The 56357-nt window shown below is 73.2% G+C and carries 51 protein-coding genes, 2 tRNA genes and 1 pseudogene; 35 read left to right on the top strand and 19 right to left on the bottom strand.

Annotation, left to right across the window (positions count from 1 at the left end):
- Nucleotides 1-199 precede the first annotated feature (199 nt).
- Both OTB19_RS19300 and speB read right to left on the bottom strand, forming a co-directional pair.
- Nucleotides 200-1885, bottom strand: coding sequence for a thiamine pyrophosphate-binding protein (locus OTB19_RS19300; RefSeq protein WP_267799525.1), 1686 nt, complete (start codon nt 1883-1885; stop codon nt 200-202).
- A gap of 5 nt (nt 1886-1890) precedes the next feature.
- Nucleotides 1891-2853 carry an agmatinase gene (gene speB, locus OTB19_RS19295; RefSeq protein WP_267799524.1) on the bottom strand — a complete coding sequence of 321 codons (963 nt, stop codon included), beginning with the start codon at nt 2851-2853 and terminating at the stop codon, nt 1891-1893.
- A gap of 112 nt (nt 2854-2965) precedes the next feature.
- Here speB and OTB19_RS19290 point away from each other — a divergent pair, with 112 nt between their 5' ends.
- From OTB19_RS19290 to OTB19_RS19270, 5 genes are all read left to right on the top strand, one after another.
- A complete protein-coding gene (locus OTB19_RS19290) occupies nt 2966-4726 on the top strand; it encodes a PucR family transcriptional regulator (protein ID WP_267799523.1) in 1761 nt (586 codons plus the stop codon).
- A 390-nt stretch (nt 4727-5116) separates the two neighbouring features.
- Nucleotides 5117-5653, top strand: a complete 537-nt coding sequence (locus OTB19_RS19285) for a CAP domain-containing protein (protein WP_267799522.1) — start codon at nt 5117-5119, stop codon at nt 5651-5653.
- 263 nt (nt 5654-5916) lie between these two features.
- Nucleotides 5917-7074 (top strand): acyl-CoA dehydrogenase family protein, encoded by a 1158-nt coding sequence (locus OTB19_RS19280; RefSeq protein ID WP_267799521.1) that lies wholly within the window; start codon nt 5917-5919, stop codon nt 7072-7074.
- A gap of 36 nt (nt 7075-7110) precedes the next feature.
- A complete protein-coding gene (locus tag OTB19_RS19275; RefSeq protein WP_267799520.1) occupies nt 7111-7989 on the top strand; it encodes an acyl-CoA thioesterase in 879 nt (292 codons plus the stop codon).
- Nucleotides 7990-8045: 56 nt separating this feature from the next.
- On the top strand, nt 8046-9026 hold the full coding sequence (locus tag OTB19_RS19270) for a cation diffusion facilitator family transporter (protein WP_267799519.1): 981 nt from the start codon (nt 8046-8048) through the stop codon (nt 9024-9026).
- A 34-nt stretch (nt 9027-9060) separates the two neighbouring features.
- Here OTB19_RS19270 and OTB19_RS19265 read toward each other — a convergent pair whose 3' ends face one another.
- A complete protein-coding gene (locus OTB19_RS19265; protein ID WP_267799518.1) occupies nt 9061-9891 on the bottom strand; it encodes a DUF4253 domain-containing protein in 831 nt (276 codons plus the stop codon).
- A 120-nt stretch (nt 9892-10011) separates the two neighbouring features.
- A complete protein-coding gene (locus OTB19_RS19260) occupies nt 10012-10461 on the bottom strand; it encodes a MarR family winged helix-turn-helix transcriptional regulator (protein WP_267799517.1) in 450 nt (149 codons plus the stop codon).
- A gap of 89 nt (nt 10462-10550) precedes the next feature.
- On the opposite strand from OTB19_RS19260, the gene OTB19_RS19255 reads away from it, so the two are divergent.
- Nucleotides 10551-11414 (top strand): SDR family NAD(P)-dependent oxidoreductase, encoded by an 864-nt coding sequence (locus OTB19_RS19255; RefSeq protein WP_267799516.1) that lies wholly within the window; start codon nt 10551-10553, stop codon nt 11412-11414.
- Between the two features lie 95 nt (nt 11415-11509).
- On the opposite strand, the gene OTB19_RS19250 is transcribed toward OTB19_RS19255, so the two are convergent.
- Together OTB19_RS19250 and OTB19_RS19245 are read right to left on the bottom strand one after the other, a co-directional pair.
- Complete coding sequence (locus OTB19_RS19250) at nt 11510-12331, bottom strand: phosphatase (protein WP_267799546.1); 822 nt, start codon at nt 12329-12331, stop codon at nt 11510-11512.
- Nucleotides 12332-12387: 56 nt separating this feature from the next.
- Entirely contained in the window at nt 12388-12966 is a 579-nt protein-coding gene (locus OTB19_RS19245; RefSeq protein WP_267799515.1) for a TetR/AcrR family transcriptional regulator, read from the bottom strand.
- A 99-nt stretch (nt 12967-13065) separates the two neighbouring features.
- Between OTB19_RS19245 and OTB19_RS19240 the strand changes: the two genes are divergently transcribed.
- The 5 genes from OTB19_RS19240 to OTB19_RS19220 all read left to right on the top strand — a co-directional run bounded on the left by OTB19_RS19240 (nt 13066) and on the right by OTB19_RS19220 (nt 19995).
- Complete coding sequence (locus tag OTB19_RS19240; RefSeq protein WP_267799514.1) at nt 13066-14682, top strand: carboxyl transferase domain-containing protein; 1617 nt, start codon at nt 13066-13068, stop codon at nt 14680-14682.
- A gap of 16 nt (nt 14683-14698) precedes the next feature.
- The gene (locus OTB19_RS19235) at nt 14699-16708 is read left to right on the top strand and encodes a biotin carboxylase N-terminal domain-containing protein (protein WP_267799513.1); all 2010 of its coding nucleotides are present in this window, start codon (nt 14699-14701) and stop codon (nt 16706-16708) included.
- An 11-nt stretch (nt 16709-16719) separates the two neighbouring features.
- On the top strand, nt 16720-17637 hold the full coding sequence (locus OTB19_RS19230) for a hydroxymethylglutaryl-CoA lyase (RefSeq protein ID WP_267799545.1): 918 nt from the start codon (nt 16720-16722) through the stop codon (nt 17635-17637).
- A 7-nt stretch (nt 17638-17644) separates the two neighbouring features.
- Nucleotides 17645-18805, top strand: coding sequence for an acyl-CoA dehydrogenase family protein (locus OTB19_RS19225; RefSeq protein ID WP_267799512.1), 1161 nt, complete (start codon nt 17645-17647; stop codon nt 18803-18805).
- A gap of 152 nt (nt 18806-18957) precedes the next feature.
- The gene (locus OTB19_RS19220) at nt 18958-19995 is read left to right on the top strand and encodes an ABC transporter substrate-binding protein (protein ID WP_267799511.1); all 1038 of its coding nucleotides are present in this window, start codon (nt 18958-18960) and stop codon (nt 19993-19995) included.
- Nucleotides 19996-20013: 18 nt separating this feature from the next.
- Here OTB19_RS19220 and OTB19_RS19215 read toward each other — a convergent pair whose 3' ends face one another.
- Nucleotides 20014-21609: a beta-N-acetylhexosaminidase gene (locus OTB19_RS19215; protein WP_267799510.1), complete on the bottom strand. Its 1596-nt coding sequence runs from the start codon at nt 21607-21609 to the stop codon at nt 20014-20016.
- 52 nt (nt 21610-21661) lie between these two features.
- Between OTB19_RS19215 and OTB19_RS19210 the strand changes: the two genes are divergently transcribed.
- From OTB19_RS19210 to glmS, 3 genes are all read left to right on the top strand, one after another.
- The gene (locus OTB19_RS19210) at nt 21662-22522 is read left to right on the top strand and encodes a DUF4429 domain-containing protein (protein WP_267799509.1); all 861 of its coding nucleotides are present in this window, start codon (nt 21662-21664) and stop codon (nt 22520-22522) included.
- A gap of 107 nt (nt 22523-22629) precedes the next feature.
- The gene (locus tag OTB19_RS19205) at nt 22630-22905 is read left to right on the top strand and encodes a hypothetical protein (RefSeq protein ID WP_053674701.1); all 276 of its coding nucleotides are present in this window, start codon (nt 22630-22632) and stop codon (nt 22903-22905) included.
- A 73-nt stretch (nt 22906-22978) separates the two neighbouring features.
- Nucleotides 22979-24796: a glutamine--fructose-6-phosphate transaminase (isomerizing) gene (glmS, locus tag OTB19_RS19200; protein WP_267799508.1), complete on the top strand. Its 1818-nt coding sequence runs from the start codon at nt 22979-22981 to the stop codon at nt 24794-24796.
- A 91-nt stretch (nt 24797-24887) separates the two neighbouring features.
- Here glmS and OTB19_RS19195 read toward each other — a convergent pair whose 3' ends face one another.
- A complete protein-coding gene (locus OTB19_RS19195; protein ID WP_267799507.1) occupies nt 24888-25457 on the bottom strand; it encodes an acetate uptake transporter in 570 nt (189 codons plus the stop codon).
- Between the two features lie 99 nt (nt 25458-25556).
- Entirely contained in the window at nt 25557-26087 is a 531-nt protein-coding gene (locus tag OTB19_RS19190) for a universal stress protein (RefSeq protein ID WP_053674694.1), read from the bottom strand.
- Between the two features lie 467 nt (nt 26088-26554).
- Between OTB19_RS19190 and OTB19_RS19185 the strand changes: the two genes are divergently transcribed.
- From OTB19_RS19185 to OTB19_RS19170, 4 genes are all read left to right on the top strand, one after another.
- Entirely contained in the window at nt 26555-26875 is a 321-nt protein-coding gene (locus tag OTB19_RS19185; protein WP_267799506.1) for a hypothetical protein, read from the top strand.
- Nucleotides 26876-27251: 376 nt separating this feature from the next.
- Nucleotides 27252-28424 carry a helix-turn-helix domain-containing protein gene (locus tag OTB19_RS19180; RefSeq protein ID WP_267799505.1) on the top strand — a complete coding sequence of 391 codons (1173 nt, stop codon included), beginning with the start codon at nt 27252-27254 and terminating at the stop codon, nt 28422-28424.
- A 112-nt stretch (nt 28425-28536) separates the two neighbouring features.
- Nucleotides 28537-29139 (top strand): oligoribonuclease, encoded by a 603-nt coding sequence (orn, locus tag OTB19_RS19175; RefSeq protein ID WP_267799504.1) that lies wholly within the window; start codon nt 28537-28539, stop codon nt 29137-29139.
- A gap of 96 nt (nt 29140-29235) precedes the next feature.
- A tRNA-His gene (locus OTB19_RS19170) sits at nt 29236-29308 on the top strand.
- A gap of 49 nt (nt 29309-29357) precedes the next feature.
- Here the strand turns inward: OTB19_RS19170 and OTB19_RS19165 are convergent.
- Complete coding sequence (locus OTB19_RS19165) at nt 29358-30383, bottom strand: LacI family DNA-binding transcriptional regulator (RefSeq protein ID WP_267799503.1); 1026 nt, start codon at nt 30381-30383, stop codon at nt 29358-29360.
- Between the two features lie 114 nt (nt 30384-30497).
- Between OTB19_RS19165 and OTB19_RS19160 the strand changes: the two genes are divergently transcribed.
- Genes OTB19_RS19160 through OTB19_RS19145 form a run of 4 tightly spaced genes read left to right on the top strand, consistent with a single transcriptional unit; the run spans nt 30498 to nt 34981 of the window.
- Nucleotides 30498-31814, top strand: a complete 1317-nt coding sequence (locus tag OTB19_RS19160) for an ABC transporter substrate-binding protein (RefSeq protein ID WP_267799502.1) — start codon at nt 30498-30500, stop codon at nt 31812-31814.
- Nucleotides 31815-31821: 7 nt separating this feature from the next.
- On the top strand, nt 31822-32802 hold the full coding sequence (locus OTB19_RS19155; RefSeq protein WP_420716862.1) for a carbohydrate ABC transporter permease: 981 nt from the start codon (nt 31822-31824) through the stop codon (nt 32800-32802).
- A complete protein-coding gene (locus OTB19_RS19150) occupies nt 32799-33623 on the top strand; it encodes a carbohydrate ABC transporter permease (protein ID WP_267799501.1) in 825 nt (274 codons plus the stop codon). The genes OTB19_RS19155 and OTB19_RS19150 overlap by 4 nt, the downstream gene beginning before the upstream one ends.
- A gap of 14 nt (nt 33624-33637) precedes the next feature.
- Nucleotides 33638-34981 (top strand): GH1 family beta-glucosidase, encoded by a 1344-nt coding sequence (locus OTB19_RS19145; protein ID WP_267799500.1) that lies wholly within the window; start codon nt 33638-33640, stop codon nt 34979-34981.
- A gap of 7 nt (nt 34982-34988) precedes the next feature.
- On the opposite strand, the gene OTB19_RS19140 is transcribed toward OTB19_RS19145, so the two are convergent.
- On the bottom strand, nt 34989-35567 hold the full coding sequence (locus OTB19_RS19140; RefSeq protein WP_267799499.1) for a TetR/AcrR family transcriptional regulator: 579 nt from the start codon (nt 35565-35567) through the stop codon (nt 34989-34991).
- A gap of 403 nt (nt 35568-35970) precedes the next feature.
- Between OTB19_RS19140 and OTB19_RS19135 the strand changes: the two genes are divergently transcribed.
- On the top strand, nt 35971-36471 hold the full coding sequence (locus tag OTB19_RS19135; RefSeq protein ID WP_267799498.1) for a MarR family winged helix-turn-helix transcriptional regulator: 501 nt from the start codon (nt 35971-35973) through the stop codon (nt 36469-36471).
- Nucleotides 36472-36961: 490 nt separating this feature from the next.
- Here the strand turns inward: OTB19_RS19135 and OTB19_RS43400 are convergent, their stop codons facing one another.
- From OTB19_RS43400 to OTB19_RS19120, 4 genes and pseudogenes are all read right to left on the bottom strand, one after another.
- Complete coding sequence (locus OTB19_RS43400) at nt 36962-37237, bottom strand: hypothetical protein (protein WP_324290529.1); 276 nt, start codon at nt 37235-37237, stop codon at nt 36962-36964.
- 175 nt (nt 37238-37412) lie between these two features.
- Nucleotides 37413-37634: pseudogene (locus OTB19_RS43395) on the bottom strand (NAD(P)-binding domain-containing protein); the annotation flags it as partial.
- 288 nt (nt 37635-37922) lie between these two features.
- Nucleotides 37923-39284 carry a sensor histidine kinase gene (locus tag OTB19_RS19125; RefSeq protein ID WP_267799497.1) on the bottom strand — a complete coding sequence of 454 codons (1362 nt, stop codon included), beginning with the start codon at nt 39282-39284 and terminating at the stop codon, nt 37923-37925.
- On the bottom strand, nt 39281-39970 hold the full coding sequence (locus OTB19_RS19120; protein WP_063839417.1) for a response regulator transcription factor: 690 nt from the start codon (nt 39968-39970) through the stop codon (nt 39281-39283). Before OTB19_RS19120 ends, OTB19_RS19125 begins: the two co-directional genes overlap by 4 nt.
- 78 nt (nt 39971-40048) lie before the next feature.
- On the opposite strand from OTB19_RS19120, the gene OTB19_RS19115 reads away from it, so the two are divergent.
- Nucleotides 40049-40600, top strand: a complete 552-nt coding sequence (locus OTB19_RS19115) for a hypothetical protein (RefSeq protein WP_267799496.1) — start codon at nt 40049-40051, stop codon at nt 40598-40600.
- Between the two features lie 75 nt (nt 40601-40675).
- Complete coding sequence (locus tag OTB19_RS19110) at nt 40676-42184, top strand: class I adenylate-forming enzyme family protein (protein ID WP_267799495.1); 1509 nt, start codon at nt 40676-40678, stop codon at nt 42182-42184.
- Here the strand turns inward: OTB19_RS19110 and OTB19_RS19105 are convergent.
- Both OTB19_RS19105 and OTB19_RS19100 read right to left on the bottom strand, forming a co-directional pair.
- Nucleotides 42181-43050, bottom strand: coding sequence for a spermidine synthase (locus OTB19_RS19105; RefSeq protein ID WP_267799494.1), 870 nt, complete (start codon nt 43048-43050; stop codon nt 42181-42183). The two genes, OTB19_RS19110 and OTB19_RS19105, sit on opposite strands and share 4 nt — an antisense overlap.
- A 25-nt stretch (nt 43051-43075) precedes the next feature.
- A complete protein-coding gene (locus OTB19_RS19100) occupies nt 43076-43525 on the bottom strand; it encodes a hypothetical protein (protein WP_267799493.1) in 450 nt (149 codons plus the stop codon).
- Nucleotides 43526-43769: 244 nt separating this feature from the next.
- Here OTB19_RS19100 and OTB19_RS19095 point away from each other — a divergent pair, with 244 nt between their 5' ends.
- Nucleotides 43770-45092, top strand: coding sequence for a tetratricopeptide repeat protein (locus OTB19_RS19095; protein ID WP_267799492.1), 1323 nt, complete (start codon nt 43770-43772; stop codon nt 45090-45092).
- Nucleotides 45093-45189: 97 nt separating this feature from the next.
- Here the strand turns inward: OTB19_RS19095 and OTB19_RS19090 are convergent, their stop codons facing one another.
- Nucleotides 45190-45786, bottom strand: coding sequence for a histidine phosphatase family protein (locus OTB19_RS19090; RefSeq protein WP_267799491.1), 597 nt, complete (start codon nt 45784-45786; stop codon nt 45190-45192).
- Between the two features lie 128 nt (nt 45787-45914).
- Between OTB19_RS19090 and OTB19_RS19085 the strand changes: the two genes are divergently transcribed.
- The 8 genes from OTB19_RS19085 to OTB19_RS19050 all read left to right on the top strand — a co-directional run bounded on the left by OTB19_RS19085 (nt 45915) and on the right by OTB19_RS19050 (nt 52706).
- Nucleotides 45915-46763, top strand: a complete 849-nt coding sequence (locus OTB19_RS19085) for a phosphatase PAP2 family protein (RefSeq protein ID WP_267799490.1) — start codon at nt 45915-45917, stop codon at nt 46761-46763.
- Nucleotides 46690-47862: a hypothetical protein gene (locus OTB19_RS19080; RefSeq protein WP_267799489.1), complete on the top strand. Its 1173-nt coding sequence runs from the start codon at nt 46690-46692 to the stop codon at nt 47860-47862. Before OTB19_RS19085 ends, OTB19_RS19080 begins: the two co-directional genes overlap by 74 nt.
- On the top strand, nt 47850-49427 hold the full coding sequence (locus OTB19_RS19075; protein ID WP_267799488.1) for a hypothetical protein: 1578 nt from the start codon (nt 47850-47852) through the stop codon (nt 49425-49427). Before OTB19_RS19080 ends, OTB19_RS19075 begins: the two co-directional genes overlap by 13 nt.
- On the top strand, nt 49424-50752 hold the full coding sequence (locus tag OTB19_RS19070; RefSeq protein WP_267799487.1) for an AAA domain-containing protein: 1329 nt from the start codon (nt 49424-49426) through the stop codon (nt 50750-50752). Before OTB19_RS19075 ends, OTB19_RS19070 begins: the two co-directional genes overlap by 4 nt.
- A 143-nt stretch (nt 50753-50895) precedes the next feature.
- A complete protein-coding gene (locus OTB19_RS19065) occupies nt 50896-51453 on the top strand; it encodes an NADPH-dependent FMN reductase (RefSeq protein WP_267799486.1) in 558 nt (185 codons plus the stop codon).
- An 82-nt stretch (nt 51454-51535) separates the two neighbouring features.
- Complete coding sequence (locus OTB19_RS19060; RefSeq protein ID WP_267799485.1) at nt 51536-51883, top strand: hypothetical protein; 348 nt, start codon at nt 51536-51538, stop codon at nt 51881-51883.
- A 177-nt stretch (nt 51884-52060) separates the two neighbouring features.
- The gene (locus tag OTB19_RS19055; RefSeq protein WP_267799484.1) at nt 52061-52621 is read left to right on the top strand and encodes a bifunctional DNA primase/polymerase; all 561 of its coding nucleotides are present in this window, start codon (nt 52061-52063) and stop codon (nt 52619-52621) included.
- 11 nt (nt 52622-52632) lie between these two features.
- Nucleotides 52633-52706, top strand: a tRNA-Lys gene (locus OTB19_RS19050).
- A 74-nt stretch (nt 52707-52780) separates the two neighbouring features.
- On the opposite strand, the gene OTB19_RS19045 is transcribed toward OTB19_RS19050, so the two are convergent.
- On the bottom strand, nt 52781-54016 hold the full coding sequence (locus OTB19_RS19045; protein ID WP_267799483.1) for a M6 family metalloprotease domain-containing protein: 1236 nt from the start codon (nt 54014-54016) through the stop codon (nt 52781-52783).
- A 439-nt stretch (nt 54017-54455) separates the two neighbouring features.
- On the opposite strand from OTB19_RS19045, the gene OTB19_RS19040 reads away from it, so the two are divergent.
- Nucleotides 54456-56234, top strand: coding sequence for a putative bifunctional diguanylate cyclase/phosphodiesterase (locus tag OTB19_RS19040; protein WP_267799482.1), 1779 nt, complete (start codon nt 54456-54458; stop codon nt 56232-56234).
- Nucleotides 56235-56357: the final 123 nt, after the last annotated feature.

The raw sequence follows: 56357 nt of genomic DNA, 5'->3' as shown, positions 1-56357 counted from the left end.
CGTTCCGCTCCTGCTCGAACGACACTGTTCCCCCCGCGTGTTCCGACTCGGCCCCCGGGCCTGCGTGTGGGATCCCCTGCGTGTGGGATCACGGGCAGCCTACCGAGCCGCCACGAGGGGCCCCCACAGGGCGGAAGAAGCGTGGGGAACCCGTGCACGAAGCGTGTACGAAGCGTGCCGAAAGACAGGCCCTGAGGCCCTAGAGGTGGGTCGGGGCGAACATCCGCAGGGCCGTCGGGAGGACCAGGACGGACGGGCCCGGGGTGGCGAGGGACGTGGCGAGGTCCTCGCGGAGGGTCTCCGGGCTGGTGGTGGCCGCCGGGACGCCGAAGGAGGCGGCGAGGGCGACGAAGTCGGGGCGGGTGAGTTCGGTACCCGTCGAGCGACCTTCGAACGCGGAGGTCATGTACTCGCGCAGGATGCCGTAGCCGCCGTCGTCCACGATCAGCCAGGTGACGTCGAGGTCGTGCTGCCTGGCGGTGGCCAGCTCCGCGAGCGAGTACATCGCGCCGCCGTCGCCCGAGACGGCCAGGACCGGGGTGCCCGGTTCCGCGACGCAGGCGCCGAGGGCCGCCGGGAAGGCGTAGCCGAGGCCGCCCGCGCCCTGGGCGGAATGCATGGTGTTGGGGTGCTTGGCGTCGAAGGCGGACCAGGCCCAGTAGGACAGGATCGTCATGTCCCAGAAGGACGGGGAACGGGCGGGCAGGGCGGCCCGGATCGACGTCAGGAGCCGCTGTTCCAGGGTCAGGTCCTGCTCCGCGAGTCGGGCCGCGATGGCGGACAGGACCAGGCGCACGCGCTCGGGCGCCGTCGGGTCCGGGCGCTCGGACACCGTCTCCAGGAGGGCTTGGAGGGCGAGGCGGGCGTCGGCGTGGATGCCCAGGCCCGCGTGGTTGGACTCCAGTTTCCCGAGGTCCGCCTCGATCTGGACGACCCGGCCCTCGGGGAAGAAGGTGTGGTGGTTCGAGGAGAGTTCGCCGAGCCCCGAGCCCACGACGAGCAGGACGTCCGCGTCCTCCAGGAAGTCCGTCATGTGGCGGTCCTCCAGCCAGGACTGGAGGGACAGCGGGTGCGTCCACGGGAAGGCGCCCTTGCCGCCGAAGGTGGTGACGACCGGGGCGTTCAGGCGTTCCGCGAGCTGCTTGAGCTTGCCGGCCGCGTCGGAGCGCACGACCCCGCCGCCCGCGATGATCACCGGGCGTTCGGCGTTCTCCAGCCAGTGCGCGGCCACGGCGGTGAGCTCCGGGCGCGGGGCGAGCTCGTGCGGGGTCGCGTCCACGCCCGTGACCTGCGGGATCAGGGTCTCGGCGCACAATACGTCCTCCGGGATCTCCACCCAGACGGGCCCGTGCGGGGCGGTGAGCGCCGACTCCCAGGCCTCGGCGACGACCGAGGGGATCTGGGAGGGGGTGCGGGCGATGTGGACGGACTTCACGACCTCGCGGAACGACGCGGCCTGGTCCCGCAGTTCGTGCAGGTGCCCGCGCCGACCCCCGCCGAGGCCCGCGGTCGGGACCTGGGAGGAGATGGCCAGTACGGGGGCGGAGGCGGCCGCGGCCTCCGCGAGGGCGGGCAGGGCGGTCAGCGCGCCCGGGCCGGTGGACAGCAGCAGCGGGACGGCCTCGCCGGTGAGCCGGCCGTACGCGTCGGCGGCGAAGGCCGCGTTGTTCTCGACCCGCAGCCCGACCAGCCGCAGATCGGACCGCCCCACCGCGTCGAACACGGCCAGGGCGTGCTGCCCCGGCAGCCCGAACACGGTGGTGGCGCCGAGCGAACGCAGCGTCTCCACGACCAGGTCCCCGCCCGTCCGCCCCGGGGGCGGCGCGAGGGCCGCCGCCTTCTGGGCTTCGGTGGGGCGGAGTACCAGGTCGTGGTCGTGCGTCACTTCGCTTACTTGCCCTTCGCCTGCGCGATCTGTCGCGACATGATCGTCGTCAGCTCGTACGCGGTGTGCGAGGCCGCGACCGAGGTGATCTCGGCGTGATCGTACGCCGGGGCGACCTCGACCACGTCGGCGGAAACGAGGTTGCAGGAGGACAGTCCGCGGATGATCTCCAGCAGCTCGCGGGAGGTCATGCCGCCCGCCTCCGGGGTGCCGGTGCCGGGGGCGTGCGCCGGGTCCAGCACGTCGATGTCGATGGAGATGTACAGCGGGCGGTCCCCGATGCGCTGGCGGAGCTGGTCGGCGACCTCGTCGGCGCCGCGCCGGTAGACGTCGGCGGAGGTCACGATGCCGAAGCCCATCTTGGCGTCGTCGGTCAGGTCCTGCTTGCCGTACAGCGGGCCGCGGGTACCGACGTGCGAGAGCGCCTCGGTGTCGAGGATGCCCTCCTCGACGGCACGGCGGAACGGGGTGCCGTGCGTGTACTCGGCGCCGAAGTAGGTGTCCCAGGTGTCGAGGTGCGCGTCGAAGTGGAGGAGCGCGACCGGGCCGTGCTTCTTGGCGACCGAGCGGAGCAGCGGGAGGGCAATGGTGTGGTCGCCGCCGAGGGTCATCAGGCGGGAGCCGGCGCCGAGCAGCTCGTCGGCGGCGGCCTCGACCGTCTCGATGGCCTCGTTGATGTTGAAGGGGTTCACGGCGATGTCGCCGGCGTCGGCTACCTGGGCGAGCGCGAACGGGGAGGCGTCCTGCGCCGGGTTGTACGGGCGCAGCAGGCGCGAGGCCTCGCGGATGGCGTTGCCGCCGAAGCGGGCGCCCGGGCGGTAGGAGACACCGGAGTCGAAGGGCACGCCGACGACGGCCACGTCGGCCGAGCCGACCTCGTCGAGGCGGGGCAGCCGGGCGAAGGTCGCGGGGCCCGCGTAGCGCGGGATGCGGGAGGAGTCGACGGGTCCGCGCGGCTGCGTGCTCATCAGGGGGTGCCTTCCGGAGGGGGTGTGCGGTCCTTCGAGCGTAAACGGACATCCCGGGGGCACGAAGTGTACGTTTCATCCATCCAGTCCCCGTGATCTGTACGGAGTATCCATGCCACGCCCGGCGCAGGAGCAGCAGCCGCCCACCCCCGGCGTGGAGCTGGGGGCCCTGCTCGCGGACCGGGAGCTGGGGCTGCGCACGCTCGCACCGGGCGGCGGCGGGGCAACGGCCCCCGCAACCCTCTCGGCCCCCGCCACCCCCGCCACCCCCGCGGCCTCCGTGCACGCCGTCCACGCCTCGGAGATGCCGGACCCGTCCCCGTACCTGCTCGGCGGGGAACTGCTGCTGACGGCGGGCGCCTGGCTGGCCCGGGACGACGGGCCGGGCGCGGGGGCGGGGGCGGGGGCGGACCGGGGCGCGGCGACTGCGCTCCGGTACGTCGAGCGGCTCGTACGGGCCGGGGTGGCCGCGCTCGGCTTCGGTGTCACCCCCGTCCACGGGACGGTGCCGCGGGAGCTGACGGACGCCTGCGTCGCGCTGGGGCTGCCGCTCGTGGAGGTTCCGCCGGGCACCCCCTTCACGGCCGTGGCCCGTACCGTCTGGCGGCTGATGGCGCAGGCCCGTACGGCCGAGGTGCGCCGGGTCGCCGAGGCCCAGCAGTCCCTGGCGGCCGCGGCGGCGCGCCCCGACCCGGTCCCGGCGGTGCTGGCCAGGCTGGCCACCGCCCTGTCCGGGCACGCGGCCCTGGTCACCCCGGGCGCGCCGGACCGCTCCGCCGGACGGCCGGTCCCCGAGCGGGCCCGGGAGGCGTTGGCGGCCCTGGCCCGCCACGTGGGCGCGCCCGGCCCGGCCACCGCCACCGACCAGGCGGCGGGCTGGCACCTGTCGGTGTACGCCCTGGGGCGCCGCCCGACCGGCGCCTCCACCGACCCGACGGGCACGGGCATCGGCGCGGGCACGGGGCCCGGCGCCGGCACGGGAACGGGGACGACGGGCACGGGAACGGGGACAGGAGCGGGCACAGGCACCGGGACCGGCGCCCCGCCGGCGCCCGCCGACGCCGGCTCGCCCGCCCCGCAGGGCGCCCCACAGACCGCCCCGCAGGCCACCCCGACCGCCTCCGCTCCCCCCGGGCCGGTGCTCGCCCTGGCGACCCCGCTGCGCGCCCCGGGCGACCAGACGATCGCCTCGATCGCCGCCGTGCTGCTGACCCTGCTCACCGCCGACCGGCCCGGCGGGTCCGGCGAGGCGGCCGCCCTCACCCGGCTGTTGCTCGGCGCCACCCCCGCGCAGACACTCGGGCCCGGGCCGTGGACGGCGGTGCACGCCCGGGGCGGCGGCGACCCCGCCGCCCTGGCCGCGGCGCTCGGCACCCCGCTGTACGCCGCCGAGGGCACCCTCGTACGCCTCCTCACCCCGCGCGAGCCCGGCCCCCGGCCGGGCTGGCGGCTCGGCGTGAGCTCGCCCGCGCCGGCCGACCCCGCAGCGCTGGCCGCCGCCGACGCGCAGGCCGCCCGCGCCCTCCAGCGCGCCGAGAGCGCCCGCGCGCCCCTGGCCCGGCACGCGGACACCGGGGTGGCCGGGCTGGTGGGCGAACCCGAGGCCCGCGCACACGCCGAGGCGGTGCTGGCACCGTTGAGCCCCGTGCTGCGGGAGACCCTGCGCGGCTGGCTGGCCCATCACGGCAGCTGGGACCGGACCGCGGCCGCCCTGGGCGTGCACCGCAACACGGTCCGTCAGCGCATCGCCCGCTGCGCGGCCCTGTTGGAGCGGGACCCGGACGACGCGGACGTACGGATGGAACTGTGGTTCGCCCTGCGCTGGGCCGCCGCTCCCACGGCGCAGTCCCCGCCGCCCGCCCCCCGGGACTGACGGCCGCAGCCCCACCGAGGACCGCGAGCGGGCGGACCACCACATCCGGACCGACGCCCCGGACCGGGCCACGACCGCGGCTGGAGGGCCGACGCCCCCCGACCGGCCCGACGGGCGCGAAGAGGGCCCGGGGGCAGGGCAGTTGTCGCCCCGGGGGCACGTCCGCCGACCGATCGCGCGTCAACGGGGGCCGCCCCGGCTCCGGTCGCCGCACGCATACCCCGGACCTACGCTGGACTCACCGGAGGCGGCGGGGGCCGTCGACCGGATCTCGTCTCGCCGATGGCCACTTGGCGCCATCGCCCCGAGCCGGCCGTGCGGCCCGTTCCCGGGACCGCCCCCACGTGCGCCGGACCTTCCCGCATGCCCCCGTGCGACCAGGAGGTCGCCGTGAACCACACCCGGAGACACACCCGGACACACCGCCGCGCCACGGCCGCCGTCGCGACGGCCCTGATGGCCGGAGGTCTGCTGCTGGCGACGGGCGCCTCGGCGACCGTCGCCGCCTCCGCGAGCCTTCCGTCGGCGGTCAGCCCGGCCGATCAGCAGGCCATGCTCGCCGAGACCAACAGCGTCCGCCAACAGAACGGCCAACCGCCCCTCGGCTGGGACGGCGGCCTCGCGAACCAGGCCCAGGGATGGGCGGACGATCCGCAGTCCTCCGCGGGCAACGAGCTGAACCACAGCTCGATCAACGTCGCCGAGAACATATCGAGCGTCGGACCGGACGGGGCCGTCGGCCAGTGGGCCTCCGAGAAGGCCGCCTACGACGCCGCGGGTCCCGACCACGACACCAACAGCGACGGGTACCGGAACTGGGGCCACTACTACAACATGGTCCAGCCCCACTCCACCAAGATGGGCTGCGGCGCGAGGAGCGGCGCCGACGTCCAGGGCGGCTGGGTCACCGTGTGCCACTACTCCTGACCCGACCCGACCGACCACGCGACCACCCGGCCGCCCGAACCGAAGCCCGTCGATCGCGGCCGGGCGGGGCCGCGACCGCACCGCACGCACCCCCTCCGTTCCCTCGTTCGAGCGACCGCGCGCAGCGCCCGGCAGGTCCGTGCCGGGCGCCGCGCGCCGTGCGACGGACCTCTCTCTGGACGGATGGACAACTCGCCGGTAACTTTGTATGAGCAAGCGCTTAGACATAAGCGGCGGACCGCCGCGACGAAGGGAGTCCGGCCGTGCGCCGTACCGTTTTCAACGAGGACCACGAGGCGTTCCGCGAGACCATCCGGGACTTCATCGAGACCGAGGTCGTGCCGGTCTACGACGACTGGTTCCAGGCCGGTCAGGCTCCCCGCGACTTCTACTACAAGCTCGGTGAGCTGGGCATCTTCGGCATCAACGTGCCCGAGGAGTTCGGCGGCGCGGGCCTGGACACCCACAAGTTCGAGGCCGTCCTCTACGAGGAGACCTCCCGCGCGGGCGTCAACTTCGGCGGCTCCGGCGTGCACGTGCTGCTCGCCCTGCCCTACATCAAGATGCTGGCCGACGACGAGCAGAAGAAGCGCTTCCTGCCGAAGTTCGTCACCGGCGAGGAGATGTGGGCGCTGGCGATGACCGAGCCCGGCACCGGCTCCGACGTCGCGGGCATGAAGACCACCGCGAAGCTCTCCGAGGACGGCACGCACTACGTCCTCAACGGCTCCAAGACCTTCATCACCGGCGGCGTGCACGCCGACCGGGTGATCGTCTGCGCCCGTACCTCCTCCCCGCGCGAGGACGACCGCCGCTTCGGCATCTCCCTCTTCGCCGTGGACACCAAGTCCGCCGGCTACTCGATCGGCCGCAAGCTCGACAAGCTGGGCCTGCGCACATCCGACACCGCCGAGCTGGCGTTCGTCGACGTGAAGGTCCCGGTCGAGGACCTGATGGGCGAGGAGAACAAGGGCTTCTACTACCTCGGCGCGAACCTGCCCTCCGAGCGCTGGGGCATCGCCTTCGGCGCGTACGCCCAGGCCAAGGCCGCCGTCCGGTTCGCCCAGCAGTACGTGACGGACCGCACCGTCTTCGGCAAGCCGGTCGCGCACTTCCAGAACACCAAGTTCGAACTGGCCGCTTGCCAGGCCGAGGTGGACGCGGCCGAGGCCGTCGCCGACCGCGCGCTGGAGGCCCTGGACGCCGGTGAGCTGACCGCCGCCGAGGCCGCGTCCGCGAAGCTCTTCACGACCGAGGTCGCGCACCGCGTCATCGACAAGTGCCTCCAGCTGCACGGCGGCTACGGCTACATGAACGAGTACCCGATCGCCCGCCTGTACGCCGACAACCGCGTGAACCGCATCTACGGCGGCACCAGCGAGGTCATGAAGTCCATCATCGCCAAGTCCATGGGCCTGTAAGGGATTCCGGACCCCCTCGGGACCTACCCTTCCCCCATGAACGAGGCTCTGACGACGCTCCTCGATCTGCTCGACCTGGAGCAGATCGAGGAGAACATCTTCCGCGGTACCAGCCGTTCGGCGCTGGTACCGCGCGTCTTCGGCGGACAGGTCGCGGCCCAGGCGCTGGTCGCGGCCGGGCGGACCGTGCCCGGGGACCGCACCGCGCACTCGCTGCACTCGTACTTCCTGCGCGCCGGCGACCCCGGCGCGCCCATCGTGTACTCGGTGGACCGGATCCGCGACGGGCGCTCCTTCACCACCCGCCGGGTGGTGGCCGTCCAGCACGGCCAGCCGATCTTCCACCTCTCCGCGTCGTTCCAGACGTACGAGGAGGGGCTGGACCACCAGACGGCGATGCCGGACGCCCCCGATCCCGAGACCCTGCCCACCGCCGCCGAGGCCCTGCCCGCGTACCGGGGGATCTTCCGCGACCCGGACACGGTGGAGCGGCTGATCGAGGCGCGGGGCGCGGTGGACCTGCGGTACGCGACGACCCCTCCGTGGGGCAGCGTCGGGCAGCCGGTCGAGCCGCGCTCGCAGGTGTGGTTCCGTACCGCCGGGAAGCTGGAGAGCGACGACGCCCTGCTGCACACCTGCCTGGCCACGTACGTCTCGGACATGACCCTGCTCGACTCGGTGCTGCTCGCGCACGGCCGGGGCGGCTGGGCCGTGGGCGACGTGGTGGGCGCCTCGCTGGACCACGCGATGTGGTTCCACCGGCCGTTCCGCGCCGACGAGTGGCTGCTGTACGACCAGGAGTCCCCCTCGGCCGCCGCCGGCCGGGGTCTGGGGCAGGCCCGCATCTGGACCCAGGACGGGCGGCTGGCCGTCACCGTCATCCAGGAGGGCGTGGTGCGCGTCCCGCGCGGCTGAGTCCGCGTCCGGGTGTCGCCCGTCCCCGGGCCGGGCGTCGGACATACCGTCACCTCGTGCCCGAAGAAGCGGAAAGTCTCGGAACGGTCGTCGTCGCGGTCGTCACCAACCTCGGCATCGCCGCCGCGAAGGCGGTCGGCGGGGTCGTGAGCGGATCCAGCGCCATGCTGTCGGAGGCGGCGCACTCGGTGGCCGACACGGTGACCGAGGTGATGCTGCTGGTCTCGCTCAAGCGCGGCGCCCGCCCGGCGGACGAGGCGCATCCGCTGGGCTACGGGCCTGAGCGGTACATCTGGGCGCTGCTGGCCTCGGTCGCCACCTTCGTCGGCGGCGCGGTGTTCGCCGTGTACGACGGGATCCACACGCTGGTGCACGGGGAGGACCCCGGGGACCCGGTGGTGTCGTACGTGATCCTGGCGGTGGCGTTCCTGCTGGAGGGCTACTCCCTGCTGGTGGCGTGGCGCCAGATGAGGGGCGAGGCGGCACGGTTGGCCGCGCCCCTGGGCCTGTACGTGAAGCACACCCCGGACACGGCGGTGAAGGCCGTGCTGCTGGAGAACGTGGCCGCGCTGATCGGCCTGGTACTGGCCGCCGGCGGGCTGTTGGGGGCGCAGCTGACCGGGTCGGGTGTGTACGACGGGGTGGCGTCGCTGCTGATCGGGCTGCTCCTGGTGTGGGTGGCGTGGGAGCTGGGCCGCTCGAACGCGCAGTACCTGATCGGCCGTTCGCTGCCCGCCTCGATGCGGGCGGAGGTCCGGGAGGAGCTGCTGACCGTGCCGCACATCGAGGCGGTGCTGGAGCTGACGACCCTGGTGCAGGGCCCGGCCGAGGTGCTGATCGCGGCGAAGATCGACTTCCATGACCTGGCGTCGGCGCGGCAGGTGGAGGCCGCGTGCGAGGACGCGGAGGACCAGCTGCGGGAGCGCTTCCCGGCGATCCGCCGCGTCTACCTGGACCCGACGCCGACCACGCCGCCTCCCCCTCGGACCGCGCCGCCGGCCGCCCCGACCCCGCCGCCGCCCGGCCGGGTCGGGTGAGCGGGCGGTGGGGCCGAGGCCGGCTCGCCGTTCCTCAGTCCCACCAGAATGCCCAGGTCCGCGCGCCGACGACGGCCTCGTCCGCGTAGGCGTGCACGCTGCCGGAGCCCTGCCAGACGTTGTCGGGGCAGAAGGCGAAGTGCTCGGCGGCGACGGGGAGGGCGGCGGCCCGCGTCGCGGGCGGGGCGGCCACCGAGAGGTGGAGTTCGTCGAAGCCGAGGGCGAGGACGCGGGCGCCGTAGCGCTCTTCCCAGGAGCGCAGGACGGTGCTGACGAGGGCCGTGTCGTTCTCGTGGTTCAGGGGGCCGCGCCACCCCATCGCGGTGGGTGCGTCCGCTCCCCGGGCCGCCGGTATCAGGGCCAGGCGGGGGCTCGGCAGGACGCCCTCCCGGATCAGCTCGTCGGCCCGGGCGACGGCTTGCTCCTCCGGTTCCCCGTCCGGGACCCCGGGCTCGGCGAGCCCCGGCCACTCCCGGCCGAAGGGCGCGATCAGTTCCTCGCCCTCGGCTCCCTCCTCGGGGTCGGGGACCACATCGGCCCAGTACGCGCGCAGGACCGGTTCGACGTGGTGGTCGTCGGGGTCGGACATCTCGCGGGGCCGCAGCTCGCCGCGGGTCCACCAGTTCTCCAGGCCGCGCCGGCCCTGGAACAGCACCGCCTGGAGGCCGGCCGCCCGTGCCGGGCCGCGGTGGGCGGCGAGCGCTCCGGGGCCCACGGGCTCGTCGGACACCCACACCAGCGGGGACCGGCGCGCGAACCGTCGGCCGGGACCGTCGATCAGCGTGCCGGGCGGCAACGCGAGGCCCAGGGAGCGGCCTTGCGGGTCGGCGGCCAGCGCGGACAGCGGGTTCGGCGTCTTGGTCATGGGGCGACCGTAGGCGCCGGCACTGACAACGCCCGCTCGCCCGGGCGCCGTTGCCGGCCGGGGCGTCTCTGCCGGATCTCGCCGGGCGGCGCGGGTCCGGCACGCTCCGAGAGGGACGGCCTACGCCTTGAGCTTGGCCCAGATCGCGCCGAGCGCGGCGATGTCCGCGTCGTCGAGCCGGTCGTCGAAGACCTCGGCGAGGGCCTCGCGGCGGGTGGCGTCGGCCTCCAGGAAGGCGCGCCGGCCGGCGTCGGTCAGGGCGATCCGCACGGAACGCGCGTCGGTCGGTGAAGGTATCCGCTCGACGAGGCCGCGCGCCTGGAGCGAGTCGGCGACCCGGGAGACCTGGCTGCGGCTGAGCAGCGTCCTGGCCCCCAGCTCGGAGGAGGCGACCGGCTCCTCCTGGGCCTGGAGCCACAGCATCACCTCGAACCACGAGAGCGGCAGGTCGTGCCGTCGGGTGAGGGCCTGGTCGACCCGGGCCGTGAGGGTGGTGCCGGCCCAGACCAGGCCGTAGAAGGCGTGGTCGCGGGGGGTGAGTCCGCCCATGGAGAGCTCGTTGTGCGCCATGACGAGGAGCCTACCTAATTGCGTGCACACGCACACATGAGTAATGTGTGTGTGCACGCACAGAAATACGCGATCCTCAGGAGACCCCCATGTCCGCCACCCCCACCCCCACCGGCCCCAAGGTCGTCCTCGTCACCGGCACCTCCACCGGCATCGGCCTGGCCGCCGCGGTCGCCGCCGCCCGCGCGGGCCTGCACACCGTCGCCACCATGCGCGACACCGGCCGCGCCGACGCCCTGCTGGAAGCGGCCGCCGAAGCCGGCGTCTCGGACCTGATGCAGGTCAAGCCGCTCGACGTGACGGACTCCGGCTCCGTGGCCCGCTGCGTGGCGGAGGTCGTCGCGGAACACGGCCGGCTCGACGCGGTGGTGAACAACGCCGGCGCCGGGTTCGTCGGCACGATCGAGCAGCACGGCATGGAGCCGGTCCGGGCCGCGATGGAGGTCAACTACTTCGGCGTCGTCGAGGTCACCCGGGCCGCCCTCCCCCACCTGCGCGCCTCGGGCGGGCGGGTCATCACGGTGACGAGCGTCGGCGGCATGATCGGCCAGCCGTTCAACGAGGCGTACTGCGCGGCCAAGTTCGCCGTCGAGGGCTTCATGGAGTCGCTCGCCCCGGTCGTCGCCACCACCGGCGTCCAGGTGGCCGTCGTCGAACCGGGCGCCGTCACCAGCGAGTTCGTCGCCACGATCGGGATCGACGTACCGACCCTGCTCACCGAGGCCGGACCGTACGCCCCCGCGCTGCGGGCCTACCTCGGGCGCACCTCGCAGGCCTACGACCACGCCCAGACCTCGGCCGAGGCGGCCGCCCCCGTCATCGAGGCGCTGACCGCGGAGCGGATGCCGTTCCGGGTGCAGACCTCCGACTGGGCGCGGGACTTCGTCGGCATCAAGCTGGCGGACCTCGACGGTTCGGCCGTCCAGGACTTCACCACCGGCTGGCTCAAGTGATCACACCCCGGGCGCGGCCCTCCGCATGACCGTCGCGGCCGGATCCGCGGCCGACCCCTCGGCGGGGCGCACGCCCCGCCCCGCGTCGGCTGCCGTCAGGCCAGGCCCGCGGCGTCCAGCAGGTAGGCCACCATCGGGTCGTAGTGACGCGGGTCCCGGACGTGGTCGTCGAGCGGGATCGCGACCTGGAGGGTGCCCTCCGCCTCGGCGAGGAACAGGGCGGGGTCGTTGCAGTCCGCGTAGCCCACCGCGTCCAGGCCCCGCTGCGCCGCGCAGCCCGCCCAGCCGTGGTCGGCCAGGACCAGGTCCGGCTGGGGGCGGTTCTCGGCCGCCAGCCCGTCCAGGATCGCGGCCATGGGCTCCGGCGAGTGGGTGTGCCACAGGGTCGCGCCCCGCTCCAGCACGGCGACGTTGGCGAACTGCCACACGGAACCCTCGTCCGCGACCAGACCGCGCGGGATGACCACGATCTCGCAACCGGCCGCCCGCAGGGCCTCGCCGGTCGCCCGGTGGACGTCCAGCAGGCCGCCGGGGTGTCCGGTGGCCAGCAGGACGCTGTGCCGGTCCAGCGCGGCCTTGCGCAGCCGGGCCGCGAGCCGGTCCAGGCCGGCCACCGTCAGCTCCGGGTCGATGGTGTCCTGGCCGAAGCGGTGCGTCGCGTCGTCCACCACTCCGCAGCGTTCCGCCATGACGGCGAGCACGTCCTGCTCGTCGACCCAGCGGTCGCCGAGTTCCAGGCCCAGCCAGTAGTGGCGGTCGCCGTTGGCGAGCTTGCGGTAGTGGGAGAGGTTGTTCTCGCGCGGGGTGGCGACGTCGCCCGCGATCCGCGTGCGGACCAGGTGGTCGACGAGTTCGGCGCGGCTCGGCGCTTGGGAGGACTGGGCTGGCGTCTCTATCGGCTTCGGCATACGGCCCATTCTGCCGTCGCGTGCCGTCACGCGCCGGAACCATTTCGACCCGCGGACGCCGGGCGTCACCCCGACAGCGCCCCGAAGGCCCCGTTGGCCAGCCGCCGCAGCAGGGACTCGGTGGCCTCCCGGCCCAGGGCCGCCAGGTGCGGGGTGGAGTTCAGCAGGCCGAAGACCGCGTGCACGGAGACCCGTACCTGCGCCTCCCCCACCTCCGGGTGCAGCTCGCGCACGACCTGTACCCACAGCTCGACGTACTGGCGCTGCAACTGTCGTACGAGCTTGCGGTCGGCCTCCCGCAGCCGGTCCAGCTCCCGGTCGTGCAGGGTGATCAGCGCGCGGTCGTCGAGCGCGAAGTCGATGTGGCCCTCCACGAGGGAGGCCAGTAGCGCCGCCGGGTCGCCGGCCGCCTCCTCGGCGCGGCGCCGGCCGCCGGTGAGCAGCCGCTCGCTGATCCCGACGAGCAGTTCGGCGAGCATGGCGTCCTTGCCGGCGAAGTGCCGGTACAGGCCGGGGCCGCTGATGCCCACCGCGGCCCCTATCTCGTCCACTCCGACGCCGTGGAAGCCGCGCTCGGCGAAGAGACGAGCGGCCTCACTGAGGATCTGCTCGCGACGGGTCGGGGCGGCCGCTCTGGTGCTCATGGGAAACCATTCTAGACAGGGCCGTTAGCGCTCGTTAACCTAAGGCCCATACGCGTTAACGACCATTAACCGCGTGCACCGAGCAAGGGAGCTCGACCGATGCAGCAGGCACCAGTGCTGACGAGCGCCGCGGACCCGGCGTCCGAGGCCTGGCGGACCAACGAGGCCGCCCACCGCGAACTGGCCGAGGGCCTGCGCGCCCGGCTGGAGACGGCCCGCCTGGGCGGCGGGGAGCGGGCCCGCGCCCGCCACACCGCCCGCGGGAAGCTGCTTCCCCGCGACCGCGTGGACGCCCTCCTCGACCCCGGATCGCCCTTCCTGGAGCTGGCCCCGTTGGCCGCCGAGGGCATGTACGGGGGCGCGGCCCCGGCCGCCGGGGTCATCGCGGGCATCGGCCGGGTCAGCGGCCGCGAGTGCGTCATCGTCGCGAACGACGCCACCGTCAAGGGCGGCACCTACTACCCGATGACCGTCAAGAAGCACCTGCGCGCCCAGGAGGTGGCGCTGGAGAATCGTCTCCCCTGCCTCTACCTGGTCGACTCCGGCGGCGCCTTCCTGCCCATGCAGGACGAGGTCTTCCCCGACCGGGAGCACTTCGGCCGCATCTTCTACAACCAGGCCCGCATGTCCGGCGCCGGCATCCCGCAGATCGCGGCCGTGCTCGGCTCCTGCACCGCCGGCGGGGCGTACGTCCCGGCCATGAGCGACGAGGCCGTCATCGTGCGCGGCCAGGGCACGATCTTCCTCGGTGGCCCGCCGCTGGTGAAGGCCGCGACGGGCGAGGTCGTCACGGCCGAGGAGCTCGGCGGCGGCGAGGTCCACTCACGGGTGTCGGGCGTGACCGACCACCTCGCGGAGGACGACGCGCACGCGCTGCGGATCGTACGGAACATCGTGGCGACGCTGCCCGACCGTGCGGCCCTGCCCTGGTCGGTCGAGGCTCCCGAGGAGCCGAAGGTGGACCCGTACGGCCTGTACGGCGCGGTGCCGGTCGACTCCCGCACCCCCTACGACGCCCGCGAGGTCATCGCCCGGGTCGTGGACGGGTCCCGCTTCCAGGAGTTCAAGGCGGAGTTCGGGCAGACGCTGGTCACCGGTTTCGCCCGGATCCACGGACACCCCGTCGGCATCATCGCCAACAACGGCATCCTCTTCTCCGAGTCCGCCCAGAAGGGCGCGCACTTCATCGAGCTGTGCGACCAGCGCGGCATCCCGCTCCTCTTCCTCCAGAACATCTCGGGGTTCATGGTCGGCCGCGACTACGAGGCCGGCGGCATCGCCAAGCACGGCGCCAAGATGGTGACGGCCGTGGCGTGCGCCCGGGTCCCGAAGCTGACGGTGGTCGTCGGCGGTTCCTACGGGGCGGGCAACTACTCGATGTGCGGGCGGGCCTACTCGCCGCGCTTCCTGTGGATGTGGCCCAACGCGAAGATCTCGGTGATGGGCGGCGAGCAGGCGGCCTCCGTGCTGGCCACCGTCAAGCGCGACCAGATCGAGGGCGCGGGCCAGGAGTGGCCGGCCGAGGACGAGGAGGCCTTCAAGGCCCCGGTCCGCGCGCAGTACGAGGAACAGGGCAACGCCTACTACGCCACCGCCCGCCTCTGGGACGACGGGGTCATCGACCCCCTGGAGACCCGACAGGTGCTCGGGCTGGCCCTGACCGCGTGCGCGAACGCCCCGTTGGGCGACTCGGGCTTCGGCATCTTCCGTATGTGACGTGAGGACCTCACTGATGTTCAGCACTGTTCTGGTCGCGAACCGCGGCGAGATCGCGGTCCGGGTCATCCGCACCCTGCGGGAGCTCGGCATCCGCTCCGTGGCCGTCTTCAGCGACGCCGACGCGGACGCCCGTCACGTACGGGAGGCCGACACGGCCGTCCGGATCGGCCCGGCGGCCGCCGCCGAGAGCTACCTGTCGGTGGAGCGGCTGCTGGACGCGGCCCGCCGCACCGGCGCCGAGGCCGTCCACCCCGGGTACGGCTTCCTCGCGGAGAACGCCGCCTTCGCGGCGGCCTGCGCGGAGGCCGGGCTGGCCTTCATCGGGCCCCCGGCGAGCGCGATCTCCCTGATGGGCGACAAGATCCGGGCGAAGGAGACGGTGAAGGAGGCGGGCGTGCCCGTCGTCCCCGGCTCCTCCGGCAGCGGCCTCACCGACGCCGAACTGGTCTCCGCCGCCGAGAAGATCGGCATGCCGGTGCTGCTGAAGCCCTCCGCGGGCGGCGGCGGCAAGGGCATGCGGCTGGTCCGCGACGCGGAGCTGCTCGGCGAGGAGATCGCCGCGGCGCGGCGCGAGGCCCGGTCCTCCTTCGGTGACGACACCCTGCTCGTCGAGCGGTGGGTGGACCGGCCGCGGCACATCGAGATCCAGGTGCTGGCGGACGCGCACGGCAACGTGGTGCACCTGGGCGAGCGGGAGTGCTCGCTCCAGCGCCGCCACCAGAAGGTCGCCGAGGAGGCCCCGTCGGTCCTGCTGACGCCGCGGCTGCGGGCGTCGATGGGCGCGGCCGCCGTGGAGGCGGCCCGTTCCTGCGGGTACGTCGGCGCGGGCACCGTGGAGTTCATCGTGCCGGGCGGCGACCCGTCCTCGTACTACTTCATGGAGATGAACACGCGCCTCCAGGTGGAGCACCCGGTGACGGAGCTGATCACCGGACTCGACCTGGTCGAGCAGCAGCTGCGGGTCGCGGCGGGGGCTCCGCTCGGGTTCGGGCAGGAGGACGTGACCCTGACCGGCCACGCCATCGAGGCCCGTGTCTGCGCCGAGGACCCGGCCCGCGGGTTCCTGCCCTCGGGCGGTACGGTCCTGGCCCTGTCGGAGCCGTCCGGCGGCGCCGTGCGCACCGACTCCGGTCTGACGGCGGGCGTGCCGGTGGGTTCCGCCTACGACCCGATGCTGTCCAAGGTCATCGCGTACGGGCCCGACCGCGCGGCCGCCCTGCGGGTGCTGCGCGGGGCCCTCGCGGACACCGTGATCCTGGGCGTGCAGACCAACGCCGGTTTCCTGCGGCGGCTGCTGGCACACCCCGACGTGGTGTCGGGCGACCTCGACACCGGGCTGGTCGAGCGCGACCTGGCGTCCCTGCTCCCGGAGGGGATCCCGGACGAGGTGTACGCGGCGGCGGCGCTGCTCGCCGAGGAGCCCGCGCCCGCGGGGCCGGGAGGGTGGGTGGACCCGTTCGACGCCGCCGACGGCTGGCGCCTGGGCGGCACCCCCGCCTGGACGGTCCACCACTTCCGCCTCCCGGGCCTGGACCCGGTGGCGATCCGCACCCGCCCGGCCGGCCCCGACACGGAGATCCTGTCGGGGGGCGCCGGCACACCGGCCCGCGGCCGTGTCGTGGCCCGGACCCCCGACACGGTCACGGTGGAACTCGACGGCGTCACCCACCGCTTCGCGCACGCCGCCTCTCCGGAGGGGACCTGGCTCGGCCGTGACGGCGACTCCTGGCACCTCCAGCGCCACGACCCCGTCGCCGCGGCGCTCACCGGCCGCGGCCACGGCGGCGCGGGCACGCTGGCGGCCCCGATGCCCGGCACCGTCACCGTCGTGAAGGTGGCCGTCGGGGATCGGGTGACGGCCGGCCAGAGCCTGCTCGTGGTGGAGGCGATGAAGATGGAGCACGTCATCTCCGCCCCGCACGCCGGCACGGTCACCGAGCTCGACGTGACCCCCGGCACCACCGTCGCCATGGACCAGATCCTGGCCGTGGTCACCCCGGAGGAAGAGGAGGGCGCCGAGTGAACGGCCTGCCCATGACGGTCCCCGATCCCGGGCTGCCGACCCGCGTCCGCATCCACGAGGTGGGTGCCCGCGACGGACTGCAGAACGAGAAGACGCCCGTACCGACCGAGGTGAAGGCCGAGTTCATCCACCGGCTCGCCGCGGCCGGCCTCACCACCATCGAGGCCACCAGCTTCGTCCACCCCAAGTGGGTGCCCCAGCTCGCGGACGCGGAGCAGCTCTTCCCGCTGCTCTCCGACGTGTCCGCCGACCTTCCCGTCCTCGTCCCCAACGAGCGCGGCCTGGACCGCGCGCTCGCCCTCGGGGCGGACCGGATCGCCGTGTTCGGTTCCGCGACGGAGACCTTCGCGGCCCGCAACCTCAACCGGACCGTCGCCGAGTCCCTGGCCATGTTCGAGCCCGTGGTGGCCCGGGCGAAGGAGCAGGGGGCCCATGTGCGCGGGTACCTCTCCATGTGCTTCGGCGACCCCTGGGAGGGCGCCGTGCCCGTCCCGCAGGTGGTCTCCGTGGCCAAGGCCCTGCTGGACCTGGGCTGCGACGAACTGAGCCTCGGCGACACCATCGGCGTCGCCACCCCGGGCCATGTCCGGGCCCTGCTCGACGGACTCGACGGGGAGGGCGTGGGGACCGACCGGATCGGTGTCCACTTCCACGACACCTACGGCCAGGCCCTCTCCAACACCCTCGCCGCGCTCCGGCACGGCGTGACCACGGTCGACGCCTCCGCCGGCGGCCTCGGCGGCTGCCCGTACGCGAAGAGCGCGACCGGCAACCTGGCCACCGAGGACCTCGTGTGGATGCTCGACGGCCTCGGCATCGAGACCGGGGTCGACCTGGCCGCCCTCACCGCCACGAGCGTGTGGATGGCCGAGCGGTTGGGGCGCCCCAGCCCCTCCCGTACCGTCCGCGCCCTCTCCCACAAGGAGTAACGAAGACATGTCCCTCGACCACCGGCTCACCCCCGAGCACGAGGAACTCCGCCGCACCGTCGAGGCCTTCGCGCACGACGTCGTCGCCCCCAAGATCGGCGACCTGTACGAGCGGCACGAGTTCCCGTACGAGATCGTCCGCGAGATGGGCCGCATGGGCCTGTTCGGCCTGCCCTTCCCGGAGGAGTACGGCGGCATGGGCGGCGACTACCTCGCCCTCGGCATCGCCCTGGAGGAGCTGGCCCGGGTCGACTCCTCGGTCGCCATCACCCTGGAGGCCGGCGTCTCGCTCGGCGCCATGCCGATCCACCTGTTCGGCACCGAGGAGCAGAAGCGGGAGTGGCTGCCGAGGATGTGCTCCGGCGAGGTGCTGGGCGCCTTCGGTCTGACCGAGCCGGACGGCGGCTCGGACGCGGGCGGCACCCGCACGACCGCCGTCAAGGACGGTGACGAGTGGGTGATCAACGGCTCGAAGTGCTTCATCACCAACTCCGGCACGGACATCACCGGCCTGGTCACGGTCACCGCGGTGACGGGGCGCAAGGCGGACGGCCGGCCCGAGATCTCCTCGATCATCGTGCCGTCCGGTACGCCCGGCTTCACGGTGGCGGCCCCGTACTCCAAGGTCGGCTGGAACTCCTCCGACACCCGCGAGCTGTCGTTCCAGGACGTACGGGTGCCCCTGGCCAATCTGGTCGGCCAGGAGGGCCGCGGTTACGCCCAGTTCCTGCGGATCCTCGACGAGGGCCGCATCGCCATCTCCGCGCTCGCCACGGGCCTGGCCCAGGGCTGTGTCGACGAGTCGGTGAAGTACGCCAAGGAGCGCAAGGCCTTCGGCCGGCCCATCGGCGACAACCAGGCCATCCAGTTCAAGCTGGCCGACATGGAGATGCGCGCCCACATGGCCCGTGTCGGCTGGCGTGACGCGGCCTCGCGGCTGGTGGCCGGCGAGCCGTTCAAGAAGGAGGCGGCGATCGCCAAGCTGTACTCCTCCACGGTCGCCGTCGACAACGCCCGCGAGGCCACGCAGATCCACGGCGGCTACGGGTTCATGAACGAGTACCCGGTGGCCCGCATGTGGCGGGACTCGAAGATCCTGGAGATCGGCGAGGGCACCAGCGAGGTGCAGCGCATGCTGATCGCCCGCGAACTGGGCTTCGCCGGCTGACCGGTCGCCGACCGGGAGGTCGGCCGGGCGGCAGCTCGCACGAGGGGGCCCGGGGAGACCCGGGCCCCCTTACCGATTTCAGCCAAGGTTAGGCTAACCTTCCTTCCGAACGGCTCAGTGGCCGCCCTGAACGCACGAAAGCGGACATCGACATGCCCAAGTCCCGATCCTCCCTCCTCACCCGCCGCGGTCTCATCGCGGCCGGCGGCGCCCTGGGCCTCGTCGCGGCGCTCTCCGCGTGCGGCGCCGACACGGCGAAGGACGGAGCCGGCGAGGCGGACAAGGCCGCCGCGGCCTCGGGCCCCTGGACCTTCAAGGACGACCTCGGCAAGGACGTCTCCGCGAAGTCCACCCCGAAGAACATCGTCGCCTTCACCGGCACCGCCGCCGCCCTCCACGACTACGGTGTGAGCGTCAAGGGCGTGTTCGGCCCGACCAAGACCGCCGACGGCAAGCCCGACGTCCAGGCCGGCTCGATGGACATCTCCAAAGTCCAGATCCTCGGCAACGTCTACGACGAGTTCAACGTCGAGAAGTACGCCTCCCTCCAGCCCGACCTCCTGGTCACCAACAGCTGGGACGGCTCGTACTGGTACGTCCCGGAGGCCTCCAAGGGCAAGATCATGAAGCTGGCCCCGGCCGCCGCGATCAAGGTCGGCGGCGACGTCTCCATGGACAAGGCACTGGCCCGCACCGCGGACCTCGCCAAGGCCCTCGGCGCCGACATGAGCGCCAAGAAGACCGTGGACGCCAAGGCCCGCTTCGAGGCCGCCTCCGCCAAGGTCCGCGAGGCCACCAAGGCGAACCCGGGCATCAAGGTGCTCGTCGGCTCCGGCGCCGCCGACCTGTTCTACGTCTCCACCCCGAAGACCTCCGCCGACCTGAAGTACTTCGAGTCGCTCGGCGTCGAGTTCGTCACCCCGGACAAGCTGGACGAGGGCGGCTTCTTCGAGAGCCTCGGCTGGGAGAACGCCGGCAAGTACAAGGCCGACCTCGTCCTGCTCGACAACCGCACCGGCACCCTGCAGCCGAAGGACCTGGCGGCCAAGCCGACCTGGACCCGGATGCCCGCCGTCAAGGCCGGCCAGATCACCCCGCGCGTGACCGAGCCGATCTTCTCGTACGAGAAGTGCGCCCAGCTGCTGGAGGACCTCGCGAAGGCCATCCAGGGCGCCAAGAAGGTCAGCTGACCCCCGGCGCGGACGCCCCTACGACAGGGACCGGGACCAGGGAACGTCCGGCGCCCGGAAGTAGTCGATGCCCTGCGCGTCCAGCCGCGGGCCCTGGGCCGCCAGCCGCTCGCGGTAGCGGTCCCAGTCCAGTGCCGCCGTCGGCGACCAGCCCAGCTCGGCCAGCCCCAGCACCCTGGGGAACGCCAGCTGCTCCCAGTCCTTGCGCGTGGCGACCGTCTCGGTCCACAGCGGCGCCTCCACACCCAGCACCGCCGACTCGGGGACCCCCGGCAGGTAGGCGCCCGGATCCCAGGAGTAGGCCCGCCGCACCGGCACGTACCCGGCCCACGCCAACCCCGGCTTCGTCGCCTTGTCGTACTTCATGTCGAGGTAGACGCGGTCCGCCGGGGACAGGATCACCGGGTGGCCCGCCTTCGCCGCCGCCGCCACGCCCGCCTTCTCGGCCGCCGACGTCCGGTCGTGCCCCCAGTACTGGAGCACCGCGCCCGCCGCCGGGCGCGCCGAGGCCAGCTGGTGCCAGGCCACCACCGTCTTGCCGTACTTGCCGACGACCGCCTGTGCCCGGTCCATGAAGGCCGCGTAGTCCGCCGCCGGCGTCGAGTGCGCCTCGTCCCCGCCGATGTGCAGGTACTTCCCCGGGGTCATCTCCGCGACCTCGCCGAGCACCTCGTCGATGAACTCGTACGTCCGCTCGCTGCCCACGCACAGCGAGCTGAAGCCCACCTTGATCCCGGTGTACCGCTCGCGCGCCTTGCCGTCGCAGTTCAACTCGGCGTAGGAGGCCTGCGCCGCGTTGACGTGTCCGGGCATGTCGATCTCGGGCACGACGTCCACGTACCGCCGGGCCGCGTACGCGACCAGTTCCCGGTACTCGTCCTTCGTCCAGTGGCCGCCCGGACCGCCGCCGACCTCGCTGCCGCCGCCGACCTCGGCGAGCCGCGGCCAGGAGTCGCTCGCGAGCCGCCAGCCCTGGTCGTCGGTCAGGTGCAGGTGCAGGGTGTTGACCTTGTACTGGGCGAGCTGGTCCACGTACCGCTTCACCTGCTCCACCGGGAAGAAGTGGCGGGCGATGTCGATCATGGCTCCCCGGTACGCGAACCGCGGCGTGTCCTGCACCCTCCCGCCCGGCACCGTCCCCGCGCCCCGCGCCGGCACCAGTTGCCGCAGGGTCTGCCCCGCGTGGAACAGCCCCTCGGGCGTGCGCGCGGTGAGCGTGACCCCGCTCGGGCCGGCCTCCAGCCGGTAGCCCTCCTCGCCGAGCGCGCCCGCGCCCCGGTCGAGCCGCAGCCGGATCCCGTCCCCGTCCGCCCCGGCCACCACGGGCAGCGGCAGGCCGACGGCCCCGCGCAGTTGCTCGGCGAGCCGTTCCCCGACCTGCCGCACCTCCGCGCCGGAGCCCGGGGCGGTACGGATCACCGTGCCCGCCCCGAACGCGTACCCGGCGCCCTCGGCCCGCGCGGACACGGGCGCGGGCAGCAGCCGTTCGTAGGGGGTGGGCGCGGCGGCACGCACGCCCCCGGGCCGGGAGTCGTCACCGTGGGCGGCGGTGCAGGAAACGGCCGCCGCGCCGAGGACGAGGAGGGCACCGAGCGTGCGTCGCAGGACTCTCATGACCTCAGGTATAGGCCAATCGGGCACGACACGCCGATGCGAGAATCGCGGGATGGCGGAAATCATCCAGAAGGACGGCACGTGGACCTTCGACGGGGACGCGGTGCGCATCGTGCCGGGCCGCGACAAGGAGGTCGGCCCGCTGCGGCAGGCCCTCGGGGAACTGCTCGTGCCGCTGGGCGCGATCGCCGGCATCTCCTACGAACCGGGCCGCAAGTCGGGCCGGTTGCGGCTGCGGCCGCGTGACGGCGCCGACCCGCTGATCCAGGTGACGGGCGGGCGGCTGCCGGAGACCTCGGACCCCTACAGGCTGACCGTGGAGTCGGACCGCACCGGAGTGGCGGAGTACTTCGTCGACGAGCTGCGCAACGCGCTCCTGCTGGACCAGGTGGATCCCGGGCCCAGCGACCGCTACCTGCTGCCGGGCCCGCCGGTGCCGATCACCGCGAGCGGGGGCGACGGCACGGCGGCCTTCGACGGCGACCGGATCACCCTGGACTGGAACTGGGCGACGGAGGAGGCCAAGCAGTCGGCGGGCGCCCGGCAGTTCCGGGTCGCCGACGTCCGGGCGGTGGAGTGGACCCCGTCCCGGGGGCTCTCCAACGGCGTGCTGCGGTTCACCCTGGCGGGCGCCCAGGCGCCGCCGTCCCCCAAGTACGACCCGTACGCGGTGGAGCTGTTCGGCATGGGCCGCAAGGAGCTGGCGACCGCGCTGGTCGCGGCGGCCGTGGCGGCCCGCCTGCCGCACCCGGCCGCCGCGCTCGCCCCGGCCCCGGCCGCGCTTGCGGCGGACGGCGCGGACCACGACGCGCTGTTGCGTCGACTGCGCGAGCTCGGGGAGCTGCACACGTCGGGCCTCCTCACGGCCGAGGAGTTCTCGACGGCGAAAGCGGCGATTTTGCGCCGTTTCTGACCGACCAAGACCGGAATTACCCATTCTCCTGGTCCAGACCAGCCCGATCCTGCCCGAATTCGGGCAGGATCTTTGCATTCCGACCCACATCCCGCCAGTATCTACGGGTGCTCGACCGCCGCCCGTCGCATGACGATCTCGTCGACCACCTGGTGCGCAGCACCTCGCTCCAGCGGGGCGAGGCGGCCCGGGTGGTACTCGACGTGCTCGCCTACTTCGACGAGACGACGGAGGAATTCGTCCGCCGCCGCCACCGCGAACTGCAGTCCGGTGGCGCGGTCAACACGGAGATCTTCGAGCGGATAGCGGCCGAACTGCCGCACCGCGCCGTGGCGCCGCCGGAGCTCTCGCTCCGGCAGCTGCGCCGCATCGTCTACGGCTGACCGGTGACCGCGCGGACGGACGCGCGGAGACGACCGGAGCACTCGTTCAGGACTTCAGGAGGGGCAAGACCGTATGTGCGGAATCGTGGGTTACATCGGCAAGCGCGACGTGGCACCGCTGCTGCTGGAAGGCCTCCAGCGGTTGGAGTACCGGGGTTACGACTCCGCCGGCATCGTCGTCAACAGCCCGAAGTCCGCGGCCCTGAAGGTCGTCAAGGCCAAGGGTCGCGTCCGCGAGCTGGAGTCCCGGGTCCCCAAGCGCTTCGCCGGCACCACCGGCATCGCCCACACCCGGTGGGCCACCCACGGCGCCCCGAGCGACATCAACTCGCACCCGCACCTGGACGCCGACAACCAGGTCGCGGTCGTCCACAACGGCATCGTGGACAACGCCTCCGAGCTGCGCGCCAAGCTGGAGTCCGAGGGCGTCGTCTTCCTCTCGGAGACCGACACCGAGGTCATCGTGCACCTCGTCGCCCGCTCCACGGCCGACACCCTGGAGGAGAAGGTCCGCGAGGCCGTCAAGGTCATCGAGGGCACGTACGGCATCGCCGTCATGCACGCCGACTTCCCGGACCGCATCGTCGTGGCCCGCAACGGCTCCCCGGTCGTCCTCGGCATCGGCGAGAAGGAGATGTTCGTCGCCTCGGACGTCGCCGCGCTGGTCGCCCACACCCGCCAGATCGTCACCCTCGACGACGGCGAGATGGCCACCCTCAAGGCCGACGACTTCCGCACCTACACCACCTCCGGCACGACGACCACCGCCACGCCCGAGACCGTGGAGTGGGAGGCCGCCTCGTACGACATGGGCGGTCACGACACGTACATGCACAAGGAGATCTCCGAGCAGTCCGACGCGGTCGACCGCGTCCTGCGCGGGCGGATCGACGACCGCTTCAACACCGTGCACCTGGGCGGCCTGAACCTGGACCCCCGCGAGGCGCGCGGCATCCGCCGGGTCAAGATCCTGGGCTGCGGCACCTCGTACCACGCGGGTCTGATCGGCGCCGGCCTCATCGAGGGCCTGGCCCGCATCCCCGCCGACGCCGAGCCGGCCTCCGAGTTCCGCTACCGCAACCCGGTCGTGGACCCCGACACCCTCTACATCGCGGTCTCCCAGTCCGGCGAGACCTACGACGTCCTCGCGGCCGTCCAGGAACTCAAGCGCAAGGGCGCCCGCGTCCTCGGCGTCGTGAACGTCGTCGGCTCCGCCATCGCCCGCGAGGCCGACGGCGGCGTGTACGTGCACGCCGGCCCCGAGGTCTGCGTCGTCTCCACCAAGTGCTTCACCAACACGGTCGTGGCCTTCGCGCTGCTCGCCGTGCACCTCGGCCGGATCCGGGACCTCTCGGTCACCGACGGCAAGCGGATCATCGAGGGCCTGCGCAAGCTGCCCGCGCAGATCCAGGAGATCCTCGAAGGCGAAGAGGACATCAAGAAGCTGGCGGCCGAGTACGCCGACGCCAAGTCGATGATGTTCATCGGCCGGGTGCGCGGTTACCCGGTGGCCCTGGAGGCCTCCCTGAAGCTCAAGGAGATCTCCTACATCCACGCCGAGGCCTACCCGGCCTCCGAGCTCAAGCACGGCCCGCTCGCGCTCATCGAGCCGGCGATGCCGACGGTCGCGATCGTCCCGGACGACGACCTGCTGGAGAAGAACCGCGCGGCGCTGGAGGAGATCAAGGCCCGCAGCGGCCGCATCCTCGCGGTCGCCCACCGCGAGCAGGAGAAGGCCGACCACACGATCCTCGTCCCCAAGAACGAGGACGAGCTCGACCCGATCCTGATGGGCATCCCGCTCCAGCTCCTGGCGTACCACACCGCCCTGGCCCTGGGCCGAGACATCGACAAGCCGCGCAACCTGGCCAAGTCGGTCACCGTCGAGTAGTCGAGCGGTCGGACGCAACACGCACGGAAGGCCCCCGGGGGATCGCGTCCCCCGGGGGCCTTCCGCGTTCCTCACGGCTCCCTCGTACGGCTCAGCTCGCGGGCACCGCGTCCCTGCGGGCCCTGCTGCCGAGCGCCACCGGCCAGTGCGCCAGCGCGGCCGTGGCCCCGTACCAGGCCAGCAGCCCGGCGACCGCCGCCACCCACCCGGCGATCTTGGCGAGCAGGCCGCTGTCGGCGAAGGCCCCCACCGCGAGGAGCAGCAGGGAGAGGGTGAACAGGGCGTACACGCCCTGGCCGAACAGTCCGCTCGCCGCCCCCACCGTGAGGGTCAGGCCGAGCAGGGCGAACAGGACGAGGAACGCCCCGGCCGCATCCGCCGAAACCTTTCCGTCGGCCCCCGCGGCCCAGGTGAACCAGAAGGCGCCGAGTCCGGCGAACGCCGTGCCGTTGAAGCCGTCGCCGCCCCGGAACTCGAGGATCCCGAGGACGAACAGGGCGAGACCGCCGACGTAGGTGGCCAGCGACACGGAGTTCGCGGCGCTCACACCGTCGATGATGCCGGTGTGGCCGATACCGAACGCGAGAAGGGTGAGACCCAGGGCAATGTGCCCGAGGGTCGAAGTAGAGGCCGTGCTTCCCGCAGAGACACCGTTGTCCACGGCGGGCTCCCTTCGATCTGCAGTTGTTTGCTGCGTCCCAGCAGCATTTATCTACCCTTTACATGAGGGTTCACAACCGCACGAACGGCGTACAGAGGGTCACGGAATGACAACGACCGGTCGCTGGGCCCGCTTGGCCAGTCGGCCCGCCACCGAGCCGAAGATCCGGCCCACGATGCCGTGCGTGGAACCGACCACGATGGCGTCCGCCGAGTACTCCCGGCCGACCTCCTCCAGCTCGTGGCAGATGTCCCCGCCCCGCTCGACCAGGATCCACGGCACCTCGGACAGGTAGTCCGCGCAGGCCAGCTCCAGCCCCAGCACCTCGGTGCGATGGTCGGGGACGTCCACGAAGACGGGCGGCTCGCAGCCGGCCCACACCGTCGTGGGCAGTCGATTGGCCACGTGCACGATGATCAGACCGGATCCGGAGCGTCGGGCCATCCCGATGGCGTACGCGAGGGCCCGCTCACTGGAGGTCGAGCCGTCGAAGCCCACCACGACGCCGTGCCGGAAGGCCGGGTCGCAGGGATGGCGCGTCTGTTCCACCGCGCGCAGGTCGGCCGACGCGGAGTCGGCGAGGGGTTTGCGCTTGCGGTCCGCGGGTTCGGAGAATTCGTGACCGGCCATGGTGTCTCGGCGAAGGGTCCTCGGGGGAAGCGACAGGGGCGATATCGGCGACGCAGTGTGACGGAGCTCTGTCCGGGAAGCATCTTCCCAAGCCCATACCCTCCAGGGTACGGCGACACTCCTGTCCTGCACAGGGCATGCCGCCCTTGGAGAGCGTCCCAGGGAGCATGCCGGAGCGGCGCCGCGTTGGCAATGTCCGCTGGCCCCTACAGCCAGTGACGAGCGGGGCGGGCACCACCCGTGCGCGCAGTGACCGAGCCCCTCCGCCCGCCGTTGGACAGACGTCCGACCGTCCAGGAAGCGCCCGCAGGGAGTACACCGTGCCCGGCCATCCGGTTCATGCCGTCCAGCCCGCTCCGTCGACGCGTTCCGTCCCGTCCGGCACGCCCGTGCGTTCCGGCATCCACTCCGGCGCCCACTCCGACGACGCGTCATCGCGTTTCTCGCCCGTTCCTCTTCACTCTTCCGTGCGTCGCGCTCGCCCCCCGCACGACGACCCCGCGGGTGACGTGGTGCGGTGGGCCGCCTTCAGCTGTCTGCTCGTCCCCGTGGTCCTGGTCGTCTACGGAACCTCCTTCGGCGGGGCGGCCGTCGCGACCCTGGGCCTCGCCGCCGTCACCGCCGCCTGCCGGGTGTTGCTGCGTCACTCCGAGAAGGCGGAGCGGTCCGCGGCCCGGGTGCTCGTCGAGGAGCCGGCCCCGTCCGACCGGCGCGGCCGGCACTCGCGCGGCGGGGCCGGTTCACACCGCGGTTGCCACGGTTCCGGGGGCGTCTCCCCTCTCGACTGACCGATTCGCACGTACACACCCGCCTGTTTTCAGCCAACTTCCCGGCAGGTCGCCCCCCTTGCCGGAATGTCCCCCCAACCCCCCCATCACCAGCGACGACAGAGCCTCGGGGGGCTCACGACCCTATGGGTACTGGCCATGGCCAGACTCTGCGCTTCCCGCACGGGTAGCGGAGTGGAACCCTTACTGATCGAATGCTTTTCGCCAAGTTGCCAAGTCGACATAGCGCTGCGTGCTGAACTTGTCACGCCGACACCACGGGACGCAGTAGATTCGATCATGTATTTACGGCGGGGGATCCACGTGCAAGGCCGAGGGGAAACGTGCAGGTGCGACCAGACCAAGGAGTCGCGACACCCAAGGGGGGCTTAGCGCCATGAGCCAGGATTCCACCGCCGTCGTCGCGGACGCGGGCCGGAAGCTCGCGGGGCGTCGCCGCAGAGAGATCGTCGCCGTGCTGCTGTTCAGCGGCGGCCCGATCTTCGAGAGTTCCATTCCACTCTCCGTGTTCGGCATCGACCGGCAGGACGCGGGAGTTCCACGCTATCGACTGCTCGTGTGCGCCGGTGAGGACGGTCCGCTGCGGACCACCGGCGGACTCGAACTGACCGCGCCGTACGGGTTGGAGGCGATCGCCCGGGCAGGCACGGTCGTCGTTCCGGCCTGGCGCTCCATCACTTCACCGCCGCCTCCGGAGGCGCTCGACGCACTGCGTCTGGCGCACGAGGAAGGTGCCCGGATCGTCGGACTGTGCACGGGAGCCTTCGTGCTCGCCGCCGCCGGTCTGCTGGACGGCCGGCCCGCCACGACGCACTGGATGTACGCGCCGACGCTGGCCAAGCGGTACCCGTCCGTCCACGTCGACCCGCGCGAGCTGTTCGTCGACGACGGCGACGTGCTGACGTCCGCGGGCACCGCGGCCGGAATCGACCTGTGCCTGCACATCGTGCGCACGGACCACGGCAGCGAGGCGGCCGGGGCTCTGGCCCGCCGACTCGTCGTGCCGCCGCGCCGCACGGGTGGCCAGGAACGCTATCTCGACCGGTCGCTTCCGGAAGAGATCGGCGCGGACCCGCTCGCCGAGGTCGTCGCCTGGGCACTGGAACACCTCCACGAGCAGTTCGACGTGGAGACGCTGGCCGCCCGCGCCTACATGAGCAGGCGCACCTTCGACCGGCGGTTCCGTTCGCTCACCGGCAGCGCGCCGCTCCAGTGGCTGATCACCCAGCGGGTGCTCCAGGCACAGCGGCTGCTGGAGACCTCCGACTATTCGGTCGACGAGGTCGCCGGGCGCTGCGGGTTCCGTTCGCCCGTCGCGCTGCGCGGTCACTTCCGCCGGCAGCTGGGGTCCTCCCCGGCCGCCTACCGGTCCGCGTACCGGGCACGCAGGCCGCAGGCCGACGTGTCGCAGGTGACGCAGATCTCGGAAGGCCCGCTTCCGCACCAGCGCACTCCGCAGCCCCAGCGGGCGGCGGCGGCCCTGGCCGCGGCCGGTCCGTCGGTGACGGAGCTGTACGCGCCGAACCGGGTACTGCGCGAGCACGCGTAGTCCGGTCCGCCCGGACCACGAAGGTCCCTCTCGTCGGCCGTCCCCGACGAGAGGGACCTTCGGGCGTGTACGGGCCCGGTCCGATCCGGCGAAGAGCGCATAAGGTGGGCGCATGAACGATCGCATGGTGTGGATCGACTGCGAGATGACCGGGCTCTCGTTGACGGACGACGCACTTATCGAGGTGGCCGCACTGGTCACCGACTCGGAGCTCAACGTGCTCGGCGAAGGCGTGGACATCGTGATCCGCCCGCCGGACGCTTCCCTGGAGACCATGCCCGACGTGGTGCGCGAGATGCACACCTCGTCCGGCCTGCTCGACGAGCTGGCCGGCGGGACCACGCTCGCGGACGCCGAGGCCCAGGTCCTGGCGTACGTACGGGAACACGTCAAGGAGCCCCGCAAGGCTCCGCTCTGCGGGAACTCGGTCGGCACCGACCGCGGCTTCCTGCTGCGCGACATGGCCGCGCTGGAGAGCTACATGCACTACCGGATCGTGGACGTGTCCTCGGTCAAGGAGCTGGCCCGCCGCTGGTACCCGCGGGCGTACTTCAACAGCCCGCCGAAGAACGGGAACCACCGGGCGCTCGCGGACATCAAGGAGTCCATCGCCGAGCTGCGCTACTACCGCGAGGCGGTCTTCGTGCCGCAGCCCGGACCCGACTCGGACACGGCCCGCACCATCGCCGCCAAGCACATGGTGGGCGGCGCGTAGCACTCTCCGGAGGTGGGCGGCGGGGAAAGGGGGAGCGAGCACCCTCCCGGACCCTGTACGCTTTTCTTCGGCCGGTCGGTTTTCCGAGCGGACATGGTGGGTGTAGCTCAGTTGGTAGAGCACCTGGTTGTGGTCCAGGTGGCCGCGGGTTCAAGTCCCGTCACTCACCCTGTGGAAAGGCCCCGTCCCGCGCGAGCGGGCCGGGGCCTTTCGCGTGCTCAGGAGGATTCCCGGACCACCAGCTCCGTCGGCAGGACGACCGCCGTCTCCCCCGCCTCGCCCGCGATCCGCTCCAGCAGGACCCGTGCCATGGTGCGGCCCATCTCCTCGATCGGCTGGCGCACGCTGGTCAGCGGCGGGTCCATGTGGCGGGCCACCACCGAGTCGTCGAAGCCGACCAGTGCCACGTCCCCCGGGATGCGGCGGCCGGCGGCCCGCAGCTCGCGGCGGGCGCCCGCCGCCATGACGTCGGAGGCGGCGAAGACGGCGTCGAGGTCGGGTCGGCGGTCCAGCAGCTCGCGCACGGCCCGGCGGCCGCCCTCCTCGGTGAAGTCCGCGACCGCGATCAGTGACTCGTCGACCGGGTGCCCGGCGGCCAGGAGGGCCTGGCGGTAGCCGTCGAGGCGGCACTGGGCGCCGTACACGTCGAGGGGTCCGGTGACGGTGGCGATCGCGCGCCGGCCCCGGCCGAGGAGGTGGCGTACGGCCTCGGCGGCTCCCGCGAGGTTGTCGGAGTCCACGTTGGGGAGCGTCTCGTCGGCGGAGCGGCGTCCGCTGATCACCGCGGGGATGCCGAGTTCGGCGAGCAGCTCCGGGAGCGGGTCCCCGGCGTGCACGGAGACCAGCAGCACCCCGTCGACGCGGTGCCCGGACAGGTACTGGGCCAGTCGGCGGCGTTCCCGCTCGCTGCCGGCAAGGGTGAGCACCAGTTGGACGTCGGTCTCGGCGAGGGTGGCGCCGACTCCGCGCACCACGTCGGAGAAGTACGGCTCGGCGAAGAAGCGGGCCTCGGGCTCGGGGATGACGAGGGCGATGGCGTCGGTGCGGTTCGCGGCGAGGGCCCGGGCGGCCCGGTTGGGGACGTAGCCGAGCTCGGCGACGGCGGCCTCGACGGCGACCCTGGTGTGCTCGCTGACCTTGGAGGATCCGTTGATCACCCGGGAGACCGTGCCGCGTCCGACGCCGGCCCGCACCGCGACCTCCTCCAGCGTCGGCCGTCCCCCGCTGCGCCCGTGCCCGTTCATGGCTTCCTCCCGGCTGGTGAATCTACCCGTTGACTGCCTCTTGACGATGGTGGGAGCGCTCCCACACTGTGGCACACGACACCCGGCACGTTCCATCCCCCAGGGAGGATCCTGATGCGAGCCCGAAGAAGACTTGTGACCGCGGTCGGTGCGATGGGCGCGACGGCGCTGCTCCTCGCGGGGTGCTCGCAGGACCCCGGCGAGGCCCCCGCCCAGGGCGGCTCCACCGGCGGCAAGGCGAAGACCACCCTCACGGTCGGGGTCTTCGGTGCCTTCGGGCTCCAGGAGGCGGGCCTGTACGACGAGTACATGGCGCAGAACCCGGGGGTCAGGATCGAGCAGACCTCCATCGAGCGCAACGAGAACTACTACCCGCAGCTCCTGACCCACCTGGGCACCGGCAGCGGACTCGCCGACATCCAGGCCGTGGAGGTCAACAACATCGCGGAGATCACCGCGACCCAGGCGGACAAGCTGGTCGACCTCGCGAAGGCGCCCGGCGTCGACAAGGGCGCCTACCTTCCGTGGAAGTGGGCCCAGGGCACCGCGAAGAACGGGTCCACGGTCGCCCTCGGCACCGACATAGGCCCGCAGGGCATCTGCTACCGCAAGGACCTCTTCGCGGCGGCCGGGCTGCCCACCGACCGGGCCGCGGTCGGGGCGCTGTGGGCGGGCGACTGGAACAAGTACCTGGAGACGGGCAAGGCGTACAAGGCGAAGGCCGGGGCGGGCAAGGCCTTCGTGGACTCCGCGTCGGGCGTGATGGCGGCGGTGACGGGCAGCAGCGCGGAGCGGTTCTACGACGCCCAGGGCAAGGTCGCGTACAAGACGAACCCCGCGGTGCGGGGCGCCTTCGACCTGGCGGCCTCCTTCGCCGTCGAGGGGTTGAGCGCGAAGCTCCAGCAGTTCACCCCGGCCTGGGACCAGGGCTTCTCCAACGGGAACTTCGCCACGGTCTCCTGCCCGGCCTGGATGCTCGGCTACATCCAGGACAAGGCGGGTCCGGCGGGCAAGGACAAGTGGGACGTGGCGCAGGCCCCGAAGCCCAGCAACTGGGGCGGTTCGTTCCTGGTGGTGCCGAAGGCGGGCAAGAAGGCCGAGGAGGCGGCGAAGCTGGCGGCCTGGCTGACGGCTCCGGCGCAGCAGGCGAAGCTGTTCGAGAAGCGCGGCAGCTTCCCGAGCGCGAGCGCCGCCTACAGCCTGCCGGCGGTGGCGGGCGCGAAGCACGCGTACTTCGGTGGCGCCCCGATCGGGGAGATCTTCGCGCGGGCCGCCGAGGGGGTGCCGGTGACGGTGATCGGCCCGAAGGACCTGGTCATCGCGCAGAACCTGGCGGACATCGGGATGCTCCAGGTCGACCAGAAGGGCCGCACCCCGCAGGAGGGCTGGGACGCCGCGGTGAAGGCGATCGACAACGCCCTGGAGCAGTGAGGTCCCGGTGACGGACGAGACGGCTGTTCTCGCCCCCTCCGCCGCCGGCAGTGAGCGGCCGACGGCGGAGGGGGGCGACCGGCGCCAGTTGTGGCGCTCCCGCCGCTACCGGTGGGACCTGCGCTGGAGTCCGTACGGCTTCGTGGCGCCCTTCTTCCTCTTCTTCGCGGCGTTCGGGCTGTTCCCGCTGCTCTACACGGGCTGGGCGGCGCTGCACCAGGTGGAGTTGACGGATCCGGACGCCATGACCTGGGTGGGGCTGCGGAACTTCACCCGGCTGTGGGACGACGCGTTCTTCTGGAACGCGCTGCGCAACACCTTCACCATCGGGCTGTTGTCGACGGTGCCGCAGTTGGCGATCACGCTGGGGCTGGCGCACCTGCTCAACTACAAGATGCGCGGCTCGGCCTTCTTCCGGGTCGCGGTGCTCACCCCGTACGCCACGTCGGTGGCCGCGGCGACGCTGGTCTTCGTGCTGCTCTTCGGCCGGGACTACGGGATGGTCAACTGGGTTCTGTCGACGGTCGGTTTCGGTCCGGTGGACTGGCAGAACGGCCCCTTCGCCTCCCAGGTGGCGGTGTCCACGATCGTGGTGTGGCGGTGGACGGGCTACAACGCGTTGATCTACCTGGCGGCCATGCAGGCCGTCTCCGCCGACCTCTACGAGTCGGCGGAGTTGGACGGGGCCTCGCGGTGGCAGCAGTTCGTCCACGTCACCGTGCCCTCGCTGCGACCGACGATCTTCTTCACCTGTGTCGTGTCGACCATCGGGGCCACCCAACTCTTCGGCGAGCCGCTGCTGTTCAACGGCGGGGCGGGCGCCACGGGCGGCTCGGACCACCAGTTCCAGACGCTGGGGCTGTACCTGTACGAGCAGGGTTGGGTGAACCTGCACCTGGGGCGGGCCTCCGCGATCGCGTGGGCGATGTTCCTGATCCTGCTGCTGATCGCGGGCGCGGCCCGGCTGCTGCGAAGGGTGTCCCGATGAGATCGCTGCGCGCGGGGAAGCCGACGTACGTCGTCCTCGGGGTCTTCACCCTCGGCTCCCTCTTCCCCCTGGTGTGGACGGCGATCGCGGCGTCCCGGAACAACACGCGGCTCGCGCAGACCCCGCCGCCGTTCTGGTTCGGCGGGAACCTGGGCCACAACCTGTCGGTCGCCTGGACCGACGCGAACATGGGCACCGCCCTGCTGAACACGGTGATCGTGGCGGGCACGATCACCACGGGCACCGTGCTCTTCTCCACCCTGGCCGGCTTCGCCTTCGCGAAACTGCGGTTCCGGGGGCGTCGGCCGCTGATGGCGCTGGTGGTCGCGACGATGCTGGTGCCGCCGCAGTTGAGCGTGGTCCCGCTGTACATGTTGATCGCCGAGCTGTCCTGGACGGACCGGCTCCAGGCGGTGGTGCTGCCGGCCCTGGTGGGCGCCTTCGGGGTGTTCTTCATGCGGCAGTACCTGGTGCACGCGCTGCCGTTCGAACTGGTGGAGGCGGCGCGGACCGACGGGGCGAGCTCGTGGCGCGTCGTGTGGCACGTGGTGTTCCCGGCGGCGCGGCCGGCGATGGCGGTGCTGGGGATGCTGACCTTCGTCATGGCCTGGAACGACTTCTTCTGGCCGATCGTCGCGCTGACGCAGAACGGCAGCCCGACGGTGCAGGTGGCCCTGACGGGTCTGGGCCGGGGGTACATCCCCGACCAGTCCGTGATCATGGCGGGTGCGCTGCTGGGCACGCTCCCGCTGCTGCTGGTGTTCCTCGTCTTCGGCCGCCAGATCGTCGGCGGCATCATGCAGGGAGCGGTGAAGGGTTGATCGGGATGAGCGGGATGAGCGACATGCGGTTCCCCGACGGGTTCCTGTGGGGCGCGGCCACGGCCGCCTTCCAGATCGAGGGCGCGGCCGAGCTGCGCGGGCCGTCGATCTGGGACACCTTCTGCCGGACGCCGGGGAAGGTGCACGGCGGCGACACGGGCGACGTGGCCGCCGATCACCACCGGCTGTGGCGCGAGGACGTCCGGCTGATGGCCGGGCTGGGGTTGGGGGCGTACCGGTTCTCGGTATCCTGGCCCCGGGTGCTGTCCGGCGGGCTGGGCTTCTACGACGCGCTCGTCGACGAGCTGCTGGCGCACGGGATCGAGCCGTGCCCGACGCTGTACCACTGGGACCTGCCGCAGGAGTGGGAGAACGCGGGCGGCTGGCCGGAGCGGGAGACCGCGTACGCCTTCGCCTCGTACGCGGGGACGGTCGCGAAGACCCTCGGGGACCGGGTGGGGCGTTGGACCACCCTCAACGAGCCCTGGTGCAGCGCCTTCCTCGGCTACGCCTCCGGGGTCCACGCGCCGGGGCGCACCTCGCCCGCCGACTCGCTGCGCGCCGCGCACCACCTCAACCTGGCGCACGGGTTGGCCGCGTCCGCGCTGACCTCGGTCCTGCCGTCCTCGGCGCGCGTCGGCATCGCCCTCAACCCGAGCGCGGTGCGTCCGCTGACCGACTCGGAGGCCGATCTGGACGCGGTGCGGCGGATCGACGCCCTCGCGAACCGGATCTTCACCGGGCCGCTGCTGCACGGCGCCTACCCCGACGACCTGCGGGTCGACACGGCCGCGCTGACCGACTGGTCCTTCGTCCGGCCGGGCGACGAGGCGCTGATCCACCAGCCCCTCGGTTTCCTCGGGGTGAACTACTACACGCCGGCCGTGGTCTCGGCGGCCTCGGGCGGCCCGCGCGCCGACGGGCACGGCGACAGCGAGCACTCGCCGTGGCCCGGGTCGGAGTCCGTGGCCTTCCACCAGCCTCCGGGCGAGCGGACCGCCATGAACTGGTCGATCGATCCGACCGGGCTGCGCGACCTGTTGTCCCGGTTCGCCGGCGAGGCTCCGGGCCTGCCGCTCCTCGTCACCGAGAACGGCGCCGCGTACGGCCCGGACCTGCACGATCCGCTGCGCATCGACTACCTGCGCGGGCACCTCGCGGCGATCCACGGCGCACTGGCCGACGGAGCGCCCGTGGAGGGCTACTTCCTCTGGTCGTTGATGGACAACTTCGAGTGGAGTCACGGCTACGGCAAACGGTTCGGCATCGTCCACGTCGACTACGAGACCCAGGTCCGCACCCCGCGCTCCAGTGCCCTCTGGTACGCCGACCTGGCCCGGAACGGCCTCCTGCGGTGACCGGCGTTCAGCCCCTGGCCGGGGGCCAGTTCTCCAGGGCGACGTGCAGCGCGTCGATGATCCGCTCCCAGGACGCGCCGACGTCCCGGGGGTGGCCGAAGCCGCCGGTGGCCTCCAGGCCGCTGTACCCGTGGAAGGTGCTCCGCAGCAGGCGGACGGCGTCGGTCAGGTCGGGTTCGGCCAGGCCGTAGGCGCGCAGCACCCCGTACGTGAGGTCGATGAAGCGGAGGTGGCCGTCGGACGCGGCGCCCCGCTCCGGGGGGAGTTGGATCTGGGTGGCCGCGTACCGGCCGGGGTGGCGCAGGGCGAACGCGCGGTAGGCGTCGGCGAAGGCGGCGAGTGCGTCCCGGCCCGAACGCCCGGCCACCGCCGCGCCGATCAGGTCCGCGATCTCGCCGGCCGCGAGCACGGCCACCCTGATCCGCAGGTCCTGGAGGTTGCGGACGTGGGAGTAGAGGCTGGCGTCCTTCACCCCGAAGTTCCGGGCGAGGGCCGACACGGTCACCTTGTCGAACCCGACCTCGTCGGCCAGGTCGGCGGCGGCCCGGGTGACCCGATCGGCCGTCAGACCCGCGCGCGGGACCATGCGTCCACCTCCGCCCCCGGTTCCCGGACCGTCCGGGGAATTCTCCGAATATACATACGCCTCGCCGGGAGTCCCCGCGACGCGGGCCCGGGCCGCGCCCGGCGGGTGCGGGTTCCCCGGCGCCGCTCACTCGGGGCCCTGACCGGCCGCTCCTCGAAGACCCACCCGCCCCGGCCCGGCCTCACGGGAGGGGGCCGGGGCGCCACTGGCATCGACCGCCCCTCGCCGGGCCGTCGTTTCCGCGACACGAGAGACACCACCCGAGAGACACCGACACGACGGACAGCGACATGGGCGACAGCGACATGGCGGGCACCTCCTCCCCTAGAATGAGACCCTGACACAGATTCTGCGCGACGCATTCCCTGCGTCACACAGTTAAATTTGAAGCACGGAGCAGCCGATGTCAACCGATTCCCCTCGTTCGGGTAAGGAATGGACCCGCGCGGAACTTCTCGCGCGGATCCTCATCGAGAGCGGGCGGCACCACACCGACCAGGCACGCCTCCACCAGGCCATGGCCGACCACCTCGGCCTGCACCCGACCGACACGCAGTGCCTGCGCCTCCTCGTGAACGAGACGGAGCCGGTCAGCACCGGCCACATCGCCCGGCTCACCGGTCTGACCTCCGGATCCGCCACGCGCCTGGTCGACCGGATGCTCAAGGCGGGCCTGGTGGAGCGGCACGCCGACCCGCACGACCGCCGTCGTTCCCTCGTCGCCCTCGCCCCCGAGGCCCGCCGGCGGATCGGCGCCGCATGGGAGACCCCCGACCGGGCGTTCGGCGCCGCGCTGCGGGACTACTCGGACGGCGAACTCGCCGTCATCGCCGACTACCTGCACCGCGCCGCCGAGGTGGGGCGCGCCGAGGCCGAGCGACTCGCCTCCGCCGACACCGACTGATCCCCGCCCGTCCGCCTCGTGGGAGGTCCACGCGTCGGACACGGGGTTCCGCGGGGGTGGTTCCGCCGCTACCGTCCCGGACCTACGGGCACGACGCGCGCCGGAGACACGGGAGGGTCGGCGTGCGGTTGGAGGATGCCCGTGTCCCGATCGACCACCGCTCCGAGCGGATTCCGCGGCGTGTTCGCCCTCGGCGGCGCCGCCCTTCCCGTCCACGCGTTCCTGGCCCGGCTGCCCGCCGCGCTCTGCCCCGTGGGCACGCTCGTGCTCATCAACACGCGCGACGGGATCGGGGCGGCAGGCGCCGTCGCCTCCGCGCTCTGGCTGGGTCAGGCCATCGGTGGCCCGGTCATCGGGCGGGCCGCCGATCGGCGCGGCCACCGGCCCGTGTTGCTCGTGGCCTGCGGCGCGAACGCCCCGCCCGTAGGGGTGTGCGGCCGCCCGGGTCGGGGCTCCGAACGAGAACGGGGCCGACCCGGGCTGGGCCGCCTCAGGCCGTACCGTCCGCGCCCACCTCGGCCGTCTCCACCCGGAAGTTGAACTCCGCGTGTCCCAACGTGCTCATCAGGCGCAGCCACAGCGGCAGCAGCATCTCCGTGCCGCGGGCGGTCTCGATGCCGCCGAGGTCGAGGATGCGGGCGTCCGGCCAGCCGAAGGAGTGGAGCAGTTCCCGCGTGGCCCGCTTCGCGTCCGGGTCGTCCCCGGACAGGAACACCTGGTGGTCGCCGGGGACCCGCGCCGGGTCCACCATGATCCGGCAGTTCATCGTGTTTCAGCGTCTTCACCACCCGGAGTCCGGGGAACGCCCGTTGGAGCATCTCCCCCAGGCTGTCGTCGTTGACCACGTCCAGTCGGGGCGGGAAGCCCTCCGCGAAGTCCAGCGGGTTCGCGACGTCGATCAGGATCCGACCGTCCAGGTCGGCCGCGCCCGCGTCCCGCAGCGCGGCGACGCTCGCCAGCCCGTTCGTGGCGTTGATCAACGTCTCGCCGTCCCGTGCGGCCTGCGCGTACGTCGCCACCGGGAGGCGCCCGTCGGCGAACTCGGCGCGTTGGCGGGTGGCCTCGGGGACACGGGTGCCGAGGACCACTTCGTGGCCCAGGTCGAGCAGGCGGCCGGCGATCGTGCGGCCGACGGTGCCCGTGCCCAGCACTGCGTAGCGCATGCTCACGTCCGATCCGGGTGCCGATGTCGTGCGGAGGGGGCGGGTCCGTGGCGGCTCGCGCCTGGCGGACCGTGCCGTGGGACCGTACCGACCCGCCGGCGCACGGACCGCCAGGCGCGCCCCGGACCTCCCGCACGCGGCCCCGACCGCCCCCGACCGGCCCAACCACCCCGGGGCCGACCCCTGCGGCACCGCAACCGCCCCGGGCCGGCCCCGACCCGACCGACCCCAACCAGCCCCGGCCCCAACCAACCCCGACCGCCCACACCCACGGCGATGCCCCTGGCGTCAGTCGCCCCGGCGCTTGCGCCGGCTGCGGCGGGCCTCGCCCCGCGCCCGGCCGTCCAGGGCGATCCACACCCGCACCTCGGTCCCGCCGAGCACCGAGCGCCCCAGCCGGACGTCGCCGCCGGTGGACTCCGCGACCCGGCGCACGATGTCCAGGCCCAGGCCGGTCGAACCGTCGCGGCCGCCGTCGTTGCCGCGGCGCAGCGCCTCGTCCGGGTCGGCGATGCCCGGTCCGGCGTCGGAGACGAGCACGATGACGGCGTCCCCGGCGTCGTGGACGTCCACCGCGAAGGGGGTGCTCTCGGGGGTGTGCCGGAAGACGTTGCCCAGCATGGCGTCGAGGGCGGCGACGAGTTCGGCCCGGGCGACGGGGATCCGTACGGGGCGCTCCACGCCCGCCAGCCGGACCTCGCGCCCCTCGTCCTCCGCGAGCGCCGACCAGAAGTCCATCCGGTCGCGGATCACCTCGGAGGCGTCGCAGCCCGCTCCCACCGAGGTGTGGGGGGAGCGCTGTTCGCGGGCGGTACGGATGATCGTGTCGACCTCGCGCTCCAGTTGCTCCACCGCCGCCCGGGTGTGGTCGGCGGCCGGGCCGTCCCCGAGGGAGGCCGCGTTGAGCCGCAGCACGGTGAGCGGGGTGCGGAGCCGGTGCGAGAGGTCGGCGGCGAGTTCCCGCTCGTTGGCGAGGAGTTCCACGACCTGGTCCGCCATGGAGTTGAACGCGACGGCCGCCGAGCGGAGTTCCTTGGGGCCGTCCTCCGGTACGCGTGCCCCGAGCCGTCCCTCGCCCAACTGGTGGGCGGCGTCGGCGAGCCTCTCGGCGGGTCGCACGAGGCGGGCGCCGAGCCGGTCCGCGACGGCCACCGAGCCCACGATCAGTGCGAGCCCCACGCCCGCGAGGACCATCCAGGCGGTCGCGACCCCGTTGCTGACCTCGCTCTCCGGCACGTGGATCTCGATCACGGCGATGTCCCCGGAGCCGAGCGCGGTGGGCTGGAGGAGCGCCGAGCCGCCGCCGGACACCTTGGCGGTGGTCGCGCGGCCCATCTTGCGGGTTTGTGTGACGGCGTGTTCCCCGGCCCAGCCGTCACCGATGTCGACGGGGGCGTCGTCGCCGATCGCGGGCACGTGGACGGCCATCCGCCCGGCGGCGCCCATCTGCGTGGACTCCACGGCCTTGCGCAGTTGGACGGGGTCGGTGGTGATGGAGAGGGTGGGCCCCATGGTGGCGGCCTGTCGTTCGGCGTTGGAGAAGGCCCGGTCGCTGGCCATCTCCTGGACCACGAGCCCGAGGGGTACGGCGAAGGCCACGACCACCATGGCCGTGACCGCGAGGCACACCTTGACCAGCGCCCATCTCACGCCGGCGGCTCCAGTTTGACGCCCACACCCCGCAGGGTGTGCAGGTAGCGGGGGCTGGCGGCGGTCTCGCCGAGCTTGCGGCGCAGCCAGGACAGGTGGACGTCGATGGTCTGGTCGTCCCCGTACGACTGCTGCCACACCTCGGCGAGCAGTTCCCGTCGGGACACGACCACCCCGGGCCGGCCGGCGAGGAAGGCCAGCAGGTCGAACTCCCGTCGGGTGAGGTCCAGCACCGCCCCGTCGAGTTCGGCCTGTCGGCGCAGCGGGTCGATGGCCAGTCCGCCCACCCGCAGGACCCGCGAGGGCGGTTCCACGCCGGCGGCGGCGCGGGAGCGGCGCAGGACGGCGGCCATCCGGGCGGAGAGGTGTTCGACGGAGAACGGCTTGGTGAGGTAGTCGTCGGCGCCGTCGTTGAGGAGCCGGACGATCTCGGCCTCGTCGTCGCGGGCCGTCGCGATGATGACGGGGACGTCGGTGATGCCGCGCAGCATCTTCAGCGCCTCGGCCCCGTCCAGGTCGGGCAGCCCGAGGTCGAGGATGACCACGTCGAAGCGGTGGTGCGCGACCTCGCGCAGCGCCTCCAGGGCCGTGCCGACGCTCCGCACGGTGTGGGAGGCCTCGGTCAGGTGCCGGATGAGGGCGGAACGTACGAACTGGTCGTCCTCGACCACGAGCACACTTGCCATGGCGGCACCGTAGTCCATTCGGGGGACGCCGGGAGGCGGCGGGCCGTCTCTGTGACGGGTGGTGCAGTATGTGCCGTGATGCTGAGAGGACTTGTACATGCCATGGCGTGGACGCTGTCCACGGCGGCGGCGGTGACGCTGTCGTGGTGGGGCGTGCACACCGTCATGTCCGGCACCGCCTACGATCCTCCGCTCGCGGTCCCGCTGACCGCGGTGCCGATGTCCTCCTCGACGCACCACACGGATCCGCCGTCCTCCCCCGCTGTGCCGCCCTCCTCCCCGTCGCCCTCGGCGTCGCCCCCGTCCCCGTCGACCACGCCGTCCGCCGGGAAGCCGAAGCCGCCCTCCACCTCGCCGAGCCCGCGCCCGCACCGGCAACCGGACGACGGGGCCGGCGGGGCCGGCGGGGACGACGTGAAGGGGTACTCGGTGTCCGGCGGCCGGGTGGCCTTCGACATCGCGGAGTCCTCGGCCCAGTTGGTGTCCGCCACCCCGGCGGCCGGTTGGCGCATGCAGGTGTGGAAGCAGGACTTCTGGATCCGGGTCACCTTCACCAGGGAGGGCCGCGAGGTGTCGGTGTTCTGTACCTGGCACGACACGGCCCCGCGCGTGGAGATCGTGGATCCCTGAGCCGGCCGGAGGTCCGCGCGGGCCCCTCGGATACCGTCGGCACCGACCGGTGGTGGCGAGGGAGGGACGGCGGACATGGGTGGCGCGCGGTACGTCGCGGACCTGATCGAGGCGTGCGAGCGACACGCGGGCGAACCCGCGCTCGGCGCCGGCCCGTCCTGGCTCCTGACCTTCGACGAGGTGCTGGCCGACGCGTACCGGCTGGCCGGCGCCCTGTCCGCGCTCGGTGTCGACCGCGGCTCGGGGCTGGCCTGCGTGACGGCCGGCAACCCGCCCGAGCAGCTGCTCGTACGGTTGGCGGCGCACCTGCTGGGTGCCCGGCTGACCCAGGTCGTCGTCGGACCGGCCACCCACGGCATGGATTTCCTGCTGCGGGACTGCGAACCGGCGCTGGTGGTCCACGACACCCCGGTCCCGGACACCGGGGTCGCCCGGGTGAGCGTGGGCGCGCTGCTGGAATCGGCCCGCGCCCTGGACGCGACGCCGGTACCGGTACGGGCCCGCGAGGAGGACGTGGCCCGGGTGACGTACACGGGCGGTACGACGGGCCGCCCGAAGGGGGTGGCCTCCACGTTCGGGGCGATGGCGGCCCGTAAGGCCGATCGCGGCCGGAGCGCGGAGCGGGTCTACCTGTCGGTGACCTCCCTGGCCCAGCGGTCCGGGGGCCGCTGCCTGGAGCAGTTGCGGGCGGGTGGCCGCAGCGAGATCCTCGGCCTCTTCGACACGCGGGGGTTCGCCGAGGCCTGCCGCCGGCTGGGGCCCGTGTCCACGTACCTGACGACCTCGATGGTCTACCGGCTGCTGGACGACCCGGTGACCGCCGCCGGGGTGCCCGGCCTGGAGCAGGTCTCGTACGGGGACGCGCCCGTCCACCCGGAGCGGCTGCGTCGGGCGCTGACCGGCTGGGGGGCGGGCAAGGAGTGGCGGCAGGGGTACGGGATGAACGAGTCGGGGGTGATCTGCCGGCTCACCGCGGCCGACCACGAGGCGGCGGTCGGCGACCGCCCCGCCCTCCTCGGCTCGGTGGGCCGGCCCGTGCCCGGGGTGACGGCGCAGGTCCGTGCGGCGGACGGGAGCGTGTGCCCCGAGGGCGACACCGGCGAGGTGTGGGTGCGGTCCGCGACGGTGATGGCCGGCTACTGGAAGCGGCCCGGCGCGACGGCGGAGGTGCTGCGCGACGGGTGGCTGCGCACCGGGGACCTCGGGCACGTCGACGCGGACAGGTACCTGTACCTCGACGACCGGGTCAAGGACGTGGTGATGGTGGACGGGGAGAACATCTACTGCGGGCCGGTGGAGGCGGCGCTGACCCGGCATCCCTCGGTGGCCGAGGCCGCGGTGGTGGGCCGGTTCCACGACGTCACCGGCGAGGAGGTGTGCGCCTTCCTGATGCCCGCCGCCGGCGCGGAGCCGTCCGGGGAGGCGGCCGACGCGGCGTGCGCGCTGGTGGAGCGGGAACTGGCGCGGGACCACCGCCCGACGACCGTGTTCTGGCTGCCCGCCCTCCCGCTGACGGACCGCGGCAAACCGGACAAGCGCCGCCTGCGCGAACTGGCCCGGCAAGATCCGAAAGAGACGGCCTAGCGGAACACCGACGGCGGGGGTTCCGGCGAGGCCACCGCCGAGGCGTCGGTCACCGGGGCCGCGCCGCCCGCGAAGTCCGCGAGCGCCCGACCGTGCTCGACCCGTCCGGGGTGGGGATCGCTCGCCACGCGCCGGGTGAACTCCGCGATCGGCAGCTCCCGGTCGGCGGCCACCAGGACGGCGTTGCCGAAGCGTTTCCCCCGCCACACCACGGGGTCGGCGGCCAGGGCCAGTTCCGCGAACCGGGTGGCGGCGGTGGCGATCTGCCCCTTCAGGTGGGCCAGCGGCGGGCCGTCGGCGAGGTTGGCCACGTACCAGCCGCCGGGCGCCAAGGCCCGGCGTACGTCGTCGAGGAACTCGGCGCTCGTCAGGTGGGCCGGGGTGCGGGCGCCGCCGAACACGTCCGCGATGACCAGGTCGGCCCAGCCGTCCGGCACCTTGGCGAGGCCCGCCCGCGCGTCCACGGCCCGCACCCGGACCCGTGCCTGCGGGTCCAGCGGAAGGTGTTCCCGTACGAAGGCCACCAGGCCGGCGTCGATCTCCACGACCTGCTGGGTGGAGCGGGGGCGGCTCGCCGCGGTGTAGCGGGCCAGGGTGAAGGCGCCGCCGCCCAGGTGCACCACGTTCAACGGCTGCCGGGCGGGCGCGACGAGGTCGATCAGGTGGCCGATCCGGCGCTGGTACGCGAAGTCCAGGTACCCGGGGTCGGAAAGATCGACGTGCGACTGCGGCGCCCCGTCGATCAGCAGGCTCCAGGCGCCCGCGCGCTCGCGATCGGGGGCCAACTCCGCCCGGCCTCCGTCCACCTGTCCGACGACCGGTTCCACGGCACCCCTGCGCCCGCTGCCCTTGCTCTTCCCTGCCATGCGCCCATTATCGCCGGTCAGGGCCTCAGCGGCAGTTGTCGGCCGCCTCGATCAGTCGGGCGGCCTCGCCGAGCGCCGCGCGCAGCACGTCCGGGTCGGTGACGGGTCCGACGGCCTCCGGGGGCAGCAGCCAGCCGGTGCGGTCGGCGGCGGGCGAGACGGACAGCTCGGCGTCGCCGATGCGCAGTCCGCGTCCGTTGGTCTGCGTACAGGCGCTGCCGGGCAGGTCCCAGGCGTCGGCGGTGCCGGGCGGGACGAGGAAGCCGAGGGTGTCGCCGGAGCCGTCGTGCAGGACCGGGCCGACGCCGGGGGTGGTGTGGTGGGTGGCCCGACGGATGATGTCGACCGCCTCCAGGCCCTGCCGGGTGGGCACGGTCACCAGGTCCGGAGCCCCGGCCGGGTCCGGCGCGTCGAGCGTGTCCAGCGTCCCGACCGCCCGCGGCTCGGGTGCGGTGTTCGTTCCGATGCTCTCCATGCCGCCCTCCACCAAGGGAACCCCTCCTCGATCCGCGTACGAGCCACTCCGCATGGGTTCAACGCGGTGGGACGTCAACGGGTGCGGCGCAACGATGCCGCAAAGGATGGCAGTTCATGGCGGATCACGGGTGAGATATCCGTTTTGTAGCCAAACACCGCATGAACGGTCCTTCTCCGGCGGTACCTTCATGCGCGCCGGGCACAGTCTGAGGTAAAGCCCGAAGTCCAGAGAGGCCACGTCCATGGCGGCGTCCCCCCACTCACCCAACTCCTCCTTCCGGCGATTGCGCGGAGCGCGCTCACCCGCCGAGTTCGCGGCCTCGGTCCGCCGGGCCGCACGGGAGATCGGCGAAACGGTTTCCTGCGACGCCCGTTACATCGGGCGGGTGGAGTCCGGCGAGATCCGCTGTCCCAATTACGCCTACGAGCGCGTGTTCCTGCACATGTTCCCCGGTCGCACCCTCGCCGACCTGGGTTTCTCCCCGCGTGAGGCGGTGCGCGGGCGCTCCGCGCAGCGCGGCGCCCCGGCGTCCCCCTCCTTCCCCCACCTCATCCACCGTTCCAAGGAGAGCGACGTGCTGCGTCGCGCGTTCATGGCGGGCGGCTCCGCGACCGTGGCGGCCGCGACCCTCGGCCTCACCCTGCTCGGCGATTCCCGCCGGCTCCCCTCCCGGGCCGGCGAGTCCGAGGCCGCCGCCGTCGAGGAGGCCGTGCGTCAGATCCGCCTGCTGGACGACCGGCACGGGGCCGATGCCCTGTACCGGCGGGCGGCCGAACCCCTGCGCACGGCCTACGCGTTGCTCGACGCCGGGGCCACCCGACAGTCCACTGAGGACCGACTGCACTCGGGGGCGGGCGAGTTGGCGGTGTCGGTGGGCTGGCTGGCGCACGACTCGGGCCGTTTCGAGGACGCCCGCTCGCACTACGCGGAGGCCCTGGCGACGGCCCGGGTGTCCGGCGATTCCGCCCTGGAGGCGCACGCCTTCAGCAACATGGCGTTCCTGGCCCGGGACTGCGGGCGGCCGCGCGAGTCGGTGCGGGCGGCCCAGGCGGGCCGGCGCGCGGCCCGCGCGCTGGGCTCGCCCCGGCTGTTGTCGCTGCTGGCCCGGCGGGAGGCGGGCGGGTGGGCGGGGTTGGACGACCGCAGGGCCTGCGAGGAGGCGCTCGCCCGGGCGCACACGGAGTTCTCGCGGGGCGCGGCGGGTGCGGACCCCGAGTGGATGTCGTTCTTCGGGGAGGCGGAGCTGGAGTCCTTGGAGTCCCGGTGTTGGGCGGCGCTCGGGGAGCACGCGCGCGCGGCCCGGCACGCCCGTCGGGCGGCGGACCTCCAGGACCCGCACTTCGCCCGGAACGTGGCCCTCTACACCGCCGAACTCGCCGACAACCTGGCCCACGCGGGCGCGCCCGACGAGGCCGCCTGGGCGGGCGCCCGGGTGCTGGACCTGCTCGCGGAGGTCCAGTCGACCCGGATCAGGTCGATACTGGCGGGGACGGCCAAGACACTGGTCCCGCACCAGCGTTCGCCGCGGGTCGGCGCCTTCCTGGCCCGCCACGCGACGGCCTGACGCCCGCGGGCCGTAGCACCCCGGGCGCATCTCGGACCCCCGGTCGGTCCGATCCGGGCCGACGGGGCAGACGGGGCCGTCGCCTCGTCGGCGGCGGTCAGCCGTCCAGGTGGCCGGTGTCGTTCCAGCGTTCCAGCGCGGGTTCGCCGTACGCCCAGCCCAGCACCGACAGGGAGGTGGGCTCCAGCCGGATCCGGGCGCCGAAGGAGGCCTCGAAGCCGAGCCAGCGGGCGGCGAGGGTGCGCAGGACGTGGCCGTGGGCGAAGACGAGGACGTCGCGTTCGGCCGAGCGGGCCCAGGCGACGACCTCGTCGGCGCGGGCCGCGACGTCCGCGACGGACTCGCCGCCGGGGACCCCGTCGCGCCAGATCAGCCAGCCGGGGCGGATCGCCTGGATCTCGGCCGGGGTCATGCCCTCGTAGTCGCCGTAGTCCCACTCCATCAGGGTGTCCCAGGGCTCGGCGCGCACCCCGAAGCCGGCCAGGTCGCAGCTCTCGCTCGCGCGGACCAGGGGGCTGGTGCGCACCTCCAGGCCGGGCAGGCCCGCCCACGGTTCGCCGGCCAGCCGTTCTCCGAGCAGCTTCGCGCCCCGCCGGCCCTCCTCCAGCAGGGGCACGTCGGTGCGCCCGGTGTGCTTGCCGAGCAGCGACCACGCCGTCTGGCCGTGGCGGGCCAGCAGGATGCGGGGGGCCATGTGAGTTTCTCCCGGTGCGTGTGGATGTGTACGGATCGGCCCGCTTTCGAGGCGGTTCCGTCGTCCGTCCATCATCCAACACATGAACACCGGGCAACTCCCCCGGTCGCACAAGCGTCCTACACCTCATGACTGACAGGCAGCGGCCCCCTCGATGGTGGACGGAACTGCTCCTCCTCGGGCTCGTCTACGGCGCGTACTCCGCCGGCCGGCTCCTGGCCCGGGGTGACGTGGACCTCGCCGTCGGCCACGGCCTCGCCGTCCTGCGCGTCGAGGAGGCGCTGCGGATCGACTTCGAGCGCCCGCTGAACCGGCTCTTCTCCGGATCCCCCTGGTGGGGCGTGCCCGCCGACTTCGGCTACGCCTCGCTCCACTACCTCGTCACCCCGGCCGTCCTGGTCTGGCTCCACCGGCGGCGGCCCGCGCACTACCGGTCCGCCCGCACCTGGCTGGTGCTCTCCACCCTGGCGGCGCTGATCGGCTTCGGCCTGATGCCCACCAGCCCGCCCCGGCTGCTCGACGCCGCGCACGGGTTCACGGACACGATGGCTCAGTACAGCGCGTACGGCTGGTGGGGCGGGGAGGCCAGCGCGCCGCGCGGCCTGGGTTCCTTCACCAACCAGTACGCGGCAATGCCGAGCCTGCACTTCGGCTGGGCCCTGTGGTGCGGGGTGCTGCTGTGGACCCACGCCCGGCACCCCCTCGCGCGGGCCCTGGGGATCGCCTACCCGGCCTGCACCGCGCTCGTGGTCATGGGCACGGCCAACCACTATTTCCTGGACGTCGTAGCCGGGGCCGCCGTGATGGGCCTGGGCCTGCTCCTGGCCCGTCGGTTCCGCTCGGGAACGGCCGGTTTCCGGCGTAAGACCACGATTGTCAGTGGCGGATGGGACACTTCCGCCCGTGAGCTCCTACCCGGCCGGCGGCCCTCCGCAGAGAACACCGCAGACGACGACACTGCGGCAGCGGCTCGCTGACCTGCGCGGCCCCGCCGTGCAGCCCCGCCCGCTCGACGCCCGCGCGCTGGCCGCGCTCGCCGCCAACCCGGGCTGCGGCAGACGGGCCCTGCTCGACGGCGCCGGCGTGGACAAGACGGCCCTCGCGCAGGCCCTCGGCTCCCCCGCCCCCTTCGGGCAGTCGCAGTTCGCCATAGTGCGCGGCAACTCCTTCGAGGCCAAGGTCAAGGGCGACGGCGGGGCCGAACTGCTGCGCCTGGTCCACGAACGGCTCGGCGCCGGGGCCGAGCCGCCCGGCCCGGCCGTCCCGGTGCCCGATCTCACCGCCGCCGGCCCCGAGGGGCGCGCCGCGCGCACGGCGCTGGCGCTGCGCGAGGCCACGGCCGCCGGGACCTGGACGCTGCTCGACCATCCGATGCTGGCCCTGGAGGTGGCGGGCACACCCGCCTACCTGGAGCCGGACGCCGTCGTAGTGCACCCCGACGGTCGGTGGACCGTCGTGGAGATCAAGTCGTTCCCGATGATCGACGGGAGCGCCGACGCGGCGAAGGTGGGCGCCGCCGCGCGGCAGGCCGCCGTGTACGTGCTGGCCCTGGAGAGGACCGCGGAGAAGCTGCCCGGCTCCACCGTGGGTCAGCAGGTGGTGCTGGTCTGCCCCAAGGACTTCTCCAACCTGCCCACCGCGGCGCTCGTCGACGTGCGGCGCGAGCGCGCCGTGACCCGACGCCAGTTGGAGCGGCTGACCCGGGTCGAGGAGCTGGCGGCCGCGCTGCCCGAGGGGACCTGCTTCGATCCCGCCCGGCCGGTTGAGGAGCTGACCGAGGCGGTGTCCGCCGTCACCGCCGCGTACGCCCCCGAGTGCCTGGCCGCCTGCGAGCTGGCGTTCCACTGCCGCGAGCGGGCCCGCGACGCGGACGAGGTGACCGCGCTCGGCCGCTCCCTGCGGGGCGAGCTGGGCGGTCTGACCACCGTGGAGTCGGCCCTCGCGGCCGCCTCCGGGGCGGGCTGCGCCGAGGACCCGATCGCGGCCGCGCTGCACCAGGCCGCCCGGCTGCGCGCCGAGGCCCTGACACTCGTCCCCGCCCGGACGTCCCCGGAGGCGGCCTCATGCCCCTGCTGAACACCCTCGCGCGCCTGGAGGCGGTCCGGGCGGGCCGGGCCCAGGCTCTGGCGACCGTGCGGCACCGGCATCTGGGCGAGCGCCCGCTGGTCGTCGTACCGCTGACCACCGCCGGCGAGGCCGGGGCGCCGCTGGGCGCCCTGGTCGGCACCGATCCGGCGGCGCCGACGCTGCTCGTGGTCCCGCAGCCGCGCGACCGTGACCTGCGCTGGACCTTCCTCGCGGAGCTGGCCGACCAGGTGCTGCCGTATGTGGACGGGTACGCGGACGACGTCGAGCTCGTGGAGCGCAACGAGACCGATCCCGAGACGGGCGCCAAGAGCAAGGTGGCCGCCGAGCTGTGCCTGGACGCCCCCCAACTGATCGTGCCCAGCCGGGCGGGCGTGGAGTACGTACGCCTCCTCGGCCGGTCGATGCGGTTCCGACGGACGGCCGAGGAGGATCCGGAGAACCCGTACCCGGCGCCGGCCCGGGTGCCGCTGCTGGGGCGCTGGTTCACGCACCTCGGGGAGCGGGCACGGGTGCCCGGTTCCTCGATGCTGCTGTCGGCGACGGAGCTGCTCGGTCGGCACTGGGCGACGGGCCAGAGCAATCTGGAGGACCAGCACCTGGGCGCCCTGCTCGCCTGGATCGCACCGCCGGAGGGGGAATCCGGCGCGGAGGCGGCCCTGCGCGTCGAGGTGGCCCGGGACCCGCGGGGCGGGCTGCTGGTGCCGCCCGCCGGGCCGGCCACCGACCCCGCCTTCGACAACCGGCTGCTGGCCCCCGCGATGGCCGGCTACGACGCGGCGCGCGCCTCGGGCGACCCGGCCGCCGTCGAGCGGGCCGAACGGGAGGTCCGGGAACTCGTCGCGGACCAGATGCGCCCCACGTGGGCGGCGGTGTGGCGGGCGCTGGAGCTGGTGCGCGCGCTGCCCGCCGGGGAACGGACCGAGGAGCGCTGGACCCGCGACCGCTGGTCGTACACCGGGCACCGGGACCGGGTGCGGGCGGGCGAGCCCCCGCAGCCGCGCCGCGACGACGCGGTGACGGCCGCTCAGAAGCTGGCCACGCGCGAGACCGAGCAGGTCCGTCTCGACGCCCAGGAGGCGCTGGACGACCCCCTGGTCATGGCGGGTCGGCGGCTGTCCGGAGAGGCGTTCGCCGGGGAGGTCACCGAGGTGGTCATGGAGTGGACGCAGGCCAAGCGGCCGCGACCGCGCCCGCTGGTGACCGTGGACACCGAGGACCGGCCGCAGTTGGCGGACGGGGGCGGCGGGAAGGTGTTCCGGTCGCTCGACGGACGTCCCCAGGCGGCCGAGTTCGTGCGGTTCGAGGACGCGGGGCGGATCGTGCTGCGGCTGCTCGACAAGATGGGCGGCGGCAGGGAGCCCGCTCCCGGTTCGGTGCCGGAGAAGGGCGACCGGCTCTGCTGGACGCTGTTCGAGCACGACGCGCGCGGCGGCCCCAGGCTGCCCGATCCGGAGAAGACTCCGTGGACGCACGGAGGACCGCCGGCGCACCTGAGCGCCGACCGACCGCACCTGCCCGCGCCCGATCCCGTGACCGCCGAGGACCTGTTGTGAGTTTCGATCCGGGAGCGGCCGCCGACCGGGCGACCGCCGCCATCCTGCACGACACCCTGCACGGCGCGGAGCGGGGCGTGGTCGTCGATTCCCCGCCGGGCGCCGGCAAGTCCACGCTCGTGGTCCGGGCCGCCCGCGAGCTGGCCGCCGCCGGGCGCCGGCTGATGGTGGTCGCGCAGACGAACGCGCAGGTCGACGACCTGGTGTTGCGGTTGCACGGCAAAGATCCGGGGCTGAAGGTCGGCCGGCTGCACAGCAGCGACGGGGACGCCTACGACCCGGCGCTGCGCGAGCTGCCCTCGGTGACCCTGTCGGCGAAGCCGGCGGACCTCGCCGAGCTGCCGATCACCATCTCCACGGCGGCGAAGTGGGCGTACGTCAAGGACACGGAGCCGTGGGAGCACGCCATCGTGGACGAGGCGTACCAGATGCGTTCGGACGCGCTGTTGGCCGTGGCCGGGTTGTTCGAGCGTGCGCTGTTCGTGGGCGACCCCGGGCAGCTCGACCCGTTCAGCGTGGTCGGCGCCGAGCAGTGGGCGGGGTTGTCCTACGACCCCTCCGCCTCGGCGGTGTCCACCCTGCTGGCGCACAACCCGCACCTGCCGCAGCACCGGCTGCCGGTGTCCTGGCGGCTGCCCGCGTCGGCCGCGCCGCTGGTGTCGCGGGCGTTCTACCCGTACAGCAGGTTCCGCAGCGGCACCGGTCCCGGTGACCGGAAGCTGTCGTACGGGGTCGCCTCGGACGGGTCGGGGCCGGACCGGGTGTTGGACGAGGCCGCGGAGTCGGGCTGGGGCCTGCTGGAGCTGCCCGCGCGGCACACCCCGCGGACCGACCCGGAGGCGGTGCGGGCGGTGGCCCTGGTGGTGCGCCGGGCACTGGACCGGGGTGCGGTGACGGCGGACGAACAGTCGCCGGGCCCCATGCCGTTGACCGCCGACCGGATCGCGGTGGGCACCGCGCACCGGGACCAGGCCGCCGCCGTGCGGGCGGCCCTGACGGCGCTGGGCGTCCCGGGGGTGACGGTGGACACCGCGAACCGGCTCCAGGGACGGGAGTTCGACCTGACGGTGGTGCTGCACCCGCTGTCGGGGCGGCCGGACGCGACGGCGTTCCACCTGGAGACGGGGCGGTTGTGCGTGTTGGCGTCCCGGCACCGGCACGCCTGTGTGGTGGTGGCCCGGGCGGGCATAGCGGAACTGCTGGACGACCATCCGTCCTCGGAGCCGGTGCAGTTGGGGGTGACGGTGAAGTTCCCGGACGGCTGGGAGGCCAACCACTCGGTGCTGGCCCACCTGGCGGAACACCGGGTGGCCTGGCGGCCCTGAGACGGCCGCTCGGGCGCCCCCGTCGGCGGCGGGGCGGCACCCGCCCGGTTGACGCATCCCCCGGCCCCGGCTTGGCCGGGGGCCGTGTCACCCACGAGACTGCCCCGACGCACCGCACCGACAGCCGAAGGAAAGAACCAGCCATGACCCGCCTGCACGTCATCTCCGCCGCCACCCGCCCCACCTCCTCGGGGCGCCCGCTCGCCGAGTGGGTCGTCGGCCGGGCCCGCGAGCACGGCGCGTTCGAGGTCACCCCGATCGACCTCGCCGAGATCGCGCTGCCCTTCCTGGACGAGCCGGAGTACGCCTCCAGCGGCATCTACACCCATCCGCACACCCTGGCGTGGAGCGCGCTGGTCGACGCCTCGGACGCCGTGCTGTTCGTCCTGCCGATGTACAACGGCGGCTACACCGCCCCCTTCAAGAACGCCATCGACTTCCTCTACCGCGAGTGGCGGGGCAAGCCGGTCGGCATCGTCAGCTACAGCGCGGGCCCGACCGGCGGAGCGCCCGCCGCCGAGATGCTGCTCCCCGTCCTGACCCGTCTGGGCATGCTGCCCGCCGAGCGGTCGGTGGCCGTCCCCGGCATCAACGCGCTGGTCGGAGACGAGGGATTCGAGGCTCCGGAGGGGCTCGCGGAGGAGCTCACCGGCGTGTTCGACGACATCGCGGCGCTCGCGAAGGAGCCGGCGGGCGTCTGACGCCCCGGGTGCACTCTTGCGCGACGTTGGACAATGGAGGGTGGCCCGGAAGGGACGACGTACGCGCAGCAGGAGGACACGCATGGCAGAGCCCGAGCGCACCGAGCGGAGGTTGCGGCCCGCGCCGCTGCTCTTCGAGCCTTCCGAGGTGGCAACGGACCCGGAGCACTTCTTCGACCTGGAGTCGATAGACGACCCGCGGGAGCTGCTGGCCCGTGCGACCGAGCTGACGCTGGCCTTCCGGGCGGCCCAGGAGCGCGCGGTGGAGTTCCAGGCCGTCGCGGCGGCGCAGCTGGCGGACCCGCGCCGCTTCGACCGGCTGCCCGCGTCGGCGATCGCGGAGCAGGCGGAGTGGACCGAGGACTACGCCGTCAAGATGATCGAGTTCGGCGAGACCCTGCTGCGGGACGGCCACCCGGACGGCCCCTAGAGGCCTCCACCAGAGGCCTCCGCGAAGTGAGCCGGCCTGTGCGCCGCATCCGGACCGGGTGCGGCGCACGTCACATCTGGCATATGCGGGGCGCACCATACTCCCCCCCGGTCGCCCCTGTCCCGGATTCCCGTAACTCCCCGGAACGGTCGCGCTACCCCCGGTAGACCTGGGGGCATGACGACCCTGACCGGCTGCGCCGCCCTCGAAGTCCGCACCGCCCCCGCGTCCGCGACCCTCGTCACCCCCGAGGGCGCGGCCTGGCTCGCCTCCGCGTGCGCCCTGCCCCACGACACGCTCGCCGCGTGGCGGGCGCGGCCCGCAGCTCCGGCCGCGCTGCCCTGCGGGACCGCGTTCGACGTCGTCAACGTCCCGCTCGTCCTCGGGCGCCGGATGCTCGACCTGCTCTGGGCCGAGGGGCCCGGCTCCGGGCCCGCCGCCGTGCACCGCGGCCGGACGCTGCTCTTCGCCGCGCCGGGCACCGCGCAGCGGCTGCCGGCCCTGCTCGCCTGGGAGGAGTGGGACGCGACCGCGGCCGCCCCGCTCTGTCACGGCCGCGGCGACGCGGTCACCGTGCCCCCGCTGGCACCCTCTCCGGGGCCGTCCCGCTGGCTGGTGGCCCCGGACTCCCGGCGGCCCTGGCTGCCGGGCGCCGATTCACTGCTCTGGGCCTTCCTGCACGCCGCCCGCCTGCAGGTATCGATTTTCGGTTCGGCCGATCCTGATGCTAATGTCTAGCTCGTCACCAAGCGCCGCTAGCTCAGTTGGTTAGAGCAGCTGACTCTTAATCAGCGGGTCCGGGGTTCGAGTCCCTGGCGGCGCACAGACGGAGAAGGGCCCCCACGCGAGTGGGGGCCTTTTTCGTGCCCGCGGGCCCCGGGACCGGGGCCCGCGCGGCTACGTGGTGATCTTCACGGTGTACGCGCCGGACTGGGTCCGGTCCGCCACCTCGATGCGGATCCGCTCCCCCGGCACCGTGAACGTCTCGCCGACCTCCAGCGGGGCGTCCGCCAGCGGCGGGTACACGGATCGGTCCCAGCAGGCCTCGGTGCCCGGGTGGCCGTCCAGCACCTCGATCGGCCCGCCGCCCGAGGCCGGCTCGTTGCGGACCCGGTAGACCAGGACGCCCTCCGTGCAGGTGTCCCCGTCGTTGCCGGCGGAGCCCCGGGCCTCGATGGCGATCGCGCTGCCCGGACCCGTGCGGACCACCGCCAGCCGGGTGCCGCCGGTGCCGCCGCTGGGCACGCCCTCCGCGAGCGGTTGCAGGGTGTGCAGCGAGGAGCCGGAGCGCACGCAGTCGACCTGGGAGGGGCTGAGCCAGCCCAGCTTCCACTTGTGCCAGGCGAACAGGTCCGGGGCCATCCCGAACTGGCTGCCCATGACGTCCCAGTCGCCGACGTACGTGTCCCAGTCGCCCTTGCCGTCGGACGGCCGGTGGTAGAGGTCGGGCAGGTCGAAGACGTGCCCGGTCTCGTGCGCGAGGACGTTGCGGTCGGGCGGGTGCTGCTCGAAGACGGTGACGATCCGCCGCAGGTCCGTGCCGTCGGCGCGGATCGGCCGGTCGAAGTTGACGACCTTCGTGGCGTCCGAGTCCACCCCGGGCGCGTCCGGGTCGGCGACGAAGTACACGAGGTCGTACCGGCTGAAGTCCACCTCGGGGTCGGCGGTGGCGACGGCGTCCCGCAGGTAGGCCGCCCGGGCCTCGGGCGCCCAGTCGCGCTGTATGCCGTACGCGGTGGACGACCTGGGCATCCGGATCCACTGCTTCTGCGGGTGCGGGACCAGCCGGAAGCGTCCGTACGAGGCCCGCTGGAAGAACTCGCTGGTGGCGGGGAAGTAGTCGCCGGTCAGCTCCTCGGGAGTGACGATGGTGCGATGGTCGGGGAAGGAGAGGAAGACCATGACCGCATTCAGGGTGCGCTCGGGCCTGGGGTAGGCGCCGTTCCAGGTGTCCAGCCCGAGGGAGTGGTGCGCCGCCGTACGGGTCAGCGCGCAGGGACCGGCACCGGAAGCGGCCGCCGCGGGGGTGGCGACGAGCGACATCGCGGCGAGCGCCGCCATGGAAGTGACGACGGCCGCCGTACTTCGGATGCGGGAGCGGTCCACTCCCCCGGGTGTCTGCTGTCGCGGCACATCGACCTCCGGTGGTGGATTCGTACCCTCCTGTCCACCTTGAGGCGATTGTCTTACTAATGCCCTGTTCCGCTGCCCCACACGAGTGAGCAATACGTCAAGTCGGTGACCCCCGAACTTCACGGACCTGCCTACAGAACGTCACGACCGATCACGGGAGATCAGGCGCGGCCGTCGGGCGTTCACAGCCGCGCAGAAACGATCACGCGTCGATCGGCCGACGATCCGTCATCACCGCGAACCACCGCCCTCCGTACGGCGACGCCGCTGGATAGGGCCGTCCGGCAGCCTCTATGATCGGCACACTTTCCTGCACGGACACTCACGAGCACTGCGGGAGCCAACGGTGAGCGGATCCTCAGAGGGAACCGGTTCGGCGGCCGACCGCATTCGATCGGCCACTACGGAGCGTCACCCGGCAGTGCCGGCCGTGCCCGGCATGTCGACAGAACCCGCGGCGGCGACCCCGTCCGCCCCGCGGTCCCCGCGCACGTCCGGGGCGCGCGACTACCAGGCCGCCTTCAACGCGGCCCACCTCGCGATGGCCGTCGTTGATCGCAGCGGCCACGTCGTCGCCGCCAACGAGGCGCTCGCCGCGCTGCTGGGCGCCGAACCGCTCGCTCTCCTCGAACGGTCCGCCGCCGACCTGGTGGACCTCGCCGCGGAGGCCCGCACCTGGCAGGCCTACCAGGAGGTGCTCCGCGGCCGGCAGGCCCGACTGCGCTGCACCCGCCGCCTCAAACACCCCGACGGACACTCGCTGTGGACCGAGGTCACCCTCGGGCCGGTCCCCGGAAGCCGGGACGTCCTGCTCTCGGTCGCCGACATCAGCGACCGGCGCGACCTCCAGGCCCGGCTGCGCCACCTCCAGATGCACGACCCGGTGACCCGACTCCCCAACCGGACCCTGTTCTTCGAACGGCTCTCCTCCGCCCTGGAGCAGTCCTCGTACGAGCACGGCGGCACGGGCCGGATCGGGCTGTGCTACCTGGACCTCGACGGGTTCAAGGCCGTCAACGACACCCTGGGCCACCGGGTCGGGGACCGACTGCTGGCGGCCGTCGCGGCCCGGCTGACGCAGTGCGCCGACCAGTCCGGGTACGGCCGCACGAGCGGGCACCTGGTGGCCCGGCTGGGCGGCGACGAGTTCGCCCTGCTCGTCGAGGACTCCACCGGCACCGAGCAACTCGCGGACCTGGCGCGGAGCGTGTTGAACGCCGTGCAGGAGCCGTTCGACCTGGCCGGACAGCGACTGTCGGTCTCCGCGTCGATCGGGGTGGTGGAGCGGGCCGCGGCCGGGACCTCGGCGACGGGGCTGATGCAGGCCGCCGACACGACCCTGTACTGGGCGAAGGCGGACGGCAAGGCCCGCTGGACCCTCTTCGACCCGGAGCGCAACGCGCACCGCATGACCCGGCAGGCCCTGTCCTCGACGCTGCGACCGGCCGTGGGGCGGGAGGAGTTCCGGCTGGAGTACCAGCCGCTGGTGGACCTGGCGAGCGGGACGGTGCGCGGGGTGGAGGCGCTGGTGCGCTGGAACCACCCGCAGTTCGGCATGTTGACGCCGAATCGGTTCATCGGGATCGCCGAGGAGGACGGCTCCATCGTCCCGTTGGGACAGTGGGTGCTGCGGACCGCCTGCCGGCAGGCGCGGCGCTGGCAGATCGAACAGCCCAGTGACTCCCCGGTGTTCGTCTCCGTCAACGTGGCGGTGCGCCAGGTGTGGGACTCGGACCTGGTGGGCGATGTCGCGGAGATCCTCGCCGAGACCGGACTGGCCCCGCAGTTGCTCCAGTTGGAGCTGACCGAGTCGGCGGTGATGGGCTCGGCGGGGCGGCCGTTGCAGGCGCTCCAGGCGCTGAGCGACATGGGCGTGCGGATCGCCATCGACGACTTCGGCACCGGCTACTCGAACCTGGCCTACCTGAGCCGGCTGCCGGTGTCGGTGCTGAAGCTGGACGGCTCCTTCGTCCGGGGGTTCCGCTACGAGGAGGGCTCCCACCCGAACCCGGCCGACGAGACCATCGTCGAGGCGCTCGTCCAACTCGCCCACCGGCTCGGCCTGACGGTCACCGCCGAGTGCGTGGAGACCGCGGGCCAGGCGGCGCGCCTGCGCCGCGTAGGCTGCGACACGGGCCAGGGCTGGCTGTACTCGCGGGCCGTGGCCCCGGAACGGATCGCCGAGATGATCGGCTCGCGCCCCGGGGCCCAGGACTAGTGCTGCACCGCGAAAGTTCGTGGAGGGGTGTTGGTCAGGCTGCTTCCTTGAGTGGGGTGCCCTTGTAGGTCCAGCGGAAGGGCTTGGCGTTCTCGTTGCGGTTGATGATGTAGCTGTCGAGCT

Source organism: Streptomyces sp. H27-H5 (genome assembly GCF_026627505.1).
GTDB lineage: Bacteria > Actinomycetota > Actinomycetes > Streptomycetales > Streptomycetaceae > Streptomyces.
Note: the sequence above shows the minus strand (reverse complement) of the source record. Positions and strands in the feature narration are given on the sequence as shown.

Excerpts from the sequence above, each read along its gene's own strand:
- OTB19_RS19165 (WP_267799503.1), bottom strand. The coding sequence starts at position 30,383 with ATGAACGGGCACGGGCGCAGCGGGGGACGGCCGACGCTGGAGGAGGTC.
- OTB19_RS19090 (WP_267799491.1), bottom strand. The coding sequence starts at position 45,786 with ATGGCCCCCCGCATCCTGCTGGCCCGCCACGGCCAGACGGCGTGGTCG.
- orn (WP_267799504.1), top strand. The coding sequence starts at position 28,537 with ATGAACGATCGCATGGTGTGGATCGACTGCGAGATGACCGGGCTCTCG.
- OTB19_RS19140 (WP_267799499.1), bottom strand. The coding sequence starts at position 35,567 with ATGGTCCCGCGCGCGGGTCTGACGGCCGATCGGGTCACCCGGGCCGCC.
- OTB19_RS19225 (WP_267799512.1), top strand. The coding sequence starts at position 17,645 with ATGTCCCTCGACCACCGGCTCACCCCCGAGCACGAGGAACTCCGCCGC.
- OTB19_RS19065 (WP_267799486.1), top strand. The coding sequence starts at position 50,896 with ATGACCCGCCTGCACGTCATCTCCGCCGCCACCCGCCCCACCTCCTCG.
- OTB19_RS19215 (WP_267799510.1), bottom strand. The coding sequence starts at position 21,609 with ATGAGAGTCCTGCGACGCACGCTCGGTGCCCTCCTCGTCCTCGGCGCG.
- OTB19_RS19040 (WP_267799482.1), top strand. The coding sequence starts at position 54,456 with ATGTCGACAGAACCCGCGGCGGCGACCCCGTCCGCCCCGCGGTCCCCG.
- speB (WP_267799524.1), bottom strand. The coding sequence starts at position 2,853 with ATGAGCACGCAGCCGCGCGGACCCGTCGACTCCTCCCGCATCCCGCGC.
- OTB19_RS19160 (WP_267799502.1), top strand. The coding sequence starts at position 30,498 with ATGCGAGCCCGAAGAAGACTTGTGACCGCGGTCGGTGCGATGGGCGCG.
- OTB19_RS19055 (WP_267799484.1), top strand. The coding sequence starts at position 52,061 with ATGACGACCCTGACCGGCTGCGCCGCCCTCGAAGTCCGCACCGCCCCC.
- OTB19_RS19115 (WP_267799496.1), top strand. The coding sequence starts at position 40,049 with ATGCTGAGAGGACTTGTACATGCCATGGCGTGGACGCTGTCCACGGCG.
- OTB19_RS19135 (WP_267799498.1), top strand. The coding sequence starts at position 35,971 with ATGTCAACCGATTCCCCTCGTTCGGGTAAGGAATGGACCCGCGCGGAA.
- OTB19_RS19275 (WP_267799520.1), top strand. The coding sequence starts at position 7,111 with ATGAACGAGGCTCTGACGACGCTCCTCGATCTGCTCGACCTGGAGCAG.
- OTB19_RS19235 (WP_267799513.1), top strand. The coding sequence starts at position 14,699 with ATGTTCAGCACTGTTCTGGTCGCGAACCGCGGCGAGATCGCGGTCCGG.
- OTB19_RS19095 (WP_267799492.1), top strand. The coding sequence starts at position 43,770 with ATGGCGGCGTCCCCCCACTCACCCAACTCCTCCTTCCGGCGATTGCGC.
- OTB19_RS19105 (WP_267799494.1), bottom strand. The coding sequence starts at position 43,050 with ATGGCAGGGAAGAGCAAGGGCAGCGGGCGCAGGGGTGCCGTGGAACCG.
- OTB19_RS19220 (WP_267799511.1), top strand. The coding sequence starts at position 18,958 with ATGCCCAAGTCCCGATCCTCCCTCCTCACCCGCCGCGGTCTCATCGCG.
- glmS (WP_267799508.1), top strand. The coding sequence starts at position 22,979 with ATGTGCGGAATCGTGGGTTACATCGGCAAGCGCGACGTGGCACCGCTG.
- OTB19_RS19060 (WP_267799485.1), top strand. The coding sequence starts at position 51,536 with ATGGCAGAGCCCGAGCGCACCGAGCGGAGGTTGCGGCCCGCGCCGCTG.
- OTB19_RS19085 (WP_267799490.1), top strand. The coding sequence starts at position 45,915 with ATGACTGACAGGCAGCGGCCCCCTCGATGGTGGACGGAACTGCTCCTC.
- OTB19_RS19150 (WP_267799501.1), top strand. The coding sequence starts at position 32,799 with ATGAGATCGCTGCGCGCGGGGAAGCCGACGTACGTCGTCCTCGGGGTC.
- OTB19_RS19265 (WP_267799518.1), bottom strand. The coding sequence starts at position 9,891 with ATGACCAAGACGCCGAACCCGCTGTCCGCGCTGGCCGCCGACCCGCAA.
- OTB19_RS19230 (WP_267799545.1), top strand. The coding sequence starts at position 16,720 with ATGACGGTCCCCGATCCCGGGCTGCCGACCCGCGTCCGCATCCACGAG.
- OTB19_RS19255 (WP_267799516.1), top strand. The coding sequence starts at position 10,551 with ATGTCCGCCACCCCCACCCCCACCGGCCCCAAGGTCGTCCTCGTCACC.
- OTB19_RS43400 (WP_324290529.1), bottom strand. The coding sequence starts at position 37,237 with ATGAACTGCCGGATCATGGTGGACCCGGCGCGGGTCCCCGGCGACCAC.
- OTB19_RS19190 (WP_053674694.1), bottom strand. The coding sequence starts at position 26,087 with ATGGCCGGTCACGAATTCTCCGAACCCGCGGACCGCAAGCGCAAACCC.
- OTB19_RS19245 (WP_267799515.1), bottom strand. The coding sequence starts at position 12,966 with ATGAGCACCAGAGCGGCCGCCCCGACCCGTCGCGAGCAGATCCTCAGT.
- OTB19_RS19145 (WP_267799500.1), top strand. The coding sequence starts at position 33,638 with ATGAGCGACATGCGGTTCCCCGACGGGTTCCTGTGGGGCGCGGCCACG.
- OTB19_RS19240 (WP_267799514.1), top strand. The coding sequence starts at position 13,066 with ATGCAGCAGGCACCAGTGCTGACGAGCGCCGCGGACCCGGCGTCCGAG.
- OTB19_RS19100 (WP_267799493.1), bottom strand. The coding sequence starts at position 43,525 with ATGGAGAGCATCGGAACGAACACCGCACCCGAGCCGCGGGCGGTCGGG.
- OTB19_RS19210 (WP_267799509.1), top strand. The coding sequence starts at position 21,662 with ATGGCGGAAATCATCCAGAAGGACGGCACGTGGACCTTCGACGGGGAC.
- OTB19_RS19250 (WP_267799546.1), bottom strand. The coding sequence starts at position 12,331 with ATGGGCCGTATGCCGAAGCCGATAGAGACGCCAGCCCAGTCCTCCCAA.
- OTB19_RS19120 (WP_063839417.1), bottom strand. The coding sequence starts at position 39,970 with ATGGCAAGTGTGCTCGTGGTCGAGGACGACCAGTTCGTACGTTCCGCC.
- OTB19_RS19075 (WP_267799488.1), top strand. The coding sequence starts at position 47,850 with ATGCCCCTGCTGAACACCCTCGCGCGCCTGGAGGCGGTCCGGGCGGGC.
- OTB19_RS19110 (WP_267799495.1), top strand. The coding sequence starts at position 40,676 with ATGGGTGGCGCGCGGTACGTCGCGGACCTGATCGAGGCGTGCGAGCGA.
- OTB19_RS19260 (WP_267799517.1), bottom strand. The coding sequence starts at position 10,461 with ATGGCGCACAACGAGCTCTCCATGGGCGGACTCACCCCCCGCGACCAC.
- OTB19_RS19180 (WP_267799505.1), top strand. The coding sequence starts at position 27,252 with ATGAGCCAGGATTCCACCGCCGTCGTCGCGGACGCGGGCCGGAAGCTC.
- OTB19_RS19290 (WP_267799523.1), top strand. The coding sequence starts at position 2,966 with ATGCCACGCCCGGCGCAGGAGCAGCAGCCGCCCACCCCCGGCGTGGAG.